The sequence below is a fragment of the Paenibacillus sp. FSL R5-0473 genome (genome assembly GCF_038004565.1).
Lineage (GTDB): Bacteria > Bacillota > Bacilli > Paenibacillales > Paenibacillaceae > Paenibacillus > Paenibacillus amylolyticus.
Map to the genome: position 1 here is coordinate 115,344 of NZ_JBBORL010000002.1, position 57,671 is coordinate 173,014.

Below are 57,671 nucleotides of genomic sequence, written 5' to 3' on the forward strand. Positions count from 1 at the left end.
AAAATGGCTGTTCAACTCAATGAACGCTTTATAGTACTTGATGCTCTAAAAGAGAAATGGAGTTGGTACGCTAAAAAATTTGATTTTGAGCCACTGTTTGAGAGTGACATAGAAGGTTCTGGAGAATTAGTTACAATGCTAATAGACTTGTACGATCAAGATTTGATAGAACGATACTATGACGAATAACAAATGAAATACCAAATTTACATAGAAATTAGCTATGGAAGCCTTATAAACAGGGCTTTTTTTATTTGTCCAAATTTTATATTGGAGGTGATTTTGCGTGACTGCCTTTAATCTATTTTTAATGTGTTTAAATAAGTCTGTAGTATATTGTGCAGATATTTTTTTGTCTGTCAGTCCAACAAACCATAACTTTCATCATATTAATTCGCAAATAAGTAAAAAAGTATCTCTGATCTCTTCTTGGGCTAGGAACTAGTTAATTTGAAGAAGATTAGAGGCTTTTGACAGAATGTCATAAGTGCAGCAGACGAGGCTTTTAAATTTAGGGTATCCGTCTGGCATCTATTAGACAAGCGAGAATACATCTTTGACTGGAGTAGACAATAGAAGCGTATAGAACAGTATCCGTGATGATCATGGAGAGATGATACTTTCGTAATACGTTTCGGTTTAGGTACAAAAAGGAGCCTTATTTAGTGGCTCCGGCTGTTGGCTCTTTCTGGACTAAGGATAAATCAGATGTCTACGAAGGAGGGTTTCAGTTTCTATTAGATAATATTCATATATTTTGCAGATTCACAATTGACTGTTACATGTACCTTAGATTCTGAAAGATCAATAAAACCAAGAGATGTACATGTTTGCCCCTGTAATTATCGATTTTTGATAGATTGGCAATAACCTTTTAATGACACTCAACCTTTCATAAGGAGAGTGGAGCAGGCGGAACATGGACAACAGAAGAGGAGAGGAAGGAGAGCAGAGGAAATATTGGGCATTAAAGTCAAAGAAACATTATCGAGTGATATCAATATCATTCGGGAGATTAGAAGACTTATTCGAAGGATTGATGATTTAACAATATTTAAAGACTTTACCAACATAGATTCGGTAGAGTCTGTTTGATTTCAGGGTGACAATTCACCTGAACCTACATATTTATCCTTCTTACTATTCCACTTATAATGCGCTACAGCAGCATCCCACCCTCCTTCAGGCAAATGACTTTTCCACACTTGTTTGATCTCACCTGATTTTAAGATCTTAATACTTACATCACCAATTATGGAGAGTTTCTTTTTAAGTGTTCCATACTGATACTTAAAAACAAATAGTTGAGTGTTTGAAGGTGGATAATCTAACGTTACAGCAACATGTGTCTCTTTTGAGGAAATATTAAGAATATGGAAAGTAGGATCTTCTTCGTTGTAATAATTTGTAACTATAAGTACAATAACACCTTTAGAGTTGATGAGGTAAAAGTTGCCTGAGTCAGTGATTAATAAATGTTCCTTCTTATTGTCTCCGTTTAGATCTACTGATTTACTGACTGTTACACGCTCTCTAGGGAATTTCTTTTCTAACAATGTCTTTGGATTTACAGTAGCAGCATCAACCAGAGTTATTGGTAGTAACCCAAAAAAAATTGATATTGAACATATCAATAGAAAAACTTTTTTCATGTGGGTTCTCCTTTTTCACGAATATCATTTCACTTGCACAAATTCGTCAACAAACTTTTGTCGATCATTTTCATTAAAGTATTTACTACTTAATTTCGATTTCCAAGCTTCGGGATCAGAATGAAGAGTATTGAAATCTACATTGAAGTAAGTTTCGGCAACAGATTTCTTCAAATTAACAGAGTATGTCTTTCCTTCGAATGGAATAGTTATCACAATGTTATCTGCATCGGTGAATTGTTTTAAAAGGCGTACTGATTCTTCCATGAGTATCTTATTGATTTCATCATCAGTAGCGAAGTATTGAGTATAATCTTCTTCTGAGGCTTCCGATTCAGGATTAGCTGACTTGTAGTTTACAAAAGTATTATGAAATTCTACATTTATGTTATGATCACCGACTAAAACTTCTTTTACAAAGGTACGCCCTCTAATGTTAGCTGTATATGCGAGTACAGCATCTTTATCCAGTGCTTGAGCCTTATCGTTAGCTTCGTTTACTTCGTCGACGCCTCCTTTATCTATTTGTTCCTCGGTCGCCACAGCTTGACTATCGAGTGCGGTTTCTTCGGGCTCTGGCTTTTTTTCCATGTTACCGATCGCTGCAATAACTACCACAATAACGACCCAAAACCACCACTTTTTGTAGAAAGGCTTTTTCAATTTTCTTCCTCCTGATATAGAAATAATTAACAACAGAACATAGTCTATCAGACCCAGGTGAAATATTCTATATAAATGTATGAGTGAGGTAGAAAGAGTACATTTATATAGAATATTTCACACAGATATAGAGTATCTCGCTGCAGCCTGAATACAATCTGGGGTAGCAATCTCGCATATATTAGACACCGAGAGCACATCGGTAACTATGTTAGACAGTAGAAGCGTATAGCACAGTATCCATTAAGATCATGGGGAAGAGGTACTTTCGAAATACATTTGAGTCTAGGGTACAAAAATAGGAGCCTTGTAAGGCTCCTATTTTTACTGAATATTCGATTAATTCAAGTATGTTCGGATAAAAAAAAGTACCTCCTCATCTTCAAAGAAGAGCTGGAGACCATAAAATGCCCCCAACAAAAATCCACATCCGGCCAATAAACAGTAAAATATAGAATTACCAGCCCTTGATCTACCGTAATGTTGCCCGCAGTGTGGGCACATTAAAGCGTCCGCAGAAATCATACTTTTGCAAGATTCGCAACGCATTAAGTTGTTAGCATTAAGTTGTTAGCATTAGGTTTAAACTTTCTTTTTATATTTCTAAACATTGCTTTAAAAGCTAGGATTGCAAGTACAAACATTGCGATAATGATCCCTATACCGAATAAATTACCTATTACATTATTTATGCGCTCGAACATGACGTTCCTCCAACTATGTAATCAATCCAGCACAGTCTATCAGACCTAGATATAATTTTCTATAGAAATGAATGAATTTTAGAAAATGAATACTTATCGAGTATAAGAAAAGCATCAACTAAGTGCATAGACGGTAGGTACTTCCGTAACGCGTTTGAATTTAGGGTACAAAAATGGGAGCCTTTACTAGCTCCTTCTCACTTAATTACTTATCATTAAACATCTTCATAAGTTCAGCTAATGCTATAAATCCACCGCCAATGCAAATTACGAAACCAACGAATGACCCGAAAATTGAATTGAAAGCTCCATTAGATCTACCATAGTGGTGGCCGCAATTAGGGCAAATGATAGCTGATATTGAGATAGTATTACCACACGATTGGCATTGTTCTAACTTTCGGTTAGATCGACCTTTGATCAATCTGAAGATATTGATAAAAAATGCTATTAAACAAGCCATACCAAATATAAACAAACAAGTAGTGATGAGACCGGCAATACCCAGAAGTGAGTAAGATGCCATATTATCAAACATTTTATTCCTCCATCTATGTAATAATCCAATTTATTTTATCAAACTCGTTTATCTATTTCCATTTATTTCTTTACATCTAAAAGACTCTGTGCAAATGAGCACATATCCATGTAATTAGTTGGTCGTATATTCACTTATCTCAAAGTCAAAATATTACAAAATATCACGTAATCAGTACGCTTGTTGAATGGACCTTTGTTGTTGCTGTATTTGTTGATAGCAAACTTGGCCGGGCCAGTTCCAGCCTCGCGATCATCGTTCCATCTGAGGAATGCATTTACATCACTCATCGGAAGATCGTTTCTTTATCCCAACCTGTTGTCAGGGTTACTACAAGGATGGCGCGGTCTCCAGATGCTTGTACTGGATACTCTTGGCTCACTATTTCTGATAGCCCAGATTCATTACCACTAAAATCAACTGCCAGTCTATTTTTGTATAGGATTTTTCGATATGAATAAGAGTTAATTTTAAGAACAATGATGCACTTTTAAATATGAAAAAGCTTTACCGACCTAAATAAGTCGATAAAGCTTTACCACTAAACTATTTCTTTCAATAAGTCCACGCTGTTATTTCTCACATTGCCCACTTCCTTCGGCACCTCATACGCTCGCATCTCAGATGCTTGATATGGCTTAAGAAAACCGAGCAACGATTGGACATCATCATTATCTCTTCCAAGCCACTCAGCCTCATCCTCAGGGCGCAAGATGACCGGCATACGATTATGGATAACCTCCATAAGACTATTTGGTTCCGTTGTAATGATGGTGCAGGTACTCAGTCTGTTTCCATCTGGATCTGTCCACGTGTCATACAATCCTGCCAATGAAAAGATACTATCGTCTTTCATCAGAATTCGCATCGGTCGCTTTGTTGATTCTTCTTTCTTCCACTCGTAGAATCCGTTCGTGGGGATGATACAGCGTTTGGAGCTGATCAGACGTTTAAAGGACGGCTTCTCTGCTAATGTTTCTGCGCGGGCATTAATCATTTTATTCCCGATCTTATCATCTTTTGCCCAAGTGGGCACCAGACCCCAGCGCAGAGCGCCTAATCTATTACCGTTTTTACTTCCGATAATAGTTGGGATGTACTGCATGGGTGCAGCATTATAGTTAGGCTTGTACTCAAATCCATCAGCAATAGATGCATAGTACCTATCCAAGATAGATTCTAAAGGGTCAGTGATTGTAAATCTACCACACATACAAAACACCTCCTGTATTGTGCTTACAATATATAATCATACACTGGTGTACGGGGTAATCTTAAATTTGGGGGAGTACATAATAACACCTCAACCTAATTATAGCGGTTTGCTATAAAGGATTGAGGCGGTAAGTTATGGAGAAAACGACATGTGTTGATCAGTTCATATAAGTTCGTTCAAACCATTCAACGGACTCTGTTAGACTCGCAATTCCTAATACGAAAAGACCTACTCCAAAAAGAAAACAGATAAATATGGAATCACCTAATCCGTTCATTTTACCGTAATGTTCACCACAGTACGGGCAAATAATAGCAGTGTTTGAAATCGAACGTCGACATGTTGTACAAGCCGTCATTCTGTCTATTTTTACACCTTTTAATCTTCTATAAATATTGATAAAGCTCTTAATAATAAACATAATTGATAATACAAAAAGTGATAATGTTAAAGCACCTAAACAAAACACACCAACGTAGTCACTAATTTCGTTAATCTTTTTACTCATAGAACAGTTAACCCCTCATTCAAGTTTAAACTCTTTTAATGGGTAGCAGCATCCGGAATTCTTCCAACTGGTTGTCTACCTAGCTACCAGCACCACGATTTTCTGATGGACTTATGTATTCGATATCTACACCTTCTCAGCCTTTCTAAGCCCGACCTACGTTTAATTATTTCGGCAACTCCTTAAAATACTCCTTCAACTGACGCTCAACGTGTATTGGCGCTTGATTTACCACTCCCTTACTTTGTACGTTTCTCCAGAAGTGGTTACCGGTTTTGTACAGCGGTCTTTTGAAGAGAACTATGCGTAATGGTTAACTAAACCAATCATTATCGCTATCCAATAAGATCATTTGGTCCTCCGAGGCGCATTATCTCAGATGCGACAAATTTAAGTTTGAGATAAACTTAAAGGATAATGGTAGTGTGCAAAATGAAAGGAGCAGTTTGCCGTTCGCAGCTGCTCCACATTTCGTTGAGCTAGCAACATAAGTTACTTTAGGTGCGTCTGTGTAGCAAAAGGAGGAGGAACATGAGGAAAAAAATATGTATTCTACTAGTGCTACTCATGGGGTTTGCGATCGTTGCTTGCAGTAAACCTCAAGCTGAGAAGCTGACCACAATGACATTGCAAGAACTCTATCCAGGGGATATTGCGAATGTGGATTCCATTGAGATTACGGACGGTAGCTCAGGCGAGCGGAAAATGTTCTTTAACCAAAAACAGATCCTAGAGTGGATTGATCAAATAAAAGACATGAAATTCGAGCCTGATTCGAACCAAGAGGAGAGAAGTGGCTTCCTGTACTCGGTATCTTTGCGGGAAGGTCACATGAGTAAGTTGGGATTCACTCCGAATTCGCAGGGCGGACATTATTACATCCACAACGAGGCATTGACATTAAAAATTCAAGAGTTGTTTGGAAAAATGGATTTCCATAAATGAGAGGTGAAGGCGTGTTACGAGTCTTGAATCGGTGCTATTTTACTATTATTCTATACATAATAAGCCAAGCACCCGATAAATAATTATAGTTACGATTAAATCCTAGAAGGATGGTACGATAATGAAAAGTATTACACGTATGACTGCTTGTTTGGTTTTAGCCGCATCACTATTGGGTTCTACAACTGCAGTAGCCGGATCCGAGATGCAGGAGCAGAATGACAAAGATATAGCCACTTTGACGTGGAGAGGAATTCCAGCAGGAGACATGAACGAGCACTGGGCCAAGCGTCTCTTTCAATGGGGTATCTCTGAAAATATAATTAATGGATATTCCGATTACAACCTTAAGCCTGATCAAGTAATCACAGAGGCTGAATTCCTCAAGATGTTATACAGAGCAGAGGGTATGGCCATTCCAAATGCAAGTGCAAATAGTGCATATCTACCCAGTGAGAGTTGGACAGAAGGTCTCTACAGGGTGGCTAAACTATACAACCATCCGACAACGGGAGAAAACAACTTTGCGATGAGAATGCAGCCCATTACTAAACTACGTGCTGCAGAAATTATCAGTGCAACTCAAGGCGTTCATTATACTGGCCAATATGCTGTTGCCTATCTGATTGGACATGGATTATCCAACAGTGAAGCTAATTCTCCAGAGCAGTTTGATGAGGAAAGTACGCTTACAAGAGCAGAAGCACTTCAATGGATACGTCAGCTTGCTTTTCATGGAAAACTGAAGATCGATGTAAGACCAAAAGTTCCTACAGATCTTAGTCTTCTTCCTGATCTAATGGACATAAATTCTGAAGTGATTCCTGATTTTAGTACGGAGCCCGTTACTGATGAGGATTTTAGTTTGTACATTCTTGGCGATGTTCCAGAACTTAGATTTGGAGACTCGAAAAAATCAATTGATGAACAATTCGGAGAATCTAAAGGAAAGAATATATTTGATTCTGATACATATCCGTTATTCACCGCACACTTTAACCAGAGTGGAGAGTTAGATGGTTGGAGTATTGACTCATACATGGATGGTTCCCCTAATACAGCTACTTCACTAATCACAAAAAAAGGGATTGTGTTGGGTGAAAGCACCTTGTCAGATATTATAGATCGATATGGGTCAGCTGGAGTGAGCGGCAAAGGGATCATAGAGTATTTTTATAAAAGGATGAGCGATGGCACCTATGAGGATATTTCAATTTATGATCCGATCCAAAATATTGAAGACGTGTATACGATCTCGTTTATTGTCAATGATGAAACCCAAGTACTCTATCATGTAATGGTGACCTCTTTTAAGGTTGCTTTCGGTTATACCTAAATCCTTGTGTTATTAAAATCACGGAAAACCAAAGAAGCAGCTGATGAATATAATCGGCTGCTTCTTTGATTCAGCTAACAGGAAGATTAGCGTAACTCACCATTATTTGTTGGGGTTTAAGAGATGGAGCTCATAAAGAGTGAAGAGCTAGTAAGTATACGAAGTGAACACTTGTGAAGATGTATTCTAAAGGAGTCATAATAGTAATTTTGTGGTTATTATGATTAGTGTATCGGCTAAGCCTGTTCTATCCCAATTTACAAATGCTAATGATACGATGAATCAAAGCCATCGTGATATAATTAAGAAAATTCAACGCTATTAATGAGATATACATATGGAGTGCAGCCAAAGATGAATAAGAATCTAAAAGATATAATTTGCAGGTTAAAGATAAGCTTGAAAGAGGATCCAAATGGGATAATAGTTGGTGAGTTAAATGAGGGGATCTCTGGTATTCAGTTTGAGTTTAATTCTGTTCACCTCACTCAGTACATTTCATTTCTAGAAAAAACAAATGGTGCACGCTGTGGGGCGATTGATTTTTGGACCTATGAAGAATTACCTGATAATCAATTTAGGGTAAGCGAATTCCCTGAGTTTATAAATAGGTGGCTTGAGATAGGACAAGTAGTGTATAAACCGCTTTTTATAGACAAGTTTTCTGGTTCGTTGATTCTAATAGAAGAGGAGGGGAGGTTCCAAGAATTCGAAAATTTAGATACGTTTCTTTTAAGTTTTGTTTTCGGCAAGAACTATCAATTAATAGTTCCATATGTGGAAAAAGAAGAATGGTTTCAGTTTCTTATAAGAAATGAGACTATGAGTTTTCTCTAGTAGCCTTATGACAAGACAGTATGGCTACATACAGGTTTAAAAGGAGGCTTCGTGACCAAACGTTCAATTTATGGCAACTAAAATTACACCTCAGAGTCGAGAAAAATCAAACAAAAACAGTTACGGGCGAACTAAGCGCCGAATAATTCGGATTCATAGCTCCCTGTAACTGTTTTTGATGTAGATTGCTTTTATTGACTTGGTCGGAGTATTTTGATGTCTGGCTCCATCAGCATTTTGTTCAACAATGGTCCGTAGACATCGTAATGTGCCAATGAACGTCCTGGAAAATAAGCTTCTAGAATTTTCATCGTATCATGCTCTTTCCCTCCTGAAATGTAGAAATCTCGTTGAACGAAAGATATTAATCCATCATTTTGAGCTTCAATTAAAGTACCATCCATGCTTTTTGCAAACCAGTTCGAGGCTTCGAAACTTGCATAAGGTATCCCTGCTTCTACAAAGAGCATATGACTTCTACTTATTCCATTTGAAGGAGAAAGTACAGAATACTTTACGCCCGGAGAAGGATTTGAGCTTGTCCATGGGTTGGTATATATCGTATTTTCGCTAATTTCGGGACCTTTGCCATGTGTGTTGTAATATCCATCTAGCGCCTCTGTATCAAATACATTAATTCCTAATTCTAAGGCTTTGGAAACGGCTAATTTATATGCTTCCGTATGTACAACAGAGTTATTATTTGGATCGGTTATGCCTCCATAAACATTGGGGTAATCACCACGAGCGATATTATCGATATTGAGTATGAAAAGAGTATTCTTCTTATCTGCTGCAGTCATTTTCTTTGCATAGTACTCTGATCCCTTATCGAATCGCTCAATGTCAAAAAAAACAAATTTTACGGTATACGGCAATTTAACTGCGTGAGGAGATTTCTTGTCGACTAGCTCCTTGATTTGAGCGAGCATTAATGCTACCCCCGAAGCGTTATTCGAATAGCCTGATCCGTCATAATGGGCACTAACAATGATTTGTTTGCTAGGATCTTTCCCTTTCAGTGTAACTTCAATATTCGAGCCTTTAAAAAATACATGATGTCCCCACGGCGCAGAAATTACGCCAGTAGTGTCTTTTTGTGTGTTGAAATTTTGCTCATTAATATATCGAGAGTCTACGCCAATTTCTCTTAGCGTGCTCCTAATCCATCGTTTTGTCTGTTCATGAACTTTACCATTTCCCATGGAATTATCTGTAGGAGAGGCTGAACTATCTTTAAGGTGTTCACCCATATACTCCAGATATGTTTGTGCATTTGTTGCGATGGAAGAAGAGCCTGAAGCCAATGCATTTCCAGGAGCCACAATAACCAGCAGAATAGCCAATAGAATACCCTGAACCTTTAAAATATTTTTCATATTTCCTCCTCAAATCAATTCGTTCTTCAAGTTCTACAAAAGCCTTACACCGTACGTTCTATTCATACTTAATTACCGTTAATTTTTGAGAACGGCCTCCCAAAAACATACTCTATGTACTAGCAATGTTTAGTACCTAGCTTGTTACTCTGATAATTCACCTCACAATTTAGAAAATGTAATTCATCTTTTCATTAAAGATATCCATCTAACACTGGTAGGATTAGGAATATTGTATCACATATCATAGTTCTTAAGAATCACTGAATAACTAAGAAATGGGGAGGACGGTGGAGAACTATATTAGATAGGCGATACTTGTTAAGCTAACGGGCAGAGTAGTTTCGGTATGTGGTATGATTTGATTGATGGAGTAAACGAAAGGTGCGACATGAGTCAGCGTCGGCCAACAAAGGTGAGGATAACGATTAAGGGAGTGAACTATATTGAATGTACAGCATGCCTATTTACGACAAATTCAGCTCAAAAGGCACGAAGTCCCCACTTATAATCGTTACCCCTTTAATTTGGCAGTCATTCGAAGTCTAAATACTCTTGATTTTCACCCCAAGGTAACCTATATCGTAGGTGAAAATGGGATGGGCAAATCAACACTGATGGAGTCCATCGCTGTTGCATGGGGATTTAACCCGGAGGGTGGGACCATCAACTTTTCCTTCTCAACCCAGGCTACCCACTCGAGCTTATATGAATATATACAATTGATCAAAGGTCCGCGACGCCCGAGGGATGGCTTCTTCTTCCGGGCAGAAAGTTATTATAATTTAGCCACGACGATCGATGAGTTGGACAGTCAGCCTTCATTCGGTCGCCCTATTCGCCCTATTAAAGATTCGTACGGTGGCAAGTCCTTGCATGAGCAATCGCACGGAGAGTCGTTCTTTTCCACGTTCATTCATCGATTCGGGGAGAATGGATTATATATACTGGATGAGCCTGAGGCTGCATTGTCTCCCCTTCGCCAAATGGCGATGCTGACACGAATCCATGAACTTGTTTTGCAAAACTCTCAATTTGTTATTGCGACCCATTCCCCAATCCTCATGGCATACCCAGATTCGATTATTTACAATCTAAAGCCAGATGGTATCGAGGTTCAAGTATTGGAAGAAACCGACCATTTTATGATGATGAAAGAGTTTGTGAATAACAAGGATAGGATGCTCAGAGAATTATTTGAAGAAGGTCAAGATTAAATCCACTGCTATACCATGGAAACCTACAGCCTAAGAGAGGTCGCTTTAAAGGAAAAGATCTATTGTGAAGATTAAGCAACAGGCAGTATAGTTCTAGTTATGTGGTATATTTCGAACTAAGGTATGACTCGTCATGCTTGAAAGACTATTGTGTTTCAGGAGGGTCATTTGTATGGGAAAGACATTCCGCAAGAGAGCTAAAAAGATAATGGTAAATGGTTATCAGTTTCACTGTGTCATTAATGAGATTCCTAGTAATACGTTTGTTAATTTTAAGGTTTATTCATCTAAAACCTCATATTTTGAAGTGTTATTTACATGGGAAGGTAGTTGGCACTTTAACCCACACAAACCTAGGAATTGCGAACTTTTAATAAGGCACGCGAATGAAATTGGTTGGGCGTTTAAACAAGAAAAGAACTCATTGAAAATAGAACAAGGTGATTTACTTATTAGTAAGCTTGGACTAACTGTATGAATGCTTAATTCCTATTTATCGAAACGTTAACTTAATAAAACTTAAGAAGGCAACACCGAGATCAACTACTGTTTTTAACTAGCGGACTGACAATAGGGATCGTTGCGGAAATGCTCAAAATCTTTTTTTTGTGTACCTTTAGGAATCGTTCAATCGAAGTTTTAGATACATAAAATCCAACTTGGTTTTTGCAGGTATTTAATCGCTAAGCCTATGGTGACGATAATGAATATTGAGGAGTTTTCTCCTAAATCAAGAGCGCCGAATCAAAAGGAGAGAGTTCATGAAAAAACAGTTTATCAAAATCGCAGGAATCACACTGACAGCAGCGCTTATGTTAGGTACGATGAGTATCACAATACCTAACGCGCAAGCCGCTAAAACTCCATTTTCCGACGTTCAATCGACCCACTGGGGCGCCGGTGCTATTACTAATGGCGTTTCCAAAGGTTATGTCGATGGATATACGAATGGTACCTTTAAACCAGACGCCAGCGTCACGCGCGCTGAATTCATGAAGATGGTCGTCTCGGCCATGGAGCTTGAAACCACCCCATCCAGCGGTAAATGGTACACGGAATACGTTGATACCGCAAGCAAAGCAGGTCTTTTCGCAACTGACGATTTTAACGATAACGAAGCGGCTTGGGCGAAAGTGATGACACGCGAAGAGATGGCCCGTGTTGCAGCTCGTGCGATCGGGGAAACAACAAAGGAAGATGACAAATGGATGTATCTCGCTACGAAAGCCGGTCTCATTAAAGGGGTAGGTATAGGGCAGATCGCTCCGAAAGGACTGACCACGCGTGCGCAGGCAATCGTTGTAATCGAACGTATTCTTACCAAGAATACCGGCGCTTCCCTTGACGTCGACAGGTATGCGGTCGGTAGTGCAGAAATCGCATGGCATGGTACCAACATCTTCACCGTGATGCCAGAAATGTGGGTTACTCCGGAATCCGATCTGAGACAAGCTAGAAAAGAATCGGTCGAAGAAATGTGGAACGAAAAGCTTATGACCATCACATCGAAAGATGGTCTGTACCAAGCTAAGCTGGACGCTCTTATCGCTATCGACTTGGCTGATCCTAACGACCCGAACCTTGGACTGATTGCGCCTATCAATACGCTTAAGTGGTATAATAACCGCCCTTCAATCACTAATTTGATGGTTAAAGACCAGAAAAAGAGTTATGTCCTTTATTTCAAAGGTGGGCCGGTATTTAACAAAGATACAAAAAAATATAACCCTAACACAAAAATTCAATTTCAAGTCGATGGATTTAATAGTCCCGATCGGGATGCCTTTTTCCAAAAAGGTGTGCTGAATACAGTTGCAGACGTTTATCGCAATAGCCGGACAGACACCACTGCTGTGATTATCCCTAAAACAGGAACTATTCAACTAACCGATCTTGTAATCAGACTTCAAACACCAGCAGCTGGATCGAACTTCAGTGAAAGCATTCCGCTCCGTCTCAAAGGTATCCAATAAAGAAAAAGCACTCAACATACTGCTCCTAATGAGCGAATGATGGGTGTTTTTTTTGGTTTAGTTATGTATCACAAACAAAGGTCACCTGCAAATTGCAGAGGGTCTCTTAAATACATTTACGTATACACGTAAACATATACGTAATGTATACGTGATTAATTAAGTGAATGTATTTAGCTGGTTGTGCCATAGGTTCAGCAAATTTTTGTTGTTTCATCACAATTTAATGTGTGGCGTTACGTTTCGATCTCGTTCGTGCTGATATGAGCCATATATGGATTGGAATTGATACTAAAGAGTACACGCTGAACATTAAATTGGATATCGTCTTATACTGGAAATTTTGTGCTTGGATAGAGTTGAAAGATAAATACATAAGTATTGCCTTTACGAGAACTTATTTGTTATATATTTCTCGGTTCCTACTAATTCGTATCATTACCGCATGAAGACACATCATAAAAGATAAAATGGCTTTAGTGAAGAGGCAATCATTCCTTCACACTGCCTTCTAGTATTTGTATAGCCAATATTGATGTTATAGCTCTGTATACATATCACCTCTTCAGATTCAAGGTCAGGGCAGATTAGATTAGTCGTTTAAGAGTACATTTCATTTCAATCAATCAACAAATACCAGGGCGAGCTTATTACACATAAAGCTAAGAGATGTAGATATAGCGGGAGTATTCCCGCAGTTCACCGTCCCTAAATCCCAAGCGACCCCAGATAAGTCGTCTGGGTTCCATTGGAATTCTTAACGGGACTAGCAAGGAAGTTAAAGACTTGGGGCAATGCTCATATATCATGGGCATGGCTTCGCTCCGTTTCACTTCACTTCACAATACCCACCATGTACTACGAAGCAAATAAGAAACCATGACTCTATTACGCTCGCTTCATTCCTTCATCGTTCCAAAACTACCTGAGTAGACCTTTGATTCAAAACCTTTGGTTGCATATTCGAAGAAGAAAAAAAGTCACGTTCGCATACCTTGCGTGGAGACTTACCCTATTCCGTTTTTCAAAGAGATCATTCGTATTCCGTAGCCATCTAACCGCATGGGATCATATAGAACCTCTCCGGGCAAGGCGACAAAATTATGTTGAGAAAATCATTCCACCTAATTTTGTCGTCCCTTCGGGCAGCCTTGCCCTGCGAGAACCTATATGATCTTAAATCTGCGACGGCTACGGTATACGAATAATTTGTTTCTTTGAAAACTTCATAAGGTAAGGCATGTCAGCTAGTAAGATAACTGCTCATCAACCTTAAAAGATTCCGCTCATCGCCGCTAGGGCTAGACAGGCAAACGGTGCCGAATGAGGTTTAGGGTAAAAAAAGTCTGTTCTAATTAAAGGATGTATAAAGGAGGAAAACTCAACATGGGTACGGAGGCGTTACGTATTCAAATTGAAGTGTTGCGAAAAGAGCTTATTGATTTAGCCCAGCGGATGGGTTTAACAGCAGTGGAGGTAGTGGAGAAATCGCAGAAGTTGGACAACGTACTGAATGAATATACTAGACAACATCAACGAAAAAAATAAAGCCCGTTTGTTTAGGAAAACAAACGAGCCAGGGCGAAGATTTGGACCCCTTCGCCCCTTGATTATACCACATACAGGAGAGCTTAATACGAGAGGGGATTGATGAATTAACGATAATCGTGCGTTTTATCGTCTCTCTAATGAAATGGAGAGCAATGGGGACGGCGATACTTCGAAGAGTGGAGTGTCTGGCGATTGTCTATAGCCTATGGGTAACAGCGCGACTGATGAGGGCAGTTAGTTACGTAGGTTTAAAGATGAAAAGAATGTAGTTGTATAAGCAGAAGGACAGGCAAAAAAAGTTGCAGTACATAAATTAGGCATACTATTTCAAGACGCCTTTACAATTAAATAGAACGATCTCTGTGTTTCTTTGTATAACTATTTTGATGAAGTGCCATATAACGGAGTATGCACGTACAATGTACGTTGAAAGAAAAAACAAGTGTTTCCCATGTATACCCATAGCATGTTGAGAAATGGTAGACTATATAAGAACCCGTTGGGGGTATAGGATTCGGTGTGGTTGATTGAATCGAATCTATTCAATAGGAGGTTTGGATGAATGGAAACTATAACAGAACTTTTTAAGAGATTGGAAAAAGAAAGAGAAGAAGGATTAAAGCTAAACCCTAGATACGATATTGATAAACTTGCAGATGAAAACGATGAAGTACTTATCTATTTTCATTCAAGTAAAGAGTACCAAATGTACTTGGATGGTAAAAGTGTCATTGGCTCAACGGAGCGTTTTCTCCCTTCAGATATATTTCGTAATGTACAAAAAGATAGAATTGAGAAACTGACAGATGGAAGAACTTTAGCACATATTCCAGCTTTATCCGCTAATGATGAAGTGTGATCTTGTGATAAGGAGTGTACGATGAGTTCGTATTGAATGAACGTGAGTTAAGATGGGTGTTGAGAACGATGGAGAAAATGAGTATGTGAACGTGAACTGTAGTAAAACAATGATATTCCAAGTATCTATATCCAGCACTAAAAGCTATTGAATCAGGATTCTCTTGCAGATTAGTCACAGATATTGGGGAGTATCGCAACAGCCCGTTACAACCCGTTTTGATTGGGACGAAGGAATGTTGAGCGAAGGCGGGCAAAACGAAGTACATATGAATTTGATTTCAATCGACTAAGGAGCGGGTGGATATATTAAAAACACATTGGGGCAAATATGTAATTCTACTAACCATTATTTTACCGATCTCCATTGTTGCTATTTTTACGCTCCCTTATGATAAACGCTATATGGCAGTTGCTATATTCCCGTTACTATTCTGGGTATCGTATTATTCGTGGATCGCATTCGAGAAGAGAAAGAAAGATACATCAAACAAGGCTTTCTTTAGGAAGGGGTGAGGAATAGTGAAGATACATCATCGGGAAGCCGTATTGAGAACCGTTTCGGGAAGCATTAACCGCAACTTAAATGATGAAGCATCAGATAGGGATGTCAAATACTTTGTGTTACCGAACTTCAATGATTTGTATACAGGATCTCTATATAAGAACTTTCAAACTTCAACGACAGAAGATATCGAAATTCATGATGTTAGAAAGTTAGAAAAACTACTGACCAATTCAAATCTCACCTTCCTCGAACTTCTATATTCCGTAGAAGTAGATACCTTTGGATATGCTGAGATCGAGCAACTTCTTAATTACAGAGATAGGATTTCAACAATTAACTTAAAGAGTCTGTTCAATAGTTGTTTTGGCATGTATAGAGGACAGGTGAGGGATCTTACCAAACCAAACTCTGAAACACAGAAAAGCATGATCGCTCAATATGGATATAACACGAAAAAGGCGATGATGTCCTTACACTTTCTACTCTTCTTAATCCGTTTTCATAAGTCTGAGTTTAAGGATTTTAAAGGTGCGATTACATATGAAGGAACGGATAGAGCATATATGCTTGGATTGAAGCATGGTGAGCTTTCATTGGATGAGTTTAAAAAGATCACACGTTTAAACGAAGAAAAAGCTCTGAAATTGGAGCAAAGTTATTATGAAGTTCCGCTTGATAAGGAAGCGAATTATTATCTGAAGACTCTCTTACAAACTCTTGTCAAGAATCACATTAAAACAATGTGAAGAAAGTCTACATTTACAAACAATAAGGAGTGCCAAGGAATGAATTTTAACCAATGGGCTTCAGAGAATATCAACATCATTGGCGTATTTAATATTACACTCACTATCCTATTGACCGCTCTCAACGTATGGTTTGCTAGAAACTCTCAACGGTACAGTGCTGAATCATTAAAGCAAAACGAAAGAATTCGTCAAGAAAATAACACGCCCAATGTTATCGGTTATTTTCACTCAAACGATCTTCAGCTGGTTTCATTTTTGTTGACCAATAAGAGTGACAATGCAGCCAAGAATATTAAGATACATTTGAAACCAAGAAATGGGGAAGAAGTTCCTAAAGATTTAATAAATGCATATATGCTTAATGAAGGCGTTGCATTTTTAGCTCCAGGTCAAACCGTTAACGCTTTGGCAGGTAGTTTTATAGAAATCATGGATGAACGTAAAAACTTCCCTATATTTGATATTCAAATTGATTATCAAGATATTGATTCAAATAGTTATTCAAGATCATATGTACTAGATATGAACATGTATAAAGGGAATTTCATGATTAAAGAGAGAGGACTAAAGGATATCTATGTCCAGTTAGATTTAATGGAGAAACATATCAGAAAAGCTGTTCGTCTCTATGGAATGCAGGACAAAAGAGAACAAGAAAAATTAAAAAATAAGCCAAGAAGAATTAGAAGATAAATAAACCTGAAATCTAACGACACGTAGAATATCAGAGAATACTAATTAAAAATGGAAGTTCTAGCGTGCTGGATGAGACAAGTTAATCGGATTCAAGTTTAGATTATATCTTTCAAAAGGGTGGAATCAGGGTGGAGGACTGGAGGTTAAGTAAGGCAGAATACGATATATTACTTTCCTACATAGGTTGTGGTGATATTCTTAATGCAGATATTTTAGTTTTCGGAAATGAAGAGGGCACGGGTGGTTATACAGTAACAGAAAATGTTAAAGCCAGGACGCGATTGATTACAACGGATGAATCTTCGGATGTAAGGAATTATTGTATTGAAGCAAATAACTGGCGAGAGGGATTTTATTATCCAGATTTTGAGGGATTGTTTACTGGTTATGAAAAAAAACACTCTAAGGGTTTTACAAAAGGCGTTTTTAATGCAGCTATTGCAAGGCTTTGTCTAGCTCATGAACGAAACAGCCAATCCAACTGGTTTGAAGGTTCTCCGAATACCGACGAATTTTGTGTAATCAAGGAATACATTGGCGACAAGCTCTACAAACCAAAAACGGAGGGAATTCAAACCGCTTTAATTGACTGGAGACCGCTTCCCAGATCAACAGAGAGAAAATGGTATCCAAATGAGTATGGAGCAGTAGCTCTATCTCCTGAAGATAAACCAAATCAAGGCAACCCTTATTTAGCAGCGTTCAATAAACCAAAAGGTAGATTCAAGCCCCAAAAATACTCCACATCGAGTTTTAGTGACTTCAAAGAAGATACGAATCTCAGAGCTAGAATTATCAAAAATGCTCTAACAAAATCTAGGGCACAAATTCTCCTTGGAATTGGCGGAGCTGCTGGCTTTAAGAAGGATGCTCTTGAATTAATGTTTGGAAAAAATCTATTCTCATCCATCCCATTCTCTTGTGATATGAGGAACAGTAAGGGGCAATTACAAAAAGCCTTTAAGGCAGAAATTTCATTAGATAATAGGGTCTTATACATTTTCTTAATACCCTTCCCATCTGCAGGACTAGGATTTATTTCACAAGAGAATGCGTTAGGCATGCTAGCGGAATTATCGGATAAATATCTTAAACCAATATTAATGAACAAAAACTAAATTTTCTAATTCAATTTTAGAGTTAAGTAATTTGCATAGTAGAGTAGAGCATGAAAAGAAGGAGATGATTGATTATAACAACTAATCCATGTTTAAATCGGGCCTAGGAACATAATGAATGATTGAATTCACGATTTATCTAATAACAATCCCTATTGTGTATGTGATGTGTTTTGTACATACAAAACGATGAAGCGAATACTTCCTGATCGTAGAGCTAACAAATTCATATAGCGAGATGTGGTCCCTATAACTTGACTCATGTAGGAAGTAAGTTTAATTAGATGTACAGAACCATTCTATGAATAGGTCAAACTAAGTTTCTAAATGAGGGTGATAGATAGGTGTATTTACTAACAAGAACTGCAACCATTGTGACGTGGATTTTTGATCACCTTGGACTTGTTGTCGGGATTTTGTTTGGAATCGTAGCTTTAATAGGATTACTTAGTGGGATTTTCTCAAGCCGAACCCCCATGAATCGCTCGCTTACCTATGAAGAACAGGAAAGAAGCATAGACCGGAGTTTAGGAAAGAAAGAGGAATGGGAAGGCGAGCAAAGTAGCTCATTGGTAGATACGCCAGTAGTCCTTTTCGATAAGGGGCAGCAGGGAGAAGCCATTGTACTTGATGCTGTCTTGAAAAGTCATCCCCATATCAAATGTCTTTCATCTCTTTATGTACCAACAAGCAGTGGACAATACACTGAAGTGGACTTAGTTGCCATCCATAGTACTGGAATCTATGTAATTGAATCCAAGAACTATCGGGGAGTAATTGTTGGGAATGAAGATGAACGCATATGGAATCAAGCGTTTATTGAGGATCGAAATGAATTTTACAATCCAATTATGCAGAATGCGGGGCATATTCGAGCTATTAAGCTTTTTTTGGGTGAACGCTATAAAGACATACCGTTCCATTCCATTATCGTATTTAATAACGACTCAAATATTGATTTGATCAAAGTAAAATCAAAAGGCATTGTTATTACGAAACATATGAATCTAACAAGCCAATTACAGGGATTAGTTCATATCCTTCCTGATGTTTTAAATGAGGAAAGTACTACAGTCGTTTATGAGTCTCTGCTGCCACAAACAGAGGTGTCGGAAGACATAAAAAGGAAGCACTTGGAATTCGTTCAACATCGTAAAGATGCGTAGTGTAAAGTTAAATCAGCTTGAATCCAGTTTGCGAAGGATTCACGTGATGGGTTCCAAGATATGAAATATTATGCGGTGAGGAAGTATGCTTTCTATTGTTTGGCTCGAGGGAAGCTATGTTATAAGCTATTTGGATAATCGCCAGGTAGAGGTGCGAATGCCAAGCTCACATGATTTCCCTGGGAGATTCGCACCTCGAAATTTGTCGAAAGCTTTAGTTTTGTGACCTTTTGGTAACAAGGAAATTGAGTTTATATGCTGTTATGGGATATAGTGGAGCTATTATGTGGAAAAAGTATCGGAAATACGTATTAAGGTATTTTAAACATAACTTGATACGTGTATTTCCGCTGTCGCACTCCGTATGGAGTGCGTGGATTGAAATTTACAGGTCCACCATCGTCAGATTCAGTTCTCGCGTCGCACTCCGTATGGAGTGCGTGGATTGAAATATGTGATACCCTCCATTTGTTTGGTTTTATTTTTAGTCGCACTCCGTATGGAGTGCGTGGATTGAAATCCCGAACTAACTACATCATTTTTTACACTATCCAAGTCGCACTCCGTATGGAGTGCGTGGATTGAAATGGAACCAAATAGGGGAATGGAAGTGGAGATCATGGGTCGCACTCCGTATGGAGTGCGTGGATTGAAATTCTACAGCATTATGCAAGTAGTCCAGTGTCGGAACGTCGCACTCCGTATGGAGTGCGTGGATTGAAATATTCTGCGTCCTCCTCTACGTCTACAATACGTTCAGTCGCACTCCGTATGGAGTGCGTGGATTGAAATTTCGCGCGCCTCTTCGTATGTTATGTTGCGTAAGAGTCGCACTCCGTATGGAGTGCGTGGATTGAAATGGCATGACATCACCGAACCAGCTCGAAAATGCAGAGTCGCACTCCGTATGGAGTGCGTGGATTGAAATACCGCGCACATCAGATGCAAGAGAAGCTGAAGCGGTCGCAGTTTGTATGAAGTGCATGGATTGAAATGTGATGTTGGTCCGTTTGGACTTCAGGTTGTCATAACGTCGCACTCCTTATGGAGTGTGTGGATTGAAATTTCTGGATCAAGGTCCATCAGGTCATAGTCGTCAAGTCGCACTTTGTATGGAGTGCGTGGATTGAAATCAGGCTTCGTTGTATTCATCCGGGTTTTTAAGCTCGTCGCACTCTGTATGGAGTGCGTGGATTGAAATTGCTGCTTGCTGGGATTGAAGGTGTTGGTGTCGCAGTCGCACTCCGTATGGAGTGTGTGGATTGAAATAAACCACCGATGATTAGTCGCCTAATCTTCTGCAACAATTGGGCGTCTGATTCTGCTTGGAACGTTGGTGGACGGGGACAAGTATTACAGAACCTGTGCTTTATGGTAATTGTCAAAGCATCAGTGAACTGGTGTTTCTGATTTATTGATGGTTCCCCCAGAACAAGACTAACGAACAGGTCTTCGCTCGGAGAGCTTGGCTTTTGGTCTTCAACAAGGTTGCCTTCGTCCGCTTTGTTCCATTTGAGGATGGGGAGCATTATTCCTCAACGATAAATTCATCGACAGAATTATTCAGAACAAGGATACGGTCGTTCAGTTCTTGCCAGTAATTATAATTGCTAAAAGAAGGTGTTTTCTTCCAATCCAAAGTATTCTTCGCTAAAAGCTGATTCAGTAGATATATTTTCAACTGTACTATCTCCTTTAATGTAAGGCTTGTAAGGTATTTACTATGAATATATTTGAGAGCGGGGTAGCAAGTATCGACACTTTTCTAAAGAAATCAAAAAAAGACCAGATGCTTAAACACTTGGTCTTTTCAAATGAGATATTAAATTGAGTGGTCGCCAGTAGCAGTATTGCCAATAGCGATGCTGTATCTATACAGACCAAGATTAAAACAATAATCAAGTCTGCTTGAAACAATAGCCACAATTATCCATGAATTTGGAGTTGTATTGACCAGCAGTAGGCATTTAAGCAATCAATCCTCTCGTCTGCGTTTTGCTTCGGTTGATTTCATTTGTTCCTCTGTCAATCTCTTAATAGGCTTAGATCCAGGTAAAATAAAAGCATATAATTGGTCTGGTTATGAAATTGTTCGTGATGAAACGTTCCAGCAAACTATAGCGTCCGACCAAATTAAAGAAGAAGTGCTAATAGAGGGATTTAATGAAGTAACAGGAGAATGGGATGTTGTATTTAAATATGATTCATGAATTCAATAGAGTTTATATGTTGTATACCATTCTGAAGTCTATAGTTTAGGAGGAACCTCATGTTTTATTTCGGATGGATGGCTATTGGCTTTATGGCCATAGCGGGACTCGCAACGGCAATACACTGGTACAATCGTGGTTGGTATGAAAGCAATTTGTTGAACATCCGTAAAACGTCCTATGCCATTATGGCACTTATTTATTTTGGGATGATTTTAGCCGGTCACATTCTATTAAATGATTGGGTGCAAGCCGTACAATTCGCCAGTATAGCTATCTTTATTGACCTGGCTATTTTAGAAACGCCAAGTATTCAAAAGATCGGAAATACGGAATTCAAAAAAAATGATCAAATTATCGAAAACACAATACGGGATAATGAACGGATCATTCTCTCTAGTTTTCAAAAAACAGCTCAGTTTACTGCAGTTCTTCAATACTCACAACATCATCTAACCGAGCTCACAGATGAGCAGAAGGATCAGTTGCCAGAGTGGGATGTGTACTCGTCTATGTTAAAAGAGTATCTTCGATATTACACGGATACCTTCGGCTTACAGATCTCTACTACATCGATTCAATTCGACAGCGACATAGAAATACGCATGACTAAAATAAGGAGTTCTCTCTCTCAGATTGAAAGAAGCAACAGTATCCTGATCCCTGAAGAGAACAAAGAGGAAATGAGTAAAGAATTAGCAGAAGCAGCAGTTTACGTGGTAGAGGAAGGAAATACGATTTGTGTACCTTTCTTCGGATCTACCAATAGTTTCATTATCACTATTCAAGCAGCGGAATCTGGAGCCATATTGAATGGGATTGATGCTAATAATATTGTTAATCTAGTCCAGATATTTGATTGGTTCATAGATGGGTAGTGTGGTATATTAAGTATATGAGGTGATATTTATGACACTTTTTAAACAGTCTAAAAAAGTTGATGCAACCCCGGATAAGGTTGTTGTTCGTCGGCCTAAGACCACGATTGAGAAGAATATGGGCCTAGAAAAAATTTTGAAAGCAAACGATAACGTGCTGAATATCCTTAAAAATAGATAATTACTGTTTATGTGCTCCAAGATGCTCTATGAAATTTCATAGAGCATCTTTTTTTTATTTCTTCTTCTGATAGTTTAAAAGTCTACAATAATGCCAACCCTTGTTAACAAAACGATAGGGGAGCTGGCTTATTGTGAGAAAAAAAACACTTATAAAACCTGCAGGTAATCATAAACCTAACACCACAGTGCCCAACTGGGGAATTAAAAAGATATTAGACCAAAATAAAAAAGTATTGGATCTCCTCAAGAAACGAAAATGAGAAACTTGTAGGACGGAAGGTATAGTTCATCCTTGATCCAGTGGTAGTAATGAATTGCGAAATGCCATGAAGTCAGCTGGAGCAGGTGCGAACCCGAAGCTCACATGAATTCCCAGGGAGATTCGCACCTCGAAATTTGTCGAAATCTTCAGTTTTATGACCTTTTGGCAACAAGGATATTGAGTTTATATGCGGTTGTAGGATATAGTGGAGCTAATATGTGGAATAAGTATCGGAAATACGTATTAAGGGATTCTAAACATAACTTAATACGTGTATTTCCGCTGTCGCACTCCGTATGGAGTGCGTGGATTGAAATTGTTCCAAGTATCTGTGGTTGATGACCTCGATCATGTCGCACTCCGTATGGAGTGCGTGGATTGAAATAAATACTGGATAGCCAGTTTCAAGAACGTTAGTGGGTCGCACTCCGTATGGAGTGCGTGGATTGAAATAAATTGGACAACCCCATGTACACACAAAACGTTGTGTCGCACTCCGTATGGAGTGCGTGGATTGAAATAGCTACAGGCGATAGCATAAGAGGGGCTATCCTTCGTCGCACTCCGTATGGAGTGCGTGGATTGAAATTCGGTTCCGAATTTACCCCAAGCCATCCCGGATTTGTCGCACTCCGTATGGAGTGCGTGGATTGAAATTACAGGACCATGTACATTGCATGAAGCTTGGCATGGTCGCACTCCGTATGGAGTGCGTGGATTGAAATCATGGCGCGGTGATCAAGTTACCGCCACCAGCAGGGTCGCACTCCGTATGGAGTGCGTGGATTGAAATGTCCATACTGCCCATCAACATAGCGCGATTATCGGTCGTACTCCGTATGGAGTGCGTAGATTGAAATCGATCAGTTCCCGAAAATTCCTCCTGAACTGAAGAGTCGCACTCCGTATGGAGTGCGTGGATTGAAATGTTTCTACAACACTTGTCTTTTCCAATACCAGTTGTCGCACTCCGTATGGAGTGCGTGGATTGAAATTTCATGATTCCAAGCATGGTTGCTTTCATCTGATGTCGCACTCCGTATGGAGTGCGTGGATTGAAATTACATAGCCCAAAAAAGTCGGTTGTTTGAATTCATGTCGCACTCCGTATGGAGTGCGTGGATTGAAATAACTGATCAGTGGAGAGAAGGGTAAGGAAAACCGGTCGCACTCCGTATGGAATACGTGAATTGAAACTAGTCTTAAATGTTCGCATATGTAATGGGCACCTTGTCGCACTCTGTATGAGTGCGTGGATTGAAATTAAGTCCAGTATAGCCAATGGAGCTGCCTTACAAAGTTGCAATCTATATGGAGCATGAATTGAAATTCTTGGCTTTATGCAGTTCTTTCCGATAGTAGCGTGTCGCACTCTGTATGAAGTGCGTGGATTGAAATTCCTCCTTCAGCATGTAGCTCTTTCCACCGTTGACGTCGCACTCCGTATGGGGTGTGTGGATTGAAAATATCAAAGTTTGTGTTTCTTATCTGATGGTATGCGTCGCACTCCGTATGAGGTGCGTGGATCGAAATTCGTCCTGGTTAATGCCGAGTATTGAGTTACGATATCGCACTCTGTATGGAGTGCAAGGATTAAAACTGTACATTGATATTATCTCTAGTAAAATTTTTGATGCACTCCATATGTAGCGACTCGGGTTAATTCCGAATGGCTTGCCGTTAGTTTTGTGATCTTTGATCTATATCGGTATCGTATAAATAGACAAACACCTTTTTTTTCGCTAGAATACCTCCCGTTACTTATTCGACTTAAACGTAAGGAAACGACACGTTTGCCCGCATTTCCCGGCTCTACGCTTCATGGGGTGGGCTGCACAGGATATCGTCAACCCTTATATCATTGAACCACCTCGGCCAAGGCATTTTATGATAAAGGTGATGCATTATGCTTCAAGCTCATCTTGATCGGAGATGCGGTTCGTTACGCCAAGAATATTGCGGCTTCGTTGACCCAGGCACAGACAGGTGGTATCGGAGCCTAACGTAAGGCGTTCGAACTAACAGACATTTTTCATGCAGATCAGTATGGACCCATTTGGAAACAGGGGTACTTTGAGATGAACAGAGCTATACCTGAAAATAATTCTTTCCGTCCGTCCGCTGCAAGAACAGGCTTCATGGTGCGCCGTGCATTGGTGACTCCTGTTCAGATACGTCGAGGTTGGGCGCTGATACAGATGATTGTGTTTTTACCGCAATCATTCGGGGTATTACGAAAAGAATTCAGTTGTTGACGAAGTGTTACGGAGGAAATATAAACACATATGTAGCGATGAGGGTCTGTAAATTGGCAAATGAGATTAGCCTACTTCTTTCGGATTTATATCTGAATGAGATGCATCGATACTCCAGTCGAAGAAAAGAATCTTAGTAACAATGAGTCAAGCGGCGGCAGGGTTAACCGAAGAATAACTAATTTTATTCAACACTCCCTTGACAGGAACAGAATACCTTGATATAACTTTTCTTGCAAGAGGTGTTGCTATATTCCCCGCCAACGGTGTTGGTTGTGGCGATTATCTGATGTTTATACAAAAACGCCGTTACCTTATGGTAATTGTGCTTGAAAGGCCTCCTTTTGGAGGCCTTTATTCTTTTTATTATAGAGATTATATAATACAAACTTAAGAAGTAAATTAGGTGATTTAAACATTGTTATAGTAAAAGAATAGAACATGAAAATGTTGAATGAGGTTCAGTAGATATGGAACTTTCACATTGATAAATCAAATGATAGAGCGTTGTTACTGATGCTTCGAAGTGATATTATCGAAGTAAGAGAAGTCTATATTTCATGGTTTTCTGTTTAATTCTTCGAAAAGAACTTCTAAAAAAGGAGGTAACACTCCATGACAGAATCCATAAAACCACAGAAGGTTGAATTACATTCACAGCGTGAGATACTTACCTCAAACCGAAAAAAAAGAGAAAATATGGTCAAAATATTTCAACATATAAGAAGAACGAACAAAATGATTGATGATTTCACGTTAGTGAGTACACATTTTAAAAAAGGTAACTCTAAAGAAACTCGGTGATTATACCGAGTTTTTTATTTCAATTTTTTAGGTTTAAAAGCAGGATAGAAAAGAAATGATGTTACTTGAAACTCGATATGTGGAGGCGAGTACATAATAAAAACAAAAAAATTTTACCGTTTCTGAAGAAACCTCAGAAGGTGCCTCATAATGATCAAGAGCAAATCTTTAGAGAGAACCGAGCAAGAAGAGAAATATGTTAAAGCAATTTGATCAAAGTAAAAAAAATATTTTAGATTAGTTTAGATGCCCTCTGAATGATGATTGCTAAGCCCGTTACTAATGGTGGTGATTCATTGTCTTTCTCTCAATACTCCTCATATATAGGAACCTAGTTAAGCGCATATAGTATGCCTTACGAGGTTAATTCTTCTAAGCATACAGGTGTTGTTCAATTGCTCTAATTCATGCTGTGTGGAAGGTTCAAACAAAAAAAAGTGGAAGAAAAAAGATGTCGAGGTAAAAGAACTTGTACCGATTACCGGAATGGACAAGAACATAGTCTAATTTCTGATTAGATATATATCTAAACACATTTAAGGAATACACTTAAAAGCGCATAAATTGCATAATAAATTGTTCACTTGGTTATAGAACAAATGAAACGGTGAGAGGTTTAATACCAGCGGATAGGTATTAAAGCAGCGTAATATTGTACTGTAACTTGCGGTTGAGAACAAAAACTTGTACCCGTTTCCGAAATAGAAAATAACATGTACGCACTTCCGATTAGATAAATATCTAAGTGTGGGTAGTGAGTCTCTATTGAGCGACCAACAGGATAAAGCCTGGATTATGGACAAGAGAGCAGATCCAACGCTCGGAAGTAATTCCACTGGAACAGTAATCCCATTTGAAATAGATAAAACAATCTCGTCAATAACCACTGAACCGTATTGGATAACAACATACTCCTATTAAGAATAGGCGAATATCTAATCGTTATTTGCGCTAATTCATTAAGCTACACCAGCTAATCGCTTGTCTAGGGACCAGGATCCATCACCGATCCATTGGGAACATATCCATACTGGCAAATCACTGAGAATGATTTTGGATGATCAAGGACAAAAAATCGAGTATGAGGCAGCGGAAGAGTTGGAATAGAGTCCTAAGCTCTCAAATTACACGAAAAATGGTAGGCAATTATCTGGCCGTTTTTTATCGTAATTATCGATTGGAATTAAAATCTATAATTAACATTAAGTTTACACAATGAATACAATTATGCATATTTAATGTTATAAAATAGAAAATATAGTCATTTAGGGAGTGTTTCTCAACTAAACACTTGAAAGTCGAAGGGAGATTCTATCTGTGAAAAAATTAATTACAGCTGCATTATCCATCGCACTGTGCCTTGAAGTTGTTGTTCCTACGGTGATGCTTGCAGCTCCAAATGCATTAGAAGCTAGCGTAAGTCAACTTTCACAAGAAAAACAAGACTTTATTTTCTTAGAAGGAAAGCCGGGAGACGCATATCTTGTATATACGTACGAAAGTAATGGAGATACGTATAAAGTTGAAGAAAGAGCTAATAAGGATTTTACTGAGGTTAATAGTACAATATATGTGAAGAACGCTGAAGGGGAATTTGTTGAGCATGCAATTCAAACTGCTATTATCGATACCCAAAATTCTCTTTTCCAAGTTACTACTAATGAGAATGGAGTAATTGAAACAGAAACACAAAATTTTGGTGTCGATACAACCGATCTCTCAACTATCCCAAATATTCCTGTGCGTCCTGATAGAGGCGATTTGATAACCCCTTTTGATAGCTATATGGGAGGTGCAGTATCTGCCTGGTACTATGGTTCCTGGACGAATGGTAGCAGCAAAATAGAAAGATATACTGTCACTGCCGTGACAGCATTACTTATTGGGCTAGCAACCGCTGCAAACCCTTCCGCTGCAGTGGCGACATCAGTTATAGGTACTATGGCTCTTACCATTGTTCAAGATCAATATCCACTTGTATATTATAAACGGCGGTATGCAGAAAAAAAATCCTTGGTCGCTACAACTGTCATTGTCGGATCTAAATGGGATACTATTTTTTATAGTGATTCATCCCGTACGAATGAGTTAAATCGTACAACCGCAACAAAGTTTTTGAACGGGTATGTGGCGGATTAAAATGAATTTTAAAATTTTCCTTCAAAACTTCTTAGGATTCTTCATACTCTGCAGCTTAGTATTTATTGGATTCAATATGTTAATACGACATAAATCGTGGGATGAAATCGATCATATGTTAAACTTATTCAGCGCAATTATCATAAGCTTAGTAGTAGGCCTTTCAAAGGCAAGGAAGTAATTTTCTCTGCGTAATCTCTCTAAATGACTATAAAACTCGTGACATCACTCATTTATTATGCGCCTTCGGCGCTTTTTTTATTTTATATGTGGGCTTTATGTATGGATACTTCAGTACTCGTATGCCACCTCTACTAGTGATATGTTAAAATGGAAGGACATGCAATACCAAAGAAATTCCACAATGAACATATCCTCACTCTAAGTGGCTTATTTTATAAACCAAGGATAAACAAATTATTTAATCGCTTGCAGACATAACTTGATGTCATTAGATGGTTCCGTAAACAGCGAATAGATTAATGAACACTTTTGATAAAAATACTGCTGCATTTATGTCCTTTAAAGAATACAAAATGATAGTCAATCGATATATGTGGAATAAGGAAATAAATGGTAATTTCGGCAGGCCTTCCTTTATCTATTGGGGCTTCCCGGGATTTCAAATGGCTAAAAACAACTTCCGTAATTAGCTGCTCCTATTCAGCCATTATTATTTGCCAGATATATACGCGGGGGACATCGATGAGTATGTGGAAGTAGGTGCAATGACTGCTTATTTTGATTAAGTACGATGTAAACACGATAGATAGTGAGGGCAGAAGACGGCTATCTAAAGTGGCAAAGAAGTGTGTAGATCACGGACAACGTGTACAGAATTCCGTATTTGAATGTATATGGACGTTACCCAGTTTAGACGATTAAGATTTGAACTGGAAGAATTGATTGATAAGGATTCAGATAGTCTTCGATTCTATAACTTAGGTGAAAAGTACAAAAGTAAAGTCCAACAGGTTGGAGCCAAAGATTCTTATGATATCGATGATCTATTAATACTCTAGCAGGTGCGAATGCCAAGCTCACATGGTTTCCCTGGGGGATTCGCACCACGAAATATGTCGAAAAGGTCTTTTTTGTGACCTTTTGGCAATGATTTTATGTCATAAGAGTTTTAAAGTAGTAGAAATATCGAAAATACGTTAATAGATATCCTTGAAAACTAGTTTTTACGTCACTTTTCGCTGTCGCACTCTGTATGGAGTGCGTGGATTGAAATGATCAAATTCTCAGTGTTAGCCGCATCCCTCTCAGGTCGCACTCTGTATGGAGTGCGTGGATTGAAATAACACGATCTGCAGGAAGTCATTGATATATTACATGTCGCACTCTGTATGGAGTGCGTGGATTGAAATCGTGAAGGAACTATTTTTCTTGGTCGGAAAAATGGGTCGCACTCTGTATGGAGTGCGTGGATTGAAATACCATTCATTTGCGTAAGCGAGTGGGCGAGGATAGTCGCACTCTGTATGGAGTGCGTGGATTGAAATTTGCCTGAAACTCCGACCGTGCTCTTTAAAGGTTAGGTCGCACTCTGTATGGAGTGCGTGGATTGAAATATCGTGGCGTTGTTGTCGTTGATCTTGCTGATCAGTCGCACTCTGTATGGAGTGCGTGGATTGAAATACATTTAAAAGTAAGTAAGAGTTAAGTACCATGAGTCGCACTCTGTATGGAGTGCGTGGATTGAAATGTCTCCAGTCCATAGGCGTTACCCCCGTCCCTGGAGTCGCACTCTGTATGGAGTGCGTGGATTGAAATCGACAAACTCGCGCTCGATACAGCGGTCACGTATCGTCGCACTCTGTATGGAGTACGTGGATTGAAATTAACTTTTAGGTGTGTAGTATGCCAGGATTGCAAGTCGCACTCTGTATGGAGTGCGTGGATTGAAATAGTAATGAAGGGTTCGGCGGTCATAGCGAACTTGAGTCGCACTCTGTATGGAGTGCGTGGATTGAAATGTTGGATCGACGATCTTGCGCTGTAATACGATGAAGGTCGCACTCTGTATGGAGTGCGTGGATTGAAATATTCTGAGATAGTCCACGTCGAAAATGGCCTTATGTCGCACTCTGTATGGAGTGTGTGGATTGAAATAATTCCAATAATTCTACTATACTCGGCTGCTTGAGGTCGCACTCTGTGTGAGTGCAATAGATAAAATAGAGTAAAGGGAGTTATCCATTTGCGAATAAGATGGAACATTATGAAATAGAAGTGAGGGAGTATGCATATGCATGCGGTAGTGACAATATTATTCGGTTAGTAGGTATAGGTATCAAGACGATTACTATTTCGAAGACACAACAATCTTGACCAGAATAAACTATCCTACTTACAAATAAACCTACCTAGTGAACGTAACTTATATAGTACCTAGAGCAATCCAACAAAAATTTTCCGAAGCATCTGATGAAGTAAGTAAACTTGTATCAGAAGTTCATGGATTATGCTTTAGAGCCTTATAAAGAAGAGATGTTTCATTATGGATACGGAGACGTAACGTAATCAGATGAAGAGTTATGAAAAGAACTCTTAACTTATAAAGAGCCTTTGTACAGGACTTTTATTCACTTTTGATGTAACCAACAGTGTTGGGAAAAATTGTGCTCTGACTTTAGGTCACCTTAACTATAGTTTTCAATTTCCTAAGCTACTGTGAGTAAATCAGATCCAATAAATTGAACTTTATAACTTCAGGGATGAGAAAGTGAGTTTTGCCTTATCTACTACTGAGAAATTACATTTCAAACAGAGACGAAGGCCTTTACTGATCTTCGTCTCTGTTTGTTTTTGGAGAGTTTTTTTCAATGGCTGCAATTAAATCCTCTATTTTTGGACGATATACAGAGAAAATGTTCTTTTTTTTCGATCCAATAAAGTGAATTTTTTCATTGTCAAGAATTGAGATGTCTTCAATAATAATAAATCCTTTATCAAGTTTGTCATCAGGGGATGCTATAGATGAGAGTAGCAATCTGTTATTAAAAGTAACTTTATATATTAGTAAAGGGGTATACTGGTATTTCTCGAGATAAATCCAGTGGTATATTATTTCTTTTTTTTCTGCCCAATTGATAGTAATAGGCATAACTACTAAATAGATCACAAAGTAGAGCACTAGATCAGAAATTTTAAATATAATATCATCTCTATTTAATATTGAAGCTATCAGTAAGATGCAGCCTGAGGCCAAGGTTGCTCCAAGACTAGATAAAATTAAAATTTTAATTATTTTCCGATAAAGAGTCTTTCGTGGAGTTAACAATTTTCGTTCATGCTTATTAGCTAACAATAGGAGTATACCTGAAATAATGACTAAAGGTGAAAGAGTGGAAACCGAGAAAGTGAACCAATTTTCTTTTAAGCTTTCAAACATGTACACACCGCCCTCTGATTTGTAATATCTATATCGGAACTTATGATTATTAATTTTATATTTATGAAATTCAAAAGAATTGTGTAATGTCATAATTAGTGAGAATTGTAATTTATGCAATGTTATTCAACTCTATTGAATCAAGAACAATCAGTTTTATAATATTATGTCGCCTCTGGGCTTGATCAATGTTGTATTGGACGAAATGAGAAAAACGTACGATAAGAAGTTTAAGAAAAAGACAGTTGCCCTCTATCTCAAAAGGGGTTGGATATAAGAGTTGAGCGCGTGAAATGGGGATTGACGATGCCTTGGTTCACCGAGCAGCAAAAAGTTTGAAGTGATTAAGGAATTGCTTCATAAGAATTACAACCTTAGTCTACTATGCAACCTGGTTAGAGTATCTAGAAGTGATTAAACCGACGAAAGAACATTTCGCCGAAGCAGCTCAAAGGCGAGGGATGAGACTTAAAATCGTCGAATGCTACGAGAGGTTCAAAGGTATATATGGATACCGCAGAGTGAAAATCTGGCTGAAGCGCACCTACGCCATCCATATGAGCCACAAGTGTGTACAGCGAATCATGGACGAATATTAGGACTTCAGACAGTTCTTCGGAGGAAAAGAACTTACTACGGCAAGAAAGAGGCTTACGTCATTTCGGATAACCATCTAAATAGAAATTAACAAACCAGCCGAACCATTGAAGGGCAGGAAAATTTAAAACTTATGGATACGGGCTCTATAATATTATGCTTCAGAACGGTTTAGCTGCTCAGCTAACAAAGGAAGTACAATTTGCATGATGAATAAAAAAAATTCTCTTTTAACAATGAAATATTCATAATTGTTTGTTGTGAACAGTGATAGTAACCGTATTCAAAACATGTTAAATCATAGTATTCAAATGAAAAAAAATGTTGTAAAGTTTACTCTAGTAGTTATAAAGAATTAGAATATTTCCAACAAAATCATAAGGAAGTGAATATAGATGGTATACGGATTTGTTTCTGTAGTTTTACTTTCGATTGCATTAGCATATGTCCTTTACATACGTAAATCTAGGTCTCGGATTAAAATTAATCACACGTATACGTCGAAAGCAGGTGTATTTCGAATGGAAGGCCTGACGAAGCGATTTGTCATTTGTAAGGATGAGCGATTCGAGTTTTTAGTTGAAGACGGTATCATTACAGCATGTAAGGATCGTAAAATACATACCGATTTTGTGTATTACAATACGGAGGATAAAGACAATGATTAATAAAATGAAACAGTTTGCTAGTAATGTACTTGATCGTTCAGCAGACCTAGTTCAAGGCATGACGGGAGAAAAAGAGCGGAGAGAACAAGTTGATCGATTAAAACGATTATACGATACATATAGAAGCGATATCAGTCTCTTGATTGAAAAAATAAATAGAACAGTCAATCGATTCAATAATCGCATTGAAGAACTCAACAAGGTTCGGGAAACTAAGATCAAACGAAATGTTGCTTATTTAGGTATGTTTCTTTCCCAATTTGGTAATATCAATTCGGTCAAAGATTTTACAGCAGAGGAACAGCAAAATCAGATTGAACTACCTCATAAGAAATTTGAAGCGATCGATGATTATATTGAGAAGATTGATTGGAGCAAGGGTGATGTTTTCGCAAAGACATTCTTCAAAACCATGTTGGGTGTAACTGTTGAAACAAGAAATAAGAATAAAAAGACGGCTCAACGAATCGAGGAATTCACAATTGAGGGTAATCAGATGTTGGAAAATAGTAAATTGAAATTGCGATTTGTAGAAGAAGATATTCAAATAATAGATATGTATCAAAAAAGTGTTGAGTCCATTAGTGACACGATTGAGTCAAAAGTCATGCCAGAACTGGAGCTGATTCAGGCCTTCTTACAATGTGAGACTTTAAAAAATCAACTGATTGCCAATCAAGAACTGTCTGTAACCACAGTAACTGATCCAGGATTATTAGCTACTAGCCGGTACCAGAAACACTATAAATTTGTGAAGAATGCTTTATTTTTCTTCGTTATATCTTCTAGAATTTATAATACTCCTGTACTAACAAATTTGCTGACTAATGAAAAGCATGAAAAAGAACGAGAAGCTGTTTCTAATTACAGACGTATCGTAACGACACAACGTGAGAAAATTGAACAATATCGTATAGGCTGAGGGGAAAGGACTGTATATGAATATTCGACAAGTAGTACATAGTAGAGCAATACTTCTGGAACAGGAACAGAGACTTTACGAATCAGCAATCACAAATATTAACCTAGAAATGAAAAAACTACTCAACAATGATTTCGGATCACAGTTAATTAGAAATTCTGGTAGAGACCTGGCAGGTGAACTCGTTCGGAATTTCTTTGATACTTCGGATTATCATATTACTGTTGATCAAATGATGCGAAGAATATTGGAGTTCAATTACGATGATGAATATGATCCACTTGCTGCAGGACAAGACGTACAAAAACTAGTCTTCAACTACAATGATCCCGATAATGCTGGAACTATGAAAACGATAATGAACGATTTGGAAAATTCGAAACAAAAATTGTTTGAAAAGAGTGAGAGTGCTCATCCGCGTTATAAAGACTCTGGAATGATTCAAAAGGGGAAGAAACAATACCGAGAGCGTCGTCATTCAGAGGGTTCAATGCAGGATGATTACACAGAAGGTATAGAAGCCTCAAGGTTAAACTCTCAAGGCAAACGAGTGAGTCAGTTACATGTGGAGCACACGCAGGCATTAAGCTCAGCATATGTCTACAACCGTTATTTGAAGGACAAAGCAGAAGATAGGATTAAAGAATTTTATAATTCTTCGGATAATTTCACAATGATGTTTGAAACTGCCAACCAATCCAAAGGCGATGTTAGAGTAGAGGTAAGCGTGAAGGTAAAAAATGAAGATGGTGTGAGCTACGAAAAAGTAGATATAACTCATCGAGCAACTCCACATGAGATGGCAAACGCGGTTGCCAGTCGCTGGGAACACCTTCAAGGCGAACCGAAGAAAAAACTTCAGGATAGTGGATATCTTGATGGGAATGGGAAAGTCTCAAAACAAGTGAAATCCGAACTAGTTAAAAATTATCGCAAGTCACAAAATGAAGAAAGTAAAGTCATATTGCATGAGACAGACTATAAGAAGGTCGTCAATGATGCTGGTAAACATACCACAAAGTCTTTGAGCAAAATCGTTGCCGGACAAGTCGTCTATTATGCAGTACCTGCCCTTATTTATGAGATTCGGGTCATCTTAAAAAATAGGAAACTCAAATTAAAAGAAGTATTAAGGAAACTCGAGAAAGCAGGAGAACGAGTGGTTCGGTACGTGTATTCCAAAATAGGATCTATATTTAAAAATATCATGAATCAAGGGCTGAAAAAGTTTTTGAAGTCCTTCTTTGATATCCTGATTAATCTTGTGAAAGCTACTGTAAAGCGGATGCTTAAACTTGCTAAGAGTCTTGTACTGTCCCTCGTCGATGCAGCAAGAATTATTGGCGATAAAAATGCCACTCCAAGTCAAAAGGCAGATGCCGTCTTTAATTTAATATCCGTGACGGTAACATCTTTTGTACTAGAGATGTTATTTGAATATGTAGAGCGACAGTTTGCTATCCCAGAACCATTATTATTGCCATTACAAATAATTGCTACAGTCCTCTGTTCTAATCTAGTTATGCTTATTTTAGAGAAAGCTGATCTTTTTAGTGTTCGTCATGGTCTTCTCATGGCAAATATTCAAAAGGTATTTCAACGTGAAAATGAACTGTACTTGCAAGAGCTAGGGGGACTGACTTCTTCACAACAGAGGGGGACAGAACTAAGGCTCAAGGAGATTGCTTTAGAGATCGAAGAGACCAAGCAACGTTTACAGGAGATTGATCCACATAAAGATTCTGTTATTCATGAGCTTGAAAAGATAAATCGACTGTTCGATATGAATATCGACTTCGAAAAAGAATGGAAAAGCTATTTGGGGGTTGCATATTAATATGCTCTATATCATTGGGATAATTTTAATTATTATTGTGATCTCTGTTTGCTGTTCAATGTTAAATAGTCGATAACAGGAGATTTGGAAATTGATTAATATGGAGTTAAGAAAAAGGTTTAAGACCTTATATGATGACGTTGGGATAGTACCGTTATGTAATCGAAAACGAGACAGGGCTCCCCACATAGGACGATTCTGTTTCCCGCTATGTTGGAGATGCTCGAGCGTTGCTTTAGGACTGACAGTTTGTTACGCACTTCATAGTATTATTCCAGATGGGAAAATCGATTGGAGTATGAGTGTGTTAGCAACTACATCAATCGTCTTAATTTTTCCCATGATATGGGATGGTTGGAGACAATATGTTAAGGGAAAAGAAAGTACAAATTGGCGACGAATACTTACTGGAACGTTGTGTGGAGTGGGTCTCTGGTACACTACAAAATGGTTAGTTGCTCTTATGTGCTAGAACTGTGTACGGTTAAGAAACAAGATATTCAGATTAAGATTTGATGGTTAACTAAACATCTCATCACTTTTTGCACTAACAGTGAGAACGGCCAAATAACAATGAATTTACACTGACTATATAGACTTAATCAAAATAAATTCAGGTAGTGTCCCAAAGATGACGATGATCTGACATTAAGCGTTGTACTAAATAGCTTGAGATAATTCTCGATAACAAATATTTAGCTAGTTTAACTTTGAGGGTTTTAATTAGATAATTTCACTTCGTTTTCCTTCTATATTTTTCTTGAGAAAAAAATATATAAAAGTTATTGTATATCTTACATTCTTAATTGTCATTAGTGTATACACATTAGTCATACTAGAGAAGCGGTAGCATATTGCTGCTTGCAACAAAATAAAAACACTTAACGCAGGAGTAGCAAGTTTGGGTCGCACCCCTTATGGAGTGCGTGGATTGAAATTATGAGGAAGTGATAGAAGGCGGGGACGCAGTCGAGTCGCACTCTGTATGGAGTGCGTGGATTGAAATCTGGTGCAAGCGGTTTTAATTCTACCCATAGTACAGTCGCACTCCGCATCGAGTGCGTGGATTGCAATTTGAGGGACAGGGCAAGGAATTCCTTGATCATTAGTCGCACTCTGTATAGAGTGTGTGGGTTGAAATATTTAGAGAAAGTGTGGTGAGGTAATGGCAGTTGGTCGTAATCCGTATGGAGTACTTGATTGTACTAGATGGAAAAACGATGAATAACGAAGAGATCATACAATATTTAACTGCAAACAAAATTATCTTAGTCCCAGAGATGAATAAACGAACAGGATTTCAGCATGTTAAATGGAATTCTGTTTTTTTATGTATAAACTGAAATCCCAAAAAGGATTAATGAGGGACTATACAGAAGGTACTATAATATATTTAAATAAAATCAAGATTAGCGTGAGAAGGTAAGTTTTTGTTTGTATAACTGCTATATAACAGGTAAAAGTCGAAACGGTATGCTAAGTACGGAAACATTAAAAGCATTAGATAAGAAGCAAGCTTTAAGTTTGATTGAAGATAGTATGGTATGTAAAAGAGGTATAGATATTTCAAAAATTTTCAACAATTAACGAACTTCTTTCATCCATCAATTCGTTTCTTAGATCCAGGGATATCAAAATAGTTCGAATCCTGGTGGATCTGGGGATTTAGAATGGGGATGTCCGCATGTTGAAGGAAAAAGATCCATAGAGAGTATTCACCGTATTTGATGGTGATTAAGCTAACGAAATAAGCCTTGGATGCGGGGAAATCACTAAATAATGAAGGGATTGATACCTACATTGACACGCTTCTCAAAGGAGAAGATCCAGACGAATTCTCTCAATGTCTGGTCAAAAGGTTTTCAGGATAAAGCAGATGTCCCTAAAATCGATCAGGTTAAAAGGACGATTATTTATATAATGAAAACTTTAATGTTATTAGTTAGAAGCTTTTAAAAATGAAAGGGAGGTAACAATGTGGCTGAATCAAAGGGGAAAATGTACGAAGAATACATTAAATTGTTCTTTGAAAAGTGGGGGAACTCCCTAAGTATAGTGCTTTCTAAGGGGGAGCTTGAATGGGTGGAGAAACAGTACAAAATAGTCGGAGCTTCTGGTATGAAATGGTCGTTTGACATTGCCTTTTTAGTAAGGGATGAAAACGGACAGGAATATAAATTTATAATAGAGGCCAAAAATTATAGAACTTCTAAATTGACTCCAGGGGAAGTCTCAGAGCTAGCAGGGAAAATTTCTGAAATAGACGATATAGCTGGAGTAATTCTTATTTCCAGCAATGATTTGAGTAAAAACTCTGAGTTAGTCGCTTCGCATCATAATTTTGAATGCTGGAAAATGCCTTTTAATGAAAGGGATACTAGCTATCTAATAATAAACAAAGAATTGAAATTGATTCAAGCTTTTGACGAAGAATCCTACAATACCCTAAATAGAGTAGAAGAGGAATGCGAAACAATAATTACTTATGCTGATGGAAGGATCGAAAGGCTTAATCTTTAAAATTTGTTTTGAATTACAGAATAGAGAGGAATCCTGTTTTTATATTAAGGAAAAATAGGAAGCCTTCATCGGTGGTCTCCTCTTTTTTAGTCTTTAGAATTGTATATCATTAAAGTGACTTATGTGGGTTACTGAGCGTTTTATAATATGAAAACGCTGTACTGTATAAAGGGAAGGCGCATTCTACCGTTTCATAAGAGCAAAAAACTTGTCTGGTTTTATGAACGATGGGTCGCCCTCTGTATGAAGTTACCATTACCGCAACCGATGCGGAGTTAACCGAGGAGAATAGAAATGAGAAAGTATTTATTATCTATACTAGTAGTGTTGTTTTCGTTATTCATCGTTTTTCCGTCCAGCACAGCTTCAGCAGCCAATGGTAAAGTCAACTTGAAATCTCACAGTTATAAGGGACAACCATATGTACAAGTTGTAAACCACCCAAACAAGAATGCTGCATCTAAAATGAACAAAGCATTAAAAGCTCATGCTGTTAATGCTGCTTCTGTAGCTAATAGTAGTGATATCAAGCAAAACAAAGATTACTATTACAAGACGAGTGTCCAAACCGCTTACAACAAGCAAGGTGCCTTGTCTGTTGTTTATTATTCTTACGTCTATACCGGAGGTATACATGACATGCAATGGGTAGAATCTTTCAACTTCAATTCCAGCAATGGTAATAGAATATACATGAAAGACTTCTTAGACAGCAGAACAAAAATAGTAAGAGCGAATGTGTACCTCCAATCAATTCTTAAAAAAAGAAGTCAAGCTAACCCTGGATCAATTTTGTACACAGATACGATTCTTGACATCCAAAAGGGGACGTTTTTCTATAATGACAAAGGATTCACAGTAAGATTCAATCCATATGAGGTTGCTCCCTTTTCAGAGGGTTTTGTAGATGTATACATCCCTTATGATATTATCGTAAACGGACAAAACACAGCACCAGTAAAACCGCAAAAGCCACAGATTACTCAGGTTTCCGGAGTGTTAGCATCTGATATACACGTATACTCAAACGACCTCAAAACTTTCTTAGGAACCTTATCAACCAACACTTATGACAGAGACTCTATCTTCAATGAATATGGAACTTACGGAAGCCAGTACAACAGATTAAGCATATGGAACAGTTACGGAAATTACGGGAGTTCATATTCATCAGAGAGCGCGTTTAACGAGTACACTTCTACTCCGCCAGTGCTCGTTTATAAAGGAGAAGTTTTTGGATATGTAACATCAAATACGTATCTCACTAATGGGATTTTACCTTCAAAACTTTTAACGTTTGCTGAATCGTTATAATTCGTAAGCACCCTTCTGGGTGCTTTTTTCATTCATTAAGAATTCAATTCCAGTAAACAGCATAACCGTATAGCCCTGGCGGTCGCACAAGATTCGGGGGCATTGTATTTGTAATCTGGGCGGTCGGGGGAAAATAAAAAAGACACTCGGAGTAGTATCTGTATACTGGTATACTTTTTTAAAGCGGATTTTTGATGGGGATGTTCATCTGCTGAGGGTTGTGTTTGAAGAACTTCACTTTCTAACAAGTTATTTCATTCTAATAAACACCTTTATCGCAAACTGTCTATTCGTATATCTTAACTAGTTGTCAGGTAGAATCAATAATCTAAACAGATGTGCGGCAGGGAATCTTAATACCCTTATGTAAAAGAGTTTTTCAGAGAATTGCAGCATAAAAGTGTCTTATAAATAAAGGTTCTTTTTACTGAATGTATTCCAAGAGGTCACCGGGTGTAACATTAAGTCCTTTACATAATGCACCAAGAGTTTCGTAATCAATACGCTTAGTTGCGTTGCCTTTCAGAGAAGTAATAGTATTTCGACTTACACCAGTCAGTTCTACAACGTCTTTATTTTGTAATCCACGTTCTTTCATGATGTCGCCAAGTCGACAACGGATAAGTAATTCGTTCATGGTAATGCCTCCAGTGAAAAAATATAATGCACAACATGTTGACATATAGTCAAGAAGATACTATGATGAGTGTAATGAATGCTAGTCAACATATTGACATTTTGAAAAAAAATCCGATTATTATGCCAATCCTAGCAAAAGGGGCTGTCTTTAGCAACTACAAATAATCTAATTAAAGAGTGTAATTGATTGTGAAAAGCTAAAGTATTCGCAATGTACCTCGATTACAGGAACTGAGTACAAATAGGAGGATAATGCAGTGATCCTACATATTGATGCTTTTTATTCGTATAACAACGTGTTTATGAATTATGAATCGGGGCTTATTTCAGATTGTAGTTCTTATAAGGTAGGGAAGCAATGAGACCATCAAAAAAATTAAAACTTGCTTCGTTGATACTTGGCTCTATTGATGATGATGAGAATTTTAGCTTATTTCAAGGATACGTTATGAATGAAAGTTATTTCATCTTTCTTGACGAAGGTGCGTTATGGTTGCGCCATGTGTACAAGGTCGATCGCGTAGGGAATACATACATCAATGGAGATGCTGGAGGGATAATTCTCTCCAAGCAAACTCAAGGAGATGCCAGGGTATTGATTGAATCCATTGTGGATCAATTGTCTGAAATGGATGCGTTGACCTTTCTTACGGATGTCCTGTTATGGACTCCAGAACGTGTTGATATGAATTTAAGGCTTGATCGTTTCCAATAAGAGTGCGAAAGAGAAGCTCACATAAAATTCCTGGGAGAATTCCATCTCTAAGATGTTGTTTCCCTATTTTGTATCATTTTGATGACGTCTTCTAGAAAGTAAATATTAAGATGAAGATATTATCTATAGTAAGATAGCGGAATAACACTTTATGGTCGCACTCTACGATTGAAATAGGATCTGAATCCGGTAATCCTGGTACTGGATCGTCGCAACCCGTATAGAGTACGTGGATTGAAATGGAACAAACACGGTAATGCCGCAATTTTGTGCCTGTCGCACTCCACATGGAGTGAGTGGATTGAATTGGCGTGGATCGAGGAAGCTGAAACCAGTAATAATGTCGCTCTCTGTATGGAGTTACCATTACCCAGCAGATACGGGGTTAACCTCGGAGAATAGAAATGAGAAGTTATTTACTATCTATATTTAGTAGTGTTGTATTCGTTTTCATCGTTTTACCATCTAATACAGCTTAAGCAGCCCATGGTAAATTCACCCTGAAGTCTTACAGTTGTAAGGGACAACTATATGTACAAGTTGTAAACCATCCAAACAACATTGTTTACATATCAATCTACGACGTATACGAGGGGGACATAAGAAGAAAACGACTAATTATTCAACAAATATCCAAGTAGAGAGGTGGTTATCACCGAGGTAAGGAAAAGGGTAGAAAAGATGGATGTGGATGCCCATTATGTGATGAGTATCTCATCCTGCTGCAGGGAGCAAGAATGAACCTCAATTTTCCCTTTGCGAAATGTGACGAAGTTATCTGAAGCAGGTGCGAACCCAAAGCTCACATGATTTCTCTGGGAAATTCGCACCTCGAAATTTGTCGAAAACTTCAGTTTTATGACCTTTTGGCAACAGGGATATTGAGTTTATATGCTGTTGTGGGATATAGTGGAGCTAATATGTGGAAAAAGTATCGGAAATACGTATTAAGGTATTCTAAGCATAACTTGATACGTGTATTTCCGCTGTCGCACTCCGTATGGAGTGCGTGGATTGAAATCCCCTGCCTTGTTATACTTGGTGATACTCGCGGCAGTCGCACTCCGTATGGAGTGCGTGGATTGAAATTGTGTTGTTGCCAGCGTAGAGCAATACACCACCGGTCGCACTCCGTATGGAGTGCGTGGATTGAAATATGAATGCCGGGAAGATGAGAGGAAAGATCAGCGGTCGCACTCCGTATGGAGTGCGTGGATTGAAATTGGTCTGAGCAGCCTTTCGCTGGATAGTATCCATTGTCGCACTCCGTATGGAGTGCGTGGATTGAAATTTGATCGTCTGTTTTATATGAAATCATAATTCGATGTCGCACTCCGTATGGAGTGCGTGGATTGAAATAATTGTTGGATGCAGTTCAGCATGCGCTTAAAGGTCGTACTCCATATGGAGTGTGTGGATTGAAGTAGAAGAGTAAAAACATTGTTTCACGGAATAGATACTTCGCACTCCGTATGGAGTGCGTGGATTGAAATAATTGTTGGATGCAGTTCAGCATGCGCTTAAAGGTCGTACTCCATATGGAGTGTGTGGATTGAAGTAGAAGAGTAAAAACATTGTTTCACGGAATAGATACTTCGCACCTCGTATGGAGTGAGTGGATTGAAATTCGTCCTGGTTAATGCCGGGCATTGGGTTACGATATCGCACCCTGTATGGAGTGCGAGGATTAAAACTGTAGATTGATAGTATCTCTAGTAAAATTTTTGAGGCACTCCATATGTAGTGCCTCGGGTTAATCCCAAATGGTTTGCCGTTAGTTTGTTAATCTTTAATCTACATCAGAATTGGAGCATCGTATGAATAGACAAGCACCTGTTTTTTCGCTGGAATACCTCCCGTTACTCATTCGACTTGAATGTAAGGAAACGACACGTCTGCCCGCATTTCTCGGCTCTACGCTTCATGGTGTGACTGGTTGGGCGCTAACTCGGCATTCGGAATCCTATAGGTATATATTCGAGAATCGCCGATGGGGTGGAGCTGCACAGGATATCGTCAACCCTTATATCATTGAGCCACCCCGGCCAAAGCCAGTTTATGATAAAGGTGATGCGTTATGCTTCAAGCTCATCTTGATCGGAGATGCGGTTCGTTACGCCAAAGATATCGCGACGTCGTTGACTCAGGCACAGACATTTGGAATTGGAGCCGAACGTAAGGCATTCGAACTCACAGACATCTTTCATGCAGATCAGTACGGACCCATTTGGAAACAGGGACAATTCGAGATGAACGCAGCTACAACCGAAAATATTGCTGTTCATGCGCTGCAAGAACAGGCTTCATGGTGCTCCGTGCATATGGTGACCCCTGTTCGGATACGTCGAGGTGGGGCGCTGGTACAGACAATTGATTTTCCTACGATCATTCGGAGCATTACGAAAAGAATTCAGTTGTTGACGGAGCGTTATGGAGGAAGTATAAACACGGATGTAGCGATGAAGGTATGTGAATGGGCAAATGAGATTAGCCCGACGTCTTCCGGATTATATCTGAATGAGATGCATCGATACTCCAATCGGAAAAAAGAATCGATAGATTGGAGCGGCATGCTGGGTTCACTAACATTTAAGGGGGAGCTGTCTCCATTTATCCCTTGGCTGAACGCTGCCCGTATTTTGCATATCGGAAGGAACGCCACTTTTGGTTGTGGACAGATCGATTTGGTCTACAGGTCCATGTAATTTGAATCAGTCTTATCCATTTAAACAGGATTGTGATGTGAGTGAGTAATATGTGGGCAATTAATCTTGTAGGATGGAGGGTATAGTTCATCCTTGATCCAGTGGTAGTAATAAATTGCGAAATACCATGAATTCAGCTGAAGCAGGTGCGAACCCGAAGCTCACATGAATTCCCAGGGAGATTCGCACCTCGAAATTTGTCGGAATCTTCAGTTTTATGACCTTTTGGCAACAAGGATATTGAGTTTATATGCGGTTGTGGGATATAGTGGAGTTAATATGTGGAAAAAGTATCGGAAATACGTATTAAGGTATTCTAAGCATAACTTGATACGGGTATTTCCGCTGTCGCACTCCGTATGGAGTGCGTGGATTGAAATAAAAATACCCAAGGGAGGAACAAATATGAACGTGACGTCGCACTCCGTATGGAGTGCGTGGATTGAAATACCTTTATTGTACTTCTCCATCATTGGGACACCGGGTCGCACTCCGTATGGAGTGCGTGGATTGAAATTTCTTCCCGGACATCCCTTTGGTAGCCGAGAATCCGTCGCACTCCGTATGGAGTGCGTGGATTGAAATCGGTTCGTGTCCGATAAGCTCCGCCAGTCTCTCACGTCGCACTCCGTATGGAGTGCGTGGATTGAAATCGTTAAAATCGGAGGAGCAGCAACCGCAGAATTCAGTCGCACTCCGTATGGAGTGCGTGGATTGAAATTCATCAACGACCAGGAACATCAGTTTGCGGTACGGTCGCACTCCGTATGGAGTGCGTGGATTGAAATTCTACCAGTGCCTTTAGGTCTGGGTTCTTTTGGAGTCGCACTCCGTATGGAGTGCGTGGATTGAAATCAATATGCGTCACCCTTCTTGAGTGCTTGTTGCAGTCGCACTCGTATGGAGTGCGTGGATTGAAATACACCTCCTGGTATGGCTTCCATACGCCAATCCCCGTCGCATTACGTATGCAGTGCGTGAATTGAAATAAAGTAGGCGCTGTATTCACCTGTCCATAGGATCTGTCGCACTCTGTAATGGGGTGCATGGATTAAAACTCCTGTGGTATCTACGTGATGTTAGCCAGTCGATTCGCACTTCTTATGTAGTATGTGGACTGTAATAGAAGCGACGGCGAGCTTCAGAAAAGGGTGGATGGTCGTTCTCTTTATGGAGGGCGTGGATTGAAATGCTTAATTTACTGATAATCTCATTATTTGGTTTAAGTCGTACTTCGTACGCGGGTTGAAACATGAAATTCGGCTTATTATTGTCCGTAACGTTCCTGTCGCACTTCGTATGGAGTGCATGAATTGAAATATTTTGGCCCCTATCCTTCCTAACCCAAACGAGTCGCACTCCGTTATGAAATTAAAATAACCAATAGATGCAATTAGAGCTTAAGCTCAAGTTGCATCTTTTTTATATGGGATATTCAGGGAATGTGATATTCTAAGAAGAGTTGAACCTAAGCACAGCTAGTTGTATATGAGGGGATGATACTCTATGGCGAAGGAATTAACATTTGATGAGAAGAAAGAGAAAATGATTGCAAATGTTACAGGTAACTATGCTCAAGTGGAAAAGTCTATTGTTAACCAGCTCTTTATGAAGCACGATCTGCATGGCACGACGGTGGGTTCCGAGCGAGAAGGAATCTGGTCGCAATTATTTGAAATGATTATTCCTAAGAAGTTTGTTATTGAGCCATCAGTATTTATCATTGATTCTCATGGCGGAGTATCCAAAGAAGTAGACTTCGCTATTTTGGATGAAACGTACACACCTTATATCTTTCGTTATGGCAAAATTAAGTTCGTCCCCATTGAAGCGATTGCGGCAGTCATTGAGTGTAAGAGTCAAAGCCTTAAAGTAGGCTCCTTAAAAAAATGGGCTAAAAGCATCACATCTTTGAAAACCTCGGGAGACTCTATTGCGCGTATTGCGCCTGGTATAGCATTAGGCGTAGAAGGTGTTAGATCACAAAAGTCAACTCGTCCGCTTCGTATATTATGCGCTTTGGAGGAGAACTGTGGGGATGATATCAAGCAACATTTTGATTTTACATTACTTGCTTCCAGAGAAAATGAGCGGATTAATATTGAGTGTAATGCAGAAGATACGTTGTTCAACTGGTTCAAGAGTCTTAATTTTCATGAATATAAAATGGATGAGACATTAGAAAAGGAAACATTAAAATTACTGAAAGAGCACTCACTCGAAAAATACAAAGTGCATGACCAGGATGGTCAGAGTATCTCGCTGTTAACATTCAATTTCCAATTGAATCAGTTATTGATGTTAATTAATAATCCTATATTATTTCCGCATCGTGCATATGTAGGGTTATTTGACTATAAAGGGAAGGAATGAACTTTTAACGAAATTGTAAATTGTAGCTGTGTCGATGGATAAGGTGCAGTCCTTTCTATATGATGTGCTCCAAGCGCAGATCCAGGAGAAAAAAAGCAAAAACAAGACGTTGAAAACGATTATCGAATCATCTCAATTAATATCGGATCAGTTCTATCAGGATATTGGAATAGAGGAGAATAGGGGTCAGTTTTCCGGGCATCTTGAAAAAACGTTGCTTCAATGTTCTGGCATGTGCGTGTTCGTAACTTCGTTTTCAGAGATGAGATTGTTAACAGGCTTAAAACTTTATTTTAAAACCTATTACACAAAATTGAGCGGGCTGCTATTTATGAAATAGTCACTTGCAAAGGATGATGTTTGGAGCTTGGTATCATCCCCGGCAAAGGGGCTGAATGCACTAAATAAGCTACAATCCAACCAGGATGAGAACAACGGCAATCAACTCTGGGTTGCTGCCATTAAGGCTGATCTGTGTGGGAAGGGTGCAGTATTTGAACAAATAAATAGTTTTGAGACGTATAAGCAGGAAAGTGAACTGCTCTCCAAATACATATGTCTGAATCATTTGCATGACAAGGTTATTTCGGTAAGTTGTAAGCACGAGAGAGATTGGGGCTATCAAAGTGGTAAAAAGATTATGGATCAAGGATAGCGAGTGCAAAACAAGGTGTGTGAAAGTATACTGGAAGCTGCCAGTTTGGACGATTAAGATTCGAAATTGAAGAATTGATCGATAAGGATTCAGACGTGTTCAATTCAATAATTTAGGCGATAAATTACAAAATTAAAGCTCAACATAGGGGAGCCAAAGGACCCTAAATGGATTCAAATCGATCGACAATGTGGAAGCGGGCGGAATCTATGCGGTGGCATATGCTTTAATGGTGCTCAGTGCAAATGGTGACCCCTTTCGGATATGTCGAGGTGGTGCGGTGGTACAGACGATTGATTTTCCCGCGATCATTCGGAGCATTACGATAAGAATTCAGTTGTTGAAGGGGCCTTATGGAGGGAATCTGAAACAGGTGCGAACTCTAAGCACACATGATTTTCCTGGGAGATTCGCACCTCGAAATTTGTCGAAAACGTCCTTTTCGTGACCTTTTGGCAACGAAAATCTGGAATGGATACTGATATTTATAATAAAGATAGATGTTACTTGATAAAGAATGCGGAAATACGTAATATTGATAAGGAAATAAAACATGCATACGTCTTTTTTCGCTGTCGCACTCCGTATGGAGTGCGTGGATTGAAATATCGCCAAGAAAGAGTAAGAATGTTAACGTCACGTCGCACTCCGTATGGAGTGCGTGGATTGAAATTATTCCTGTTGGTGCCCTCTGTACGCCGGGATAGCGTCGCACTCCGTATGGAGTGCGTGGATTGAAATATGAAAAGGGTCATAAAGTCCTTTCCACTGGCGGGTCGCACTCCGTATGGAGTGCGTGGATTGAAATGAACCTATAGACAGTTGGACAGTAAAAGAGTCCGGTCGCACTCCGTATGGAGTGCGTGGATTGAAATTCCATGTGCTCCTTGATGTTTCGTACAAAGTCCAGTCGCACTCCGTATGGAGTGCGTGGATTGAAATTGCGATCTCACGTTGAACTTCGCTGTATGATTCATGTCGCACTCCGTATGGAGTGCGTGGATTGAAATTAATTGATGGCTAGAAAGGGCCATTTGATTTTTAGGTCTCACTTCGTATGGAGTGCCGGGCCATCTTTTTATGGGGCTAATAAGCAAAGCTACGAGAGTTCTCAGACAAAGTATGTATGTGGAAGCAGTCTGGGGCAGAAACAGAAAGACGCATCACTCACCGTGAGAGGAACAAGTAACGACTAAGATGAGTCCAATGATCTAAGGGAAGAAAAGCAACACAGAGACGTGTTGAAGCGAATCTGCATGAATTACGATTATTCAAACTGGAGAACAGTAGAGGAAATGGAACTCTCGACGGAGCATCGGGGACTTACTGGCGGATATCGAGAGTTGCTTCCGTAGTATTATTCCTCAGAATGACTCAAGGCGTTATTATTGACACAGGTGGGCGGGTATCACAAGAAGTCGATATTGCTGTGTGTGATGAATAATATACTCCCTATTTGATTCACTAAATTTTTACTGATTGAAGCAACCATTGTGGACGAATCGGACTAAAAGTAGAACGCGTACGATTCGTATGTTGGTCTCGTTAAAGGAAAATGATGTGGAAAAGGAAAAGTTGAAGTCGATTAAGGATTTGGGAGACTTGTGTTCAGAATAAGACTAGAACTAGATCAACTTAAATCATTCAGGGCTATTAAAGCTCGCTTTACGCAATTAGCGGAGAGCGGGTTTTTTCGTGTTTTGTAAAATAATGTAGAATCCTCTCGAAATAAAAGGGAATATAGCCCAACATAGAGAAAGAATAACACGTGAGATGTAAGTCTTCAGAATCATTTTAATGGACCTGAGGTCTGGCTATGTGAAGCATGTGGAAGCTGTATAGCAGAGGTAGAAAAGGGAGGTAGAGAAATCGTGGAGACATATGTCTTTATTGATGTGTCGAGAAAGCAAGAGTATATTTACCGAAACAAGAGTCTGCGAGACAATCTCATCAGTTCTTATGTGATTAAGACCATTACGGAAATACCCGAAAATACAGATGAAGGCTCTCAAGTAGTTGGATCTTGTGTTATGTTGAAAACATTTCTGGAGATGCATTTTCCAAGGCAATATACTGTGATTTACTCTGGTGGAGGCAACAGCATGCTCCGATTTAATGAGGAAGAGCAGGCAAAGCAATTTAGCAGAGCATATTCGCTAGAAGTGCTACGCAAATATCCTGATATTGAATTGTATATTAGTAAGATGACAGAGCAGGAGCTTCCAGAGGAGAGGTTTTCAGAAGAGAAGTTCCCCGGAGTAACTAAGAAGAATATGAAGGCTATCCGGCAAATACTTAATCATCGTGCTGACCTATTGAAGGATAAGCGTCGAGCCATGTTTCGTCGCTGGAGCTATGGAGTCGAAAAAATTGGCGAGAGTGGCAAGCCGATGGATTGGCTTAACAAACATGAAAATGAGTCTGAATCTGGAGCGATTGCTAAAAAGAATGATCAGGCGTTGAAAAAGGCTCGCCATTTTTTGTTTGGTCGTCTGGAAGAGCGTTTGAAAGCATTGGATGCTAATCATAATTTGGTTCAGATCACAACGGAATTGGCAAGCTACAAAGCCCAAAATGATCAAAAAAGCTATATTGGCATCATTGCCTTAGACGGAAATCGGATGGGTGAGATGTTTCACAGGTTGGACTCTATCGAAGACATGAAGGAGTTCAGCAATGAAATTGAGCGAATTTACTCAGACGCTGTTGCTGGTGCACTCTATCACTATGCTGTTCGCCATAATAAAACGTTGCAGGTTACACCCGTGTTGATGTCCGGTGACGATATCTGTCTGGTTACACAAGCAGAGGATGCGCTGGACATTGCAGCAGACATCCTGAAGCAGCTTCAAGGGTTGTCGTTGGAGGAGAAAGCAAAAAGCGTTCTGGAAAAAGCGATGAATGCGGGGTCAGGCCAACAGTCTGCTCAACAGCCTTATCTTACCGCATGTGCTGGAGTAGCTATAGTCAAAGTTACTTATCCTTTCTTTGATGCCATCAAGATGGCCGAGAAGCTTTGTCATCAGGCAAAAGAGGCTTTGCATCGTTCCACGGAAAATAAAGCGGCTGCGGCATCATTCATTGACTGGGATATCGTGCAAGGTCAAGTGAGTGCCCAGACTGCTTACGAGAAGCGTGTGGCAAGAGCCAGAATGCATGAAAAATATCGTATTAGACCGCTAAGGGTCGATCAGGATGCAGGCATAGACCATGGGGTGTATAGCTACCATGCTTTCCGTGACCTGGTTACTGAGCTACATAGCATGATGAATAAGCAAAATTCGAATGAACAGGATGTTAGTAGTTCTTTTCTTGAGAAAATCAAGAAGCAATTATACAGTGGCTGGGAGAGTTACAGTTTGTTATTCGAGCTGGATCAGACGGGCTCTGGAGATAAGCTATCACAACTCGTGAAAAAGCATTTTGCACAAGATCATCAATCCGTTGATATGGATTCGGATATAGGACGAATCAGAACCAAATATGGGGCGATCATTGAACGTAATGCCAGAGACAATTGCGATGAATATCGATATGTATTGAACGATGTGCTGGAGACGATGGCATTTATCTATGGGAAGGAGGCCGTTGTTCATGGGAAGCAGTAATGAATATGTGCTGGAGCTTCGGCTATTGAGCGAAGCTATCTTTGCCAGCGGGGAGAAGGAGCGGAATCTGGTCCAATCCCGAGCACTTAGCGATGATTATGGATTTGTCTATTTTCATGCCAAGTCCTTAAAGGGGCAACTCAAGCGTCAGGCCCTCTGGTTATTACGGCAATATATTGCCATTGGGAAAGGGAATTATGCTCAGGCATATGATTTTCTCTATTCAATGGATGTCTTGTTTGGCGTCAATACATGGGAGTTGGGAAAAGCTTGGGGCTTAGAGGAATTTATGAGTGGTTATTTGAAATATAGGCAGGCAGAAAAGGGTCTTCGAGGTCAGGGAATGATGAAACTTACTCATCTGGAACTGCCACATGAGGTGAAGGATGCTTTCCGTACGATAATTGATTCCAGTGAATTCTCGATACATGATTTGATATCTGCCCAGACGTATATTCGAACGGAGATACAACTGGAGGAAGGCATTGTTAAAGACAAAATGCTGAACACGTATCAAGCGGTCAAAAAAGGGTTTGTTTTCCAAGCACAAATCTTCTTCGAGGAAGACCCTACTCAAGTGTTACCGGATCTGTTGCGAATTATTTGTTCGCTGGATCGAATCGGTGCTGGTGTTCACCGTGGACGTGGGGAGATCGAAGCTACGCTCCTGATTAACGGGAAGGATGCACGGCAGGAACTACAACTGGGAGGGGGAGCAACGGCATGATGTGGTATCAGGTCATTGAGATTCGGAATCTGGAGCCTTTGAAGATTGGCGCTGGCGGCAATAAAGCCCATTGGGATGAGCCTTGTAAGGACTATATTCCGGGCTCAACCTTACGTGGTGGAGCAATAGCTCGTATGCAGCGTCTGAATCTGTTCGGGGATTCAAAGTCAGTTTTACAACATATGGAATGCTCCAATGCTTACCTTTATCAGAATGGGCAATTGTATCTGCCGTCCCCCCAACATTTACGTATGGACAAGCATGAGTACAGAAGGCAGAGAAGTCTGTTTGACCAAGGATACGTTAATGGAACGGTGGAACTGACTAATTTATATACAGCTGCTACGTCGGAGGAAGTGAATGCGCACAGCCAAAACTTGCCAAAGAACCAGCTTCCGCAGCCTTACGTAACCATTAGGGATGGACACATGGAGGGCATTAGACCAAGCAAAAATTATCGTCTTCATCATAGTTCACTGCTTAACAAGGATCTACGTGAACGAGCCAATCTGTTCAGTTATCAGGCGCTAGATCCTGGTCATATTTTCCGCTCAGTGATTGCCTATAAAGAGGATATCAAACCACAGATGGAGTCCATGTGGGAAGGCTCAGACATTTGGTATCTTGGAGGTTCTAAAGGTTCTGGCTATGGGCGTTGCCAAGTGAATACCATAGGCAATCCAGAATCAGATTATGCAGAGGTTCGACAGCAACTTGGGATCAATGGGCCTAGAAGTGAAGCAGATTCACCTGAGGAAGTGAACGTGCTGACGTTAACCTGCCTCTCTGATGTTATCGTGCGTGGCCGATACGGTGAGCCATTGTCCTATTTGCCGGAGGAAGTTTTGGAGGAATACGGCAATATACAATTAAAACGGGTCGCTGATGGACAAGGTCATTTCGTGCAGACCGGTCTGACAGAAGGATATAATGCGACCTGGAAAGCACGATATCCAAAGGAAACAACCATCAAGGCGGGCTCCGTTATGCGATATTATTTGAAAGGTCAGGTGGATGAACAGACACGGGAAAGAGTAATTGCTGCTCTAGAGCAACATCGATATGGTGCGCGCACACAGGAGGGCTATGGTTGGATTGCCGTCAATCTTCCGTATCCTTCCCGATTACGAGTGCAATCCATTCCAGCAGTTTCGAAAGAGAGTCGAGAACAATCGTCTAAGACACCTACTGTAGATGGTCAATTCGAACAAATAGTGTCTGATGGGAAATCCATTGATACCAAATCAAACTCTAAGGTTGCACCTCATATTGCTGATTCCATTCGATTAATCAGTAAGGGGCTGGGTGACAATCGACAGCACTGGCTGCGAATGCTCTCCAAAAAAATGAAGAACATACCCGCCACAGATGGTTTTGGAGTACTGAAGGTGAACAACCTTAAGTCGCAACATTGCCAGGTTATGATCAAACTGTTGAAACAGTGGCTTCATGATCAGGGTGTGTCGGAGGTTGCTGTTGGCTTAGAAACCAATACGGTTAGCAAACAGACATACCGTCAAAATAAAGAATTTTTCTCACTGGAAGGCGTTCATTTTGATGAGATAATGAAGTTTTTGAAGAATGATCGGGTCGCCCCTGAGCATGAAAAGTTGTCTCGATTGGCAGTTATGAAGCTTAAGAGCAGCCATGGACGAATGTATTATATGGCTGTTCAGACTGCAACTGATTCGATAATAGCTGATATTGCGGAGCAGAAACGTTTTATTGCCGAATTGCTCTACGAGGCATTGTATATCCATCAAATGTCTACCACAGGGGAGGCGAAATTCGAATGAGCACTAGACGACGATTTACCTTCACACTTCGGGCGAAAACGCCGATTCATTTTGGAGGCAATTTGCAGGGGGCATTGTTATTAGATGGAGATGACAAGCCATTTGTTAGTGGCAACAGCATTGGCGGGGCACTGCGAAGTTGGCTAAATGCCAGCAGTGAAGTGATATCTGCAGATATCATGTACTACTTAGGCGGACCGAAGAAATCTATTGATGAGAAAGAAGAATTCGAGGAAAGTCGAGTTTATATTAGTGATGGTCACTTGAAGTTGCCTGATAACCCTTTGGTAATAGATCAAGGTAATGCTGGATTGTTAGCTATGGAAGGAACAGCAGTTGATCCCAAGACTGGATCCGCACTCAACAACCATAAATACACACGTTATGACCTACCGCAAGGAACAGAACTGGTCTTTACGGTCGAATGCGATACAAATCCTGAGGAAACCACATCACCTAAAGAGGCCGATATAACGGATGCAGCGCATGTGAGGCTTTCTTTTACAAAGCTGATCTACACTTGGGCGACAGCGATTCATCGGGGGGAATTACGGTTTGGCGGACAAAAAAGTAACGGTCACGGCCGGTTCTCATTGGAGCATTTAACATGCCGTGAATTTCTTTTCGATAGTTCGGAAGCCCTGGAGCAATTTATTTTTAATCGCCACAAAGGTGAGGAGAAAGATTGTACCGAGGATGCACGGAAGTACGCAGAGTATATCTCGGGCCATCCAACGATTGAACTTAGCTTGAAGGGACACTTCCCCTATGGTGTTTATCAGTCATATACGGATCGGGAACAGAGCAAGGAACATGGAACTCAGGTGACAGGGCTACTACGTAGTGTGGATGAAACCTATTATTTGCCGGGCTCAAGCATCAAGGGGATACTTCGTCATGAAATGAGACGACTTTTATTTCGTATGCTCCCGGATCAGGAGAGGTCTATTGCTGAACGTGAAATACGGGTGGATACACTTTTGCAGGAGTGGTTCGGAAGCCAGGACAAGATAGGATCGGTTATGGTATCCAATGTTGTTATAGATGAAGTAAGTGAAATGAATATTGAACGAATAAATAACCAGAACACCAAACCGACATACAATCGAATTGATCGAATCACTGGCGGTGTCATTGACGGGGCGCTCAAAACGCAGAATGAAGTACGCGGAAATGCGGAGATTCGTTTGGAACTAAGAGTTGGTAAAGACGTTGAGGACGTTAAATACGCTGAGGGCAAGCTGTTCCCACTCATATACTTGTTGCGTAACATCGGTTCAGGGTTACTTCCGCTTGGAGGAAGAACGGTAATCGGCCTGGGACAGTTCGAGGCTAAGGAAACTGAAGTTTATCTTAACGGAGATATACTGAGATTCAGTAATACCGGTCCTTTAGATGAAAAAAATCAAGCTGAGCTGAAAGATTACTATGACCTTTTCGTAGCATTTTTGAATAAAGAGGGGGAAGCTTGAAATGAGGGCTGCATTTGACATTAAGCTTATGCCGGAAAAGCCATTTTCCTTCATTGTGCATTTATTTGATCGGATATTGTTAGGCACAACTAATGATGAGAGGGAATATGGCAAACTGGTTCAAGCGCTGGACGAAGATATGGTGCTTGAAGGGCATTTTTTTGATGGGAAAAGGGAGTTATTCGTTGCGCGGGAGGATGGGCAATTGGTAGCCTATGAGCCGATCATCGTTGGAGATGAAGAGAGCACTGTTATCCAGCGAAGCTACGAGTTGGAGCAGGCTCCCTACAATACGACTGGGTCGGGCAAAGCTAGATATACTAAATTGACTGTATGTGAACGAATCGCCTATGAGGATGATTTGGCTTATGTAGAGCTTACTATGCTGTACAGCTTGGAGAAAGGAGATGCGCAATGAGTGATCACTATGTTAAGCATTCAACAAATAAACGCTCCAACCATCAGTCATCTGGAAGGAAGCCGTGGAACAACCAAAAGAGTGGTCGGGGTCAGGGGAACGATTCAAAGTTGAAGGAGATTACGCTACCTTACGACTTTATCTCCTTACCCAGTACAGATGGTAAACCGGAATACTACTATCCATATCATCGTCGGGATGAAGCCAAAAAGCCACCCCGTCATGATATGCACGAAACCGGGCATCTATCCGGTTACATCTCCTATCAGATCAAGCCGCGCTCGCCACTTGTTCTCGAATTGAGAGAAACATATAAAGATGGCGGGCCTACAGAATATTGGTTGAGCGGCAGCCAGATCCGAGGCAAGCTTCGCTCCAATGTTGAAGTATTGAGTGCCAGCTACCCGGAATTTGTGGATGACAGCGAAATGCTTTATCGGAAAATTAATAAGGGTGAGCGATACAAACAGAAGCTTGGGATCACAGATGATCAGGGGTTAGAGCAAGCGGTAAAGGCAGGATATTTGTATCGTGACAACACAGGCAGTTTCTATATCGTCCCTGCTGTGATGATTGGAGAGAAACATTTTGTGTCCATTCAGGAACTAGATATCATTAATATGAAGAATAATGTGCTGCCAGAAAAAAATAGATTGTTTAATTGGTCTGCTTTGTTTGGGCGTGAGACTATGAAACAGGTTATGACTAAGCTTAGTAGCGAAATTAATAAATTGGATGATAATATTCGTGATTCAAGAAAGAGACTTAAAATTCGTTCAGATCATCCGATTTCCCTCGCTATTCAGGAAGTATTTACAAAGGATTTTGTTTTCACTAAAGTCGCACGTCGAATTAAATATGAGAAAGATGGCATCCAAAACTTAACATCTGAACTGCATTCTAAACTTAGTATTAAGCTTAAACAATACAATACAGAACAACAACTAGAGGAGTTATTTGCTCAGCTCACAAAAAGATGGGCGTTAAAAGCAGAAATGTATCAAATATATGAAGGGAAATCAGTCAAAAAAACAATCTCTCCCTACGATAAAAAGGTCAAGTATGCTCTTTCAGGAAAAAGTGTTACGCGTATTGATCATGCTTCATCTGACGTAGAAGGAGGCATGGACGGTATACTTTTTAACTCTACGAATGCCGGGTCGAAGCGCGCACATTATCTTATAGGAAGAGAGCAGGAAGATGCGGTCAGACTTGATGTTTCAGATAGTTTGATTATTAGTTATACTAAAGCGTTTGAGAGACTGCGTCTGAAGTCGAATGAGCAAGATAAGGACAAGGAACACTATAATTTATTTAAGGCAAAGAGAGACCAAAATACAGAGCCTCAAGTGGTGTTCTACCAGACAAGGTTAGAGAAGCGAGAAGGTAATTCATCGGAGGTTTTAGTTGCTGTCGGCCGCACGCCGTACTTTAAAATTCCGTATGATCACCAGTTGAATAAGCTATTGGGTGACAAAGACGCAGAAGGTATTGACTATGCAAGTGCTCTGTTCGGATTTGTATCCATAGATAGCCGGAAAGATCATGATGAGGCATTGCAAGCTTACAAGTCACGTTTGCGCTTTAGCCCCGTCCGTGTAAGTGGAGAGATTCGTGGACAAGAAAAAAAGTTTTTGTTATCAACCCCACAAGCTTCTGCTGGAGCGATGTACTTGAAGGCTAACGGTAGAGGGATTCCAACTTATGAAGGGCCAGTTGAAACTAAGAACGGACAAGCAAATCGTAATGCACCAGATCCAAGTTTGCGAGGGGTCAAATTTTATCACGTGTTACCCCAGACAATTCCTACGATACCTAAGGGCATTGATGTATCGAGTAGTATGCTGAGTCAACGCCAAGTCTATGATCCATCACAAATATCATTTGATTTTGAAGGGGAAATTCATTTCAAAAACTTAACCAAAGCTGAGCTAGGGCTGCTATTGCTTGCTATGGATATTAAACTCTTGCCCGACGTTACAACTTATAATAACGAAGGAAAACCATACTACGAGCTTATTGGCGGAGCGAAGGCCTATGGTTATGGCAAGGTACAGTTTGAATCGATTGTAGTTTTATTGGAACAGCAAGAAAGTAGTTTCGAGTCACTGGTGATTGAACCGTTCAAGGCAGCGGAAGTTGAGCCTGCTGTCTTTGTAAAGGCATATAGTGAATTGATGAAGAGTGATTCTATTTTGAGACGAGTTGATATCAAGAGGTATGTTCAAAGTAAATTGGAAAGAGAGTTTGAAGCTTCTGATAATAACCATGTGAACTGGAGTAATATGAATGAAGTGAGAGCAAATTTAGGCGAGAAGCAAAGTGGAGGTGGATATCCGACTGATTGGGTATTGAAGTCTACGTGAGATAAAGAGTAGTTTTATAGGCCAAAGAATGAGGTGCGAACCTCAAGCTCACATGATTTCCCTGGGAGATTCGCACCTCGAAAATTGTCGAAAACACCAATTTTGATACCTTTTGGCAAAAGAACAGTTGAGTTTATATGTTGTTGTGGGATATAGTGGAGCTAATATGTGGAAAAAAGTATCGGAAATACGTATTAAGGTGTGCTAAATATAAATTAATACGTATTTTTTCGCTGTCGCACTCCGCATGGAGTGCGTGGATTGAAATCAGTCCCCATCATCTTCTCGGATAAGGGTGTATGGTCGCACTCCGCATGGAGTGCGTGGATTGAAATCAGCAGATAAGCGATATATTCAGGAGCCTTGGCGAGTCGCACTCCGCATGGAGTGCGTGGATTGAAATTAGGTTGTAAAGCTCATACTGAGCCACCAGACCAGGTCGCACTCCGCATGGAGTGCGTGGATTGAAATCAAGTTGCTTACAGATATCCAAATTCAACTTGCTCGTCGCACTCCGCATGGAGTGCGTGGATTGAAATTCAAACCAGCTAATCTGCCAACAAATCTCACGCCGTCGCACTCCGCATGGAGTGC

General features: G+C 39.6%; 44 protein-coding genes, 1 pseudogene and 6 CRISPR repeat arrays (2 of these 51 cut by a window edge). Of the genes and pseudogenes, 38 read left to right on the top strand and 7 right to left on the bottom strand.

All coding sequences use genetic code 11. The annotated features are described in order from the left end of the window. On the top strand, window positions 1-189 hold the end of the coding sequence (locus MKY28_RS30475; protein WP_340938232.1) for a GNAT family N-acetyltransferase. Its footprint begins 375 nt before the window's first position; only the last 189 of its 564 coding nucleotides appear in the window; its start codon lies beyond the left edge, outside the window; the stop codon is at window positions 187-189. Between the two features lie 908 nt (window positions 190-1,097). On the opposite strand, the gene MKY28_RS30480 is transcribed toward MKY28_RS30475, so the two are convergent. The 4 genes from MKY28_RS30480 to MKY28_RS30495 form a co-directional block, all read right to left on the bottom strand. Next, on the bottom strand, window positions 1,098-1,652 hold the full coding sequence (locus MKY28_RS30480; RefSeq protein ID WP_340938234.1) for a hypothetical protein: 555 nt from the start codon (window positions 1,650-1,652) through the stop codon (window positions 1,098-1,100). Between the two features lie 24 nt (window positions 1,653-1,676). Then, window positions 1,677-2,315 carry a hypothetical protein gene (locus MKY28_RS30485; RefSeq protein ID WP_340938236.1) on the bottom strand — a complete coding sequence of 213 codons (639 nt, stop codon included), beginning with the start codon at window positions 2,313-2,315 and terminating at the stop codon, window positions 1,677-1,679. 1,783 nt (window positions 2,316-4,098) lie between these two features. Next, a complete protein-coding gene (locus tag MKY28_RS30490) occupies window positions 4,099-4,770 on the bottom strand; it encodes an SOS response-associated peptidase (RefSeq protein ID WP_340938239.1) in 672 nt (223 codons plus the stop codon). Window positions 4,771-4,930: 160 nt separating this feature from the next. Next, entirely contained in the window at window positions 4,931-5,281 is a 351-nt protein-coding gene (locus MKY28_RS30495) for a hypothetical protein (RefSeq protein WP_101314327.1), read from the bottom strand. A gap of 531 nt (window positions 5,282-5,812) precedes the next feature. Between MKY28_RS30495 and MKY28_RS30500 the strand changes: the two genes are divergently transcribed. From MKY28_RS30500 to MKY28_RS30510, 3 genes are all read left to right on the top strand, one after another. Continuing rightward, window positions 5,813-6,226 carry a hypothetical protein gene (locus MKY28_RS30500; RefSeq protein WP_340938241.1) on the top strand — a complete coding sequence of 138 codons (414 nt, stop codon included), beginning with the start codon at window positions 5,813-5,815 and terminating at the stop codon, window positions 6,224-6,226. Between the two features lie 121 nt (window positions 6,227-6,347). Beyond that, window positions 6,348-7,562 (top strand): S-layer homology domain-containing protein, encoded by a 1,215-nt coding sequence (locus MKY28_RS30505; RefSeq protein WP_340938243.1) that lies wholly within the window; start codon window positions 6,348-6,350, stop codon window positions 7,560-7,562. A 354-nt stretch (window positions 7,563-7,916) separates the two neighbouring features. Then, window positions 7,917-8,399 (top strand): hypothetical protein, encoded by a 483-nt coding sequence (locus MKY28_RS30510; RefSeq protein ID WP_340938245.1) that lies wholly within the window; start codon window positions 7,917-7,919, stop codon window positions 8,397-8,399. Between the two features lie 191 nt (window positions 8,400-8,590). On the opposite strand, the gene MKY28_RS30515 is transcribed toward MKY28_RS30510, so the two are convergent. Then, window positions 8,591-9,778: a M28 family metallopeptidase gene (locus tag MKY28_RS30515; RefSeq protein WP_340938247.1), complete on the bottom strand. Its 1,188-nt coding sequence runs from the start codon at window positions 9,776-9,778 to the stop codon at window positions 8,591-8,593. A 476-nt stretch (window positions 9,779-10,254) separates the two neighbouring features. Between MKY28_RS30515 and MKY28_RS30520 the strand changes: the two genes are divergently transcribed. From MKY28_RS30520 to cas2, 16 genes and pseudogenes are all read left to right on the top strand, one after another. Further along, window positions 10,255-10,995 (top strand): AAA family ATPase, encoded by a 741-nt coding sequence (locus tag MKY28_RS30520; RefSeq protein WP_445670943.1) that lies wholly within the window; start codon window positions 10,255-10,257, stop codon window positions 10,993-10,995. 172 nt (window positions 10,996-11,167) lie between these two features. Then, complete coding sequence (locus MKY28_RS30525) at window positions 11,168-11,473, top strand: hypothetical protein (RefSeq protein ID WP_100528649.1); 306 nt, start codon at window positions 11,168-11,170, stop codon at window positions 11,471-11,473. A 283-nt stretch (window positions 11,474-11,756) separates the two neighbouring features. Beyond that, a complete protein-coding gene (locus tag MKY28_RS30530) occupies window positions 11,757-12,968 on the top strand; it encodes an S-layer homology domain-containing protein (protein ID WP_340938251.1) in 1,212 nt (403 codons plus the stop codon). A gap of 1,386 nt (window positions 12,969-14,354) precedes the next feature. Continuing rightward, entirely contained in the window at window positions 14,355-14,516 is a 162-nt protein-coding gene (locus MKY28_RS30535) for an aspartyl-phosphate phosphatase Spo0E family protein (RefSeq protein WP_340938253.1), read from the top strand. A gap of 565 nt (window positions 14,517-15,081) precedes the next feature. Then, on the top strand, window positions 15,082-15,378 hold the full coding sequence (locus MKY28_RS30540; protein ID WP_100528647.1) for a hypothetical protein: 297 nt from the start codon (window positions 15,082-15,084) through the stop codon (window positions 15,376-15,378). A 521-nt stretch (window positions 15,379-15,899) separates the two neighbouring features. Next, window positions 15,900-16,631 carry a DNA polymerase beta superfamily protein gene (locus tag MKY28_RS30545; protein WP_338709138.1) on the top strand — a complete coding sequence of 244 codons (732 nt, stop codon included), beginning with the start codon at window positions 15,900-15,902 and terminating at the stop codon, window positions 16,629-16,631. A 39-nt stretch (window positions 16,632-16,670) separates the two neighbouring features. Next, the gene (locus tag MKY28_RS30550) at window positions 16,671-17,327 is read left to right on the top strand and encodes a hypothetical protein (RefSeq protein ID WP_338709139.1); all 657 of its coding nucleotides are present in this window, start codon (window positions 16,671-16,673) and stop codon (window positions 17,325-17,327) included. A gap of 131 nt (window positions 17,328-17,458) precedes the next feature. After that, a complete protein-coding gene (locus MKY28_RS30555; protein WP_338709140.1) occupies window positions 17,459-18,448 on the top strand; it encodes a hypothetical protein in 990 nt (329 codons plus the stop codon). Window positions 18,449-18,792: 344 nt separating this feature from the next. Then, on the top strand, window positions 18,793-19,614 hold the full coding sequence (locus MKY28_RS30560; protein ID WP_340938259.1) for a nuclease-related domain-containing protein: 822 nt from the start codon (window positions 18,793-18,795) through the stop codon (window positions 19,612-19,614). A gap of 352 nt (window positions 19,615-19,966) precedes the next feature. Beyond that, a CRISPR array of direct repeats spans window positions 19,967-20,883; the repeat unit is 33 nt; unit sequence GTCGCACTCCGTATGGAGTGCGTGGATTGAAAT. A gap of 680 nt (window positions 20,884-21,563) precedes the next feature. Next, window positions 21,564-21,824, top strand: coding sequence for a hypothetical protein (locus MKY28_RS30565; RefSeq protein ID WP_340938261.1), 261 nt, complete (start codon window positions 21,564-21,566; stop codon window positions 21,822-21,824). 59 nt (window positions 21,825-21,883) lie between these two features. Further along, the gene (locus MKY28_RS30570; protein WP_340938263.1) at window positions 21,884-22,702 is read left to right on the top strand and encodes a type II toxin-antitoxin system SpoIISA family toxin; all 819 of its coding nucleotides are present in this window, start codon (window positions 21,884-21,886) and stop codon (window positions 22,700-22,702) included. Between the two features lie 31 nt (window positions 22,703-22,733). Then, window positions 22,734-22,883, top strand: coding sequence for a hypothetical protein (locus MKY28_RS30575; RefSeq protein ID WP_176872959.1), 150 nt, complete (start codon window positions 22,734-22,736; stop codon window positions 22,881-22,883). 548 nt (window positions 22,884-23,431) lie between these two features. Beyond that, a CRISPR array of direct repeats spans window positions 23,432-24,345; the repeat unit is 33 nt; unit sequence GTCGCACTCCGTATGGAGTGCGTGGATTGAAAT. Window positions 24,346-25,225: 880 nt separating this feature from the next. After that, window positions 25,226-25,402, top strand: a complete 177-nt coding sequence (locus tag MKY28_RS30580; protein WP_340938265.1) for a hypothetical protein — start codon at window positions 25,226-25,228, stop codon at window positions 25,400-25,402. A 615-nt stretch (window positions 25,403-26,017) separates the two neighbouring features. Continuing rightward, on the top strand, window positions 26,018-26,206 hold the full coding sequence (locus tag MKY28_RS30585) for a hypothetical protein (protein WP_149847031.1): 189 nt from the start codon (window positions 26,018-26,020) through the stop codon (window positions 26,204-26,206). Between the two features lie 1,317 nt (window positions 26,207-27,523). Next, window positions 27,524-28,345: a hypothetical protein gene (locus MKY28_RS30590; RefSeq protein ID WP_101314306.1), complete on the top strand. Its 822-nt coding sequence runs from the start codon at window positions 27,524-27,526 to the stop codon at window positions 28,343-28,345. Window positions 28,346-29,077: 732 nt separating this feature from the next. After that, window positions 29,078-29,367 (top strand): annotated as a pseudogene (cas2, locus tag MKY28_RS30595) (CRISPR-associated endonuclease Cas2). Between the two features lie 182 nt (window positions 29,368-29,549). Continuing rightward, window positions 29,550-30,463: direct repeats of the CRISPR family, unit length 33 nt; unit sequence GTCGCACTCTGTATGGAGTGCGTGGATTGAAAT. A 670-nt stretch (window positions 30,464-31,133) separates the two neighbouring features. Here the strand turns inward: cas2 and MKY28_RS30600 are convergent. Next, window positions 31,134-31,745, bottom strand: a complete 612-nt coding sequence (locus tag MKY28_RS30600) for a hypothetical protein (protein ID WP_340938267.1) — start codon at window positions 31,743-31,745, stop codon at window positions 31,134-31,136. Window positions 31,746-32,206: 461 nt separating this feature from the next. Between MKY28_RS30600 and MKY28_RS31760 the strand changes: the two genes are divergently transcribed. From MKY28_RS31760 to MKY28_RS30625, 7 genes are all read left to right on the top strand, one after another. Further along, complete coding sequence (locus tag MKY28_RS31760; protein ID WP_422395300.1) at window positions 32,207-32,344, top strand: transposase; 138 nt, start codon at window positions 32,207-32,209, stop codon at window positions 32,342-32,344. Between the two features lie 519 nt (window positions 32,345-32,863). Then, the gene (locus tag MKY28_RS30605; RefSeq protein WP_176872963.1) at window positions 32,864-33,010 is read left to right on the top strand and encodes a hypothetical protein; all 147 of its coding nucleotides are present in this window, start codon (window positions 32,864-32,866) and stop codon (window positions 33,008-33,010) included. Beyond that, window positions 33,003-33,932 carry a hypothetical protein gene (locus MKY28_RS30610; protein ID WP_340938270.1) on the top strand — a complete coding sequence of 310 codons (930 nt, stop codon included), beginning with the start codon at window positions 33,003-33,005 and terminating at the stop codon, window positions 33,930-33,932. Before MKY28_RS30605 ends, MKY28_RS30610 begins: the two co-directional genes overlap by 8 nt. A gap of 16 nt (window positions 33,933-33,948) precedes the next feature. Further along, window positions 33,949-35,769 carry a hypothetical protein gene (locus MKY28_RS30615; protein ID WP_340938272.1) on the top strand — a complete coding sequence of 607 codons (1,821 nt, stop codon included), beginning with the start codon at window positions 33,949-33,951 and terminating at the stop codon, window positions 35,767-35,769. Between the two features lie 100 nt (window positions 35,770-35,869). Continuing rightward, window positions 35,870-36,241 (top strand): DUF2085 domain-containing protein, encoded by a 372-nt coding sequence (locus MKY28_RS31765; protein ID WP_445670944.1) that lies wholly within the window; start codon window positions 35,870-35,872, stop codon window positions 36,239-36,241. A 1,505-nt stretch (window positions 36,242-37,746) separates the two neighbouring features. Further along, the gene (locus tag MKY28_RS30620) at window positions 37,747-38,289 is read left to right on the top strand and encodes a hypothetical protein (protein ID WP_340938273.1); all 543 of its coding nucleotides are present in this window, start codon (window positions 37,747-37,749) and stop codon (window positions 38,287-38,289) included. 294 nt (window positions 38,290-38,583) lie between these two features. Beyond that, on the top strand, window positions 38,584-39,603 hold the full coding sequence (locus MKY28_RS30625) for a DUF3298 and DUF4163 domain-containing protein (RefSeq protein WP_340938275.1): 1,020 nt from the start codon (window positions 38,584-38,586) through the stop codon (window positions 39,601-39,603). 424 nt (window positions 39,604-40,027) lie between these two features. Here MKY28_RS30625 and MKY28_RS30630 read toward each other — a convergent pair whose 3' ends face one another. Beyond that, the gene (locus MKY28_RS30630) at window positions 40,028-40,240 is read right to left on the bottom strand and encodes a helix-turn-helix domain-containing protein (protein ID WP_149847027.1); all 213 of its coding nucleotides are present in this window, start codon (window positions 40,238-40,240) and stop codon (window positions 40,028-40,030) included. Window positions 40,241-40,600: 360 nt separating this feature from the next. Here MKY28_RS30630 and MKY28_RS30635 point away from each other — a divergent pair, with 360 nt between their 5' ends. From MKY28_RS30635 to MKY28_RS30680, 11 genes are all read left to right on the top strand, one after another. Next, complete coding sequence (locus MKY28_RS30635) at window positions 40,601-40,957, top strand: hypothetical protein (RefSeq protein WP_340938278.1); 357 nt, start codon at window positions 40,601-40,603, stop codon at window positions 40,955-40,957. 1,149 nt (window positions 40,958-42,106) lie between these two features. Beyond that, window positions 42,107-42,277 carry a hypothetical protein gene (locus MKY28_RS31770; RefSeq protein ID WP_445670939.1) on the top strand — a complete coding sequence of 57 codons (171 nt, stop codon included), beginning with the start codon at window positions 42,107-42,109 and terminating at the stop codon, window positions 42,275-42,277. A gap of 497 nt (window positions 42,278-42,774) precedes the next feature. Then, window positions 42,775-43,662, top strand: a complete 888-nt coding sequence (cas6, locus tag MKY28_RS30640; RefSeq protein WP_340938279.1) for a CRISPR system precrRNA processing endoribonuclease RAMP protein Cas6 — start codon at window positions 42,775-42,777, stop codon at window positions 43,660-43,662. A gap of 347 nt (window positions 43,663-44,009) precedes the next feature. Further along, window positions 44,010-44,517: a CRISPR direct-repeat array (repeat unit 33 nt; unit sequence GTCGCACTCCGTATGGAGTGCGTGGATTGAAAT). A 651-nt stretch (window positions 44,518-45,168) separates the two neighbouring features. After that, window positions 45,169-46,035 (top strand): DUF6602 domain-containing protein, encoded by an 867-nt coding sequence (locus tag MKY28_RS30645; RefSeq protein WP_340938280.1) that lies wholly within the window; start codon window positions 45,169-45,171, stop codon window positions 46,033-46,035. Between the two features lie 367 nt (window positions 46,036-46,402). Then, on the top strand, window positions 46,403-46,690 hold the full coding sequence (locus MKY28_RS30650) for a hypothetical protein (protein WP_340938283.1): 288 nt from the start codon (window positions 46,403-46,405) through the stop codon (window positions 46,688-46,690). Between the two features lie 574 nt (window positions 46,691-47,264). Continuing rightward, window positions 47,265-47,700: a CRISPR direct-repeat array (repeat unit 33 nt; unit sequence GTCGCACTCCGTATGGAGTGCGTGGATTGAAAT). Between the two features lie 861 nt (window positions 47,701-48,561). Continuing rightward, window positions 48,562-50,298: a Cas10/Cmr2 second palm domain-containing protein gene (locus MKY28_RS30655; protein ID WP_340938285.1), complete on the top strand. Its 1,737-nt coding sequence runs from the start codon at window positions 48,562-48,564 to the stop codon at window positions 50,296-50,298. Continuing rightward, on the top strand, window positions 50,285-51,025 hold the full coding sequence (locus tag MKY28_RS30660; protein ID WP_340938287.1) for a hypothetical protein: 741 nt from the start codon (window positions 50,285-50,287) through the stop codon (window positions 51,023-51,025). The genes MKY28_RS30655 and MKY28_RS30660 overlap by 14 nt, the downstream gene beginning before the upstream one ends. Further along, window positions 51,022-52,821, top strand: coding sequence for a hypothetical protein (locus MKY28_RS30665; RefSeq protein WP_340938288.1), 1,800 nt, complete (start codon window positions 51,022-51,024; stop codon window positions 52,819-52,821). Before MKY28_RS30660 ends, MKY28_RS30665 begins: the two co-directional genes overlap by 4 nt. Continuing rightward, entirely contained in the window at window positions 52,818-54,293 is a 1,476-nt protein-coding gene (locus tag MKY28_RS30670; protein WP_340938290.1) for an RAMP superfamily CRISPR-associated protein, read from the top strand. Before MKY28_RS30665 ends, MKY28_RS30670 begins: the two co-directional genes overlap by 4 nt. A 1-nt stretch (window position 54,294) precedes the next feature. Then, on the top strand, window positions 54,295-54,711 hold the full coding sequence (locus MKY28_RS30675) for a hypothetical protein (protein WP_340938292.1): 417 nt from the start codon (window positions 54,295-54,297) through the stop codon (window positions 54,709-54,711). Between the two features lie 110 nt (window positions 54,712-54,821). After that, window positions 54,822-57,077: a hypothetical protein gene (locus MKY28_RS30680; protein ID WP_340938293.1), complete on the top strand. Its 2,256-nt coding sequence runs from the start codon at window positions 54,822-54,824 to the stop codon at window positions 57,075-57,077. A 235-nt stretch (window positions 57,078-57,312) separates the two neighbouring features. Next, window positions 57,313-57,671: direct repeats of the CRISPR family, unit length 33 nt; unit sequence GTCGCACTCCGCATGGAGTGCGTGGATTGAAAT; it runs 956 nt beyond the window's last position.

Excerpts from the sequence above, each read along its gene's own strand:
- MKY28_RS30535 (WP_340938253.1), top strand. The coding sequence starts at position 14,355 with ATGGGTACGGAGGCGTTACGTATTCAAATTGAAGTGTTGCGAAAAGAG.
- MKY28_RS30635 (WP_340938278.1), top strand. The coding sequence starts at position 40,601 with ATGAGACCATCAAAAAAATTAAAACTTGCTTCGTTGATACTTGGCTCT.
- MKY28_RS30580 (WP_340938265.1), top strand. The coding sequence starts at position 25,226 with ATGAACAGAGCTATACCTGAAAATAATTCTTTCCGTCCGTCCGCTGCA.
- MKY28_RS30610 (WP_340938270.1), top strand. The coding sequence starts at position 33,003 with ATGATTAATAAAATGAAACAGTTTGCTAGTAATGTACTTGATCGTTCA.
- MKY28_RS30530 (WP_340938251.1), top strand. The coding sequence starts at position 11,757 with ATGAAAAAACAGTTTATCAAAATCGCAGGAATCACACTGACAGCAGCG.
- MKY28_RS30605 (WP_176872963.1), top strand. The coding sequence starts at position 32,864 with ATGGAAGGCCTGACGAAGCGATTTGTCATTTGTAAGGATGAGCGATTC.
- MKY28_RS30670 (WP_340938290.1), top strand. The coding sequence starts at position 52,818 with ATGAGCACTAGACGACGATTTACCTTCACACTTCGGGCGAAAACGCCG.
- MKY28_RS30515 (WP_340938247.1), bottom strand. The coding sequence starts at position 9,778 with ATGAAAAATATTTTAAAGGTTCAGGGTATTCTATTGGCTATTCTGCTG.
- MKY28_RS30505 (WP_340938243.1), top strand. The coding sequence starts at position 6,348 with ATGAAAAGTATTACACGTATGACTGCTTGTTTGGTTTTAGCCGCATCA.
- MKY28_RS30600 (WP_340938267.1), bottom strand. The coding sequence starts at position 31,745 with ATGTTTGAAAGCTTAAAAGAAAATTGGTTCACTTTCTCGGTTTCCACT.
- MKY28_RS30630 (WP_149847027.1), bottom strand. The coding sequence starts at position 40,240 with ATGAACGAATTACTTATCCGTTGTCGACTTGGCGACATCATGAAAGAA.
- MKY28_RS30585 (WP_149847031.1), top strand. The coding sequence starts at position 26,018 with ATGACAGAATCCATAAAACCACAGAAGGTTGAATTACATTCACAGCGT.
- MKY28_RS30480 (WP_340938234.1), bottom strand. The coding sequence starts at position 1,652 with ATGAAAAAAGTTTTTCTATTGATATGTTCAATATCAATTTTTTTTGGG.
- MKY28_RS30615 (WP_340938272.1), top strand. The coding sequence starts at position 33,949 with ATGAATATTCGACAAGTAGTACATAGTAGAGCAATACTTCTGGAACAG.
- MKY28_RS30570 (WP_340938263.1), top strand. The coding sequence starts at position 21,884 with ATGTTTTATTTCGGATGGATGGCTATTGGCTTTATGGCCATAGCGGGA.
- cas6 (WP_340938279.1), top strand. The coding sequence starts at position 42,775 with ATGAATAGACAAGCACCTGTTTTTTCGCTGGAATACCTCCCGTTACTC.
- MKY28_RS30625 (WP_340938275.1), top strand. The coding sequence starts at position 38,584 with ATGAGAAAGTATTTATTATCTATACTAGTAGTGTTGTTTTCGTTATTC.
- MKY28_RS30495 (WP_101314327.1), bottom strand. The coding sequence starts at position 5,281 with ATGAGTAAAAAGATTAACGAAATTAGTGACTACGTTGGTGTGTTTTGT.
- MKY28_RS30525 (WP_100528649.1), top strand. The coding sequence starts at position 11,168 with ATGGGAAAGACATTCCGCAAGAGAGCTAAAAAGATAATGGTAAATGGT.
- MKY28_RS30490 (WP_340938239.1), bottom strand. The coding sequence starts at position 4,770 with ATGTGTGGTAGATTTACAATCACTGACCCTTTAGAATCTATCTTGGAT.
- MKY28_RS30645 (WP_340938280.1), top strand. The coding sequence starts at position 45,169 with ATGGCGAAGGAATTAACATTTGATGAGAAGAAAGAGAAAATGATTGCA.
- MKY28_RS30510 (WP_340938245.1), top strand. The coding sequence starts at position 7,917 with ATGAATAAGAATCTAAAAGATATAATTTGCAGGTTAAAGATAAGCTTG.
- MKY28_RS30500 (WP_340938241.1), top strand. The coding sequence starts at position 5,813 with ATGAGGAAAAAAATATGTATTCTACTAGTGCTACTCATGGGGTTTGCG.
- MKY28_RS30575 (WP_176872959.1), top strand. The coding sequence starts at position 22,734 with ATGACACTTTTTAAACAGTCTAAAAAAGTTGATGCAACCCCGGATAAG.
- MKY28_RS30675 (WP_340938292.1), top strand. The coding sequence starts at position 54,295 with ATGAGGGCTGCATTTGACATTAAGCTTATGCCGGAAAAGCCATTTTCC.
- MKY28_RS31765 (WP_445670944.1), top strand. The coding sequence starts at position 35,870 with ATGGAGTTAAGAAAAAGGTTTAAGACCTTATATGATGACGTTGGGATA.
- MKY28_RS30665 (WP_340938288.1), top strand. The coding sequence starts at position 51,022 with ATGATGTGGTATCAGGTCATTGAGATTCGGAATCTGGAGCCTTTGAAG.
- MKY28_RS31760 (WP_422395300.1), top strand. The coding sequence starts at position 32,207 with ATGAGACTTAAAATCGTCGAATGCTACGAGAGGTTCAAAGGTATATAT.
- MKY28_RS30660 (WP_340938287.1), top strand. The coding sequence starts at position 50,285 with ATGGGAAGCAGTAATGAATATGTGCTGGAGCTTCGGCTATTGAGCGAA.
- MKY28_RS30550 (WP_338709139.1), top strand. The coding sequence starts at position 16,671 with ATGAATTTTAACCAATGGGCTTCAGAGAATATCAACATCATTGGCGTA.
- MKY28_RS30540 (WP_100528647.1), top strand. The coding sequence starts at position 15,082 with ATGGAAACTATAACAGAACTTTTTAAGAGATTGGAAAAAGAAAGAGAA.